Below are 57671 nucleotides of genomic sequence, written 5' to 3' on the forward strand. Positions count from 1 at the left end.
AAACGAAGAGAGTACAGCATGTAGGCATGATTGCTTTAACAATTAAAGAAGAGTGGCGGGGGCAAAGAATTGGCGGTCTTTTTTTTGAAGTCATGCTAGAGTGGGCAGAGGCACATCCTGTAATTGAAAAGCTTTCGGGTGAAGCATTTGCCCATAATGAAAGATCCCTTCGTTTACTCAAGAGCTTTGGGTTTGTAGAAGAAGGAAGGAAGATCGCAGAAGTCAAATATCCTGATGGTACATATGTAGACACGATTTTTATCGCGAAATCGGTAAAAGGCAATGAGAAAGCGTTGTGCTGTGAATCCAGTGTTGCATCATCGAAAAATCCTGTTACAATGATGCATGATAGTTTTTGATACAGGATGTGAAGTGTTTACATGGATTTTTTACATCAGAAAGTGTTGCCGGCAGTTCGGCAGATGAAGGATTTCGAGGCACTGCTTAAAAGTCGTTTTGAATATTTAGTATTGTTGGATAGCCATGTGGGGCAATTAAAGCATATCGTTCAGATGTCGAAAAAGCATCATAAAAAAATGCTTGTACATGTTGATCTTATCCATGGCTTACGAAATGATGAATATGCAACTGAATTTTTATGTCAGGAAATTCGACCAGCCGGTGTGATTTCCACGCGCAAGAGTGCCGTATTAACCGCCAAGAAAAATAAAGTCCTAGCAATCCAACGATTATTTTTGCTGGACACTACAGCGCTTGAAACAAGCTACCGTCTTTTGGAACAGACACAGCCTGATTATATCGAGGTATTACCTGGCATTATGCCGCATATTATTGCCGAGGTATATGAGCGTGTGAAAATTCCTGTGCTTGCGGGTGGGTTAATCAGAACTGTGGAGGATGCTGAGTGTGCCTTTAGTGGTGGGGCTGTTGCGGTAACAACATCGCGAAAAGAGATTTGGCACCATTATGAGAATAAATAAAACTTTTACGATTCCCTGACAATTCATTGTTGACAGAATTATCTTTTGTTTGCTTAAATGGGTTATAAAGTTAATCAGGTGACGGAGAATCGGAGACCCACAGAGGCTTCCCTATCGTATAATAGGGATTGTTTCCTGTGGGTTTTTTTGTTGTCTGTCAAGCATAAAGGGGGATACAGAGAATGTCGCCATTTGTAGGTGAATTAGTTGGGACTATGCTTTTAATTATTTTGGGGGGCGGTGTTGTAGGAGGGGTTGTCCTTAATAAATCAAAAGCTCAGCATTCAGGATGGATTGTCATCACGATTGGCTGGGGGTTGGCAGTTACGATGGGAGCGTATGCTGTTGGGGGAATAAGTGGTGCCCATCTGAATCCTGCCCTTACGATTGCGTTGGCCACCATTGACAGATTTGCATGGGCGGACGTACCGTTGTATATCGTGGCACAAATGATCGGAGCCTTCTTAGGAGCCGTGATTGTTTGGCTACACTATCTGCCTCACTGGAAGCAAACGGAGGACAAGGGTGCGAAACTGGCTGTTTTTGCAACTGATCCAGCCATTCCAAATACGCTAGGGAACCTTTTAAGTGAAATCATAGGTACTTTTATTTTAGTTTTTGGTATTCTTGCGATTGGAGCGAATAAATTTGTTGATGGATTAAATCCGTTTGTCGTAGGACTTTTAATCATTAGCATCGGGGTATCCCTTGGTGGCACGACAGGGTATGCCATTAACCCGGCAAGAGATTTAGGACCACGTTTGGCCCACTTTCTGTTACCGATTGCTGGGAAAGGAACATCCAACTGGAGTTATGCTTGGATTCCGGTTGTCGGACCCATTATAGGAGGAGTATTGGCAGCGCTGTTCTATAAAATCGTATTTCTTGCTTAGACTAGATTAGACTAGAGAAAAAATACTTCAATAACAGGGAAAAGGGATGAGTTTCATATGGAGAAAAAATATATTTTGTCATTAGATCAAGGCACATCTAGCTCACGTGCCATTCTGTTTAATAAGCAAGGACAGATTGTTGCCATGGCACAGCGAGAATTTCCGCAGCATTTTCCACAGCCAGGGTGGGTAGAGCATAATGGCTTTGAAATATGGGGTTCTATTTTAGCTGTCATTGCAGAGGTTCTATCCACCTCTAATATTAGCCCGAAGGAAGTAGCGGCTATTGGAATCACGAATCAACGTGAAACTACGATTGTTTGGGATAAGCATACAGGCAAGCCAGTATATAATGCGATTGTTTGGCAATCCCGTCAAACATCCGAGATATGCGAAGAGTTAAAGGCCCAGGGCTATTCAGATTTAGTACGGGATAAAACAGGCTTAGTGATCGATGCTTACTTCTCAGGGACGAAATTAAAATGGATTTTAGATCATGTAGAAGGAGCCCGTGAGAAGGCAGAGAAGGGTGACTTGCTGTTTGGAACCATTGATACATGGCTGATTTGGCGCCTATCGGGTGGGGATAGTCATGTGACTGATTATTCGAACGCTTCCCGAACACTGCTATATAATATCTATGAGCAACAATGGGATGATGAGTTATTAGCCATGCTCGATATTCCTAAGTGCATGCTACCTGAGGTTCGACCATCATCAGAAGTGTATGCGCTTACAGCGTCGTATCATTTCTTTGGCGAACAGGTACCTATTGCTGGTGCGGCGGGAGATCAGCAGGCAGCTTTATTTGGGCAGGCATGCTACGAGATGGGGATGGCAAAAAACACCTATGGAACAGGCTGCTTCATGCTTATGAACACAGGAGACAAGGCAGTTAAATCGGAAAGTGGACTACTAACGACCCTCGCATGGGGCATCGATGGTAAAGTCGAGTATGCGCTAGAGGGCAGTATTTTTGTTGCTGGCTCGGCTATCCAATGGCTGCGTGATGGGCTTCGGATGTTAAAGTCAGCGGCTGAAAGTGAGCAATATGCACAACGAGTAGAATCGACAGAAGGGGTATATATGGTTCCAGCCTTTGTTGGATTAGGTACACCCTATTGGAAGAGTGACGTGCGAGGAGCTGTATTTGGGTTGACGCGCGGGACTGAAAAGGAGCATTTTATCCGGGCCATTCTTGAATCGCTTGCTTATCAAACAAAAGATGTCCTTTCTGCCATGGAGGCGGATTCAGGGATTATTTTAAAAGCCTTGCGTGTAGACGGTGGGGCCGTGAGAAATAATTTCTTGATGCAATTCCAAAGCGATATCCTTGGCGTTCCAGTAGAGCGACCTACTAATAGCGAAACGACAGCATTAGGAGCGGCTTATCTAGCTGGTCTAGCTGTTGGATTCTGGGAAAGTCGTGAGGAGATTGCCTCTGTTTGGCAGATTGATCAGCGCTTTGAGGTACGGATGGGGGAAGAGGAGAGAAGGAAATTATATCGTGGATGGAAAAAAGCAGTAGAAGCAACAATGGGCTTCCAAGTACCGTCTATCGGTTGAAGCAGGTAGCAATCTACGCTATACTTTTATTAACAAATGGAACAAGTTAATATCGGTCGGAGAATTGGAGTAGACCACAGCAGGTCCTTTTAAATAAGAAGGATCTTGTTGTGGTCTTTTTTTATTCACCTGACGAAAAAATACGTTCGTTATTATGCACAGGAGAGTGAATGAGATGACAAAGCCATTTTCAAGCTTATCTAAGAGACAAATATTGCGTGATATACAGGCACAGGAATATGATCTGCTGGTGATCGGGGGCGGAATCACGGGAGCTGGAATAGCACTGGATGCACAAGTACGTGGGATCAATACTGTTTTGATTGAAATGCAGGATTTTGCTGCTGGGACCTCTAGCCGTTCGACAAAGCTCGTTCATGGAGGCTTGCGTTATTTAAAACAACTAGAATTGAAGCTGGTTGCCGAGGTAGGACGAGAACGAGCAATCGTGTATGAAAATGCGCCCCATGTCACTACGCCAGAATGGATGCTGCTTCCCATGATAGAAGGGGGAACATATGGTAAATTTGCTACATCAATCGGTTTACGAGTTTATGACGCATTAGCAGGGGTCAAAAAAAGTGAGCGCCGTATCATGCTCAACAAGGAGCAGACGCTGGCCAAAGAGCCGCTACTAGCCAAGGAAAAGCTAAAAGGTGGAGGTTATTACGTAGAATACCGGACAGATGATGCTCGCCTTACGATGGAAGTAATGAAGGAAGCGGTGCGACGGGGAGCAACAGCTATCAATTATATGAAAGCAGAGGACTTGTTGTATGAGAATGGCAGGGTATATGGAGTGATGGCCATTGATCAGTTCAGTGGTGAGAAAATTACGATTCGTGCTAAGAAAATCATTAATGCGGCGGGTCCATGGGTAGATACCATTCGAGAAATTGACGGCTCGAAAAAAGGGAAGAGACTGCATATCACAAAGGGTGTTCATCTTGTCATAGACAAAAAAAGATTTCCATTAAACCAAGCGATTTATTTTGACACACCCGATGGCCGCATGGTGTTTGCCATTCCCCGAGATAATAAGACCTACGTAGGAACAACCGATACGAACTATCAGGGAGACATTGCTAATCCCAAAATGACTGTAGAGGATCGTGACTACATTCTTCGTGCGGCTAATTTTATGTTCCCATCGCTTAAACTAACAGGAGCAGATGTAGAATCCAGTTGGGCAGGCTTACGTCCATTGATACACGAGGATGGCAAATCCCCGTCTGAGCTTTCGCGTAAGGACGAGATTTTTCTGTCTGAATCAGGTCTATTAACAATTGCAGGCGGGAAGCTGACAGGGTATCGCAAAATGGCTGAGAGAATTGTTGATCTACTAGTGGAGCAATTCAAAACAGACGGGCAAGGCAATTATCCATGTTGTACAACTGATAAAATTCGTTTATCTGGCGGCGACGTAGGCGGAGCTGACAAGTTTGAGTTATTCAAGACGGAAAAGATAAAAGAAGGTGTCTCAATCGGTCTATCTGAGTGGGAAGCAGAGCAGTTAGTTGCTCGCTATGGGTCAAATGTATCTCAGATTTTCTCACGAATAAGCGAATGTGAGGCAGAAAGAGCGGAAGCGGGATTGCCTGCACAGGTTTTTGGCCCTCTTATGTATGCGATAGAAGAAGAGATGGCAATGACTCCAGAGGACTTCTTTGTTCGTCGTACAGGAGAACTTTATTTTCATATACAAGGGGTTAGAGATTGGAAGGAGCCAGTTATTGCTTATATGGCTAAAAAGCTAGGGTGGAGCACAGAGGAAACAGCTACTCACAAAAAACGTTTAGAGCAAGTAATCCATGATGCCGTTATTCCACTCAGTGAATGACAGCAGGGCTTCGTTCCGAGTAGAAAGAGCTTGGGTAGCAAGCGATTCGTTCTTTTGTCATCTCTGTGTAACATAAGATTGGTAGAGTAATAGAGAAAGGGGTGGGAATATGCTTGGAGAAATCCTTTCGCTAACCATCGTCAAATATAGCATCTCTATTTTACTTATACTAATCATCTTAGGCGTAGCTGGTTTGATATACGCTGCATACGTGGAGCCCAAGTCCGTGGTGATAACTCGTCATCAGTTAGAAATTTCAAGATTGCTTGATAAGAAGCAGGGGCTTACAATCGTCCAATTTAGCGATACACACGTAGGTCCCCACTTTTCACTAGCACAATTAAAAGAGGTTGTTACCCTCATTAATGAACAGAAGCCTGATCTGATTGTGTTCACAGGTGATCTTTTGGATCGGGTCAGGAGCTTTAAAGAAAGCAAGGACGAATTGATAGTCATTCTAGCAGAATTGAATGCTCCCCTTGGTAAATTCGCAGTGTATGGAAACCATGATCATGGCGGTGGTGGGAGTAAATATTACCGACAAGTGATGGAGCAAGCTAACTTTGATTTACTTGTCAATGATGTGAAAACGATTGCGTTGGCAAATAAAAAAGCGATTACCATCGCTGGCTTAGATGACTTTTTACTTGGCAAACCAAAGATAGAGGAGACATTAGGACGGCTTGATCAAACAGAGCGGCTTACTTATCAGAAAGAACAGACTTTATCCACTCAATTGTCCAGCTCTACTGCACCTCTTGCAGAGAGTTTCGTCATATGTCTCGTTCATGAGCCTGATGTTGCTGATCGGATCGTTAGCTATCCGGTTGATCTGCAATTATCAGGGCATAGCCATGGCGGACAAGTGCAGATTCCTCTGCTGGGGCCTGTGATCACTCCTTCTTTAGCTCGAAAATATAAAGAGGGTCTATACCAGCTTCGCCAAGGGAATCACACGATGCAATTGTACGTGAATCGAGGCATTGGGACGACAAGATTACCAATTCGTATGGGAAGTAGACCAGAGATTGCTATTTTCAACTTGGAAATATAGCACAGATTTTTATTGGGCGCCGGGAAGGCCCCTTGTTGCTATTGATGGCATGTAACAAAAACCCTTGTCCATCGGGCTTATGCGCGTACAAGGGTTTTCATTTTTCATCCTATTATAAAAAAGAGAGCCGTGTTAGAATCAGGAATAGATATTTTCTTACTGATTCCTGAGGAGCTGTTACAATGAAGACAATACAGGTTTATCACTATGATGCCTTTAGCACGCAACCTGATAAAGGAAATCCAGCAGGTGTAGTCTTTACAGGTAATGAACTGACGGAAAAAGAAATGCAAGAGGTAGCACAAAAGGTAGGGTTTAATGAAACGGCTTTTGTACTTGCTTCAGACGTAGCTGACCTTAGAATTCGTTATTTTACACCAGGACATGAAAATAATCTCTGTGGTCACGCAACCATTGCTACGATTTATGCGCTAAAGTCTACAGGACAATTAGGGGATAAAAATCATCTAACCATTGAAACAAAAGCAGGAATATTACCAATAAAAATGGAGATGGGCACAGATGATGAACGGTATATTACGATGAAGCAGGCAGCTCCGCAGTTTGAGGATTTTACAGGGTCTCAGGAGGAGCTAGCAGACTCAATCGGTCTTACAATCGACGATATCGAATCTGATTTACCGATCAAATACGGAAGTACAGGTATTTGGACCCTGCTAGTACCTATAAAAAAGCTGAGTGCCTTTACAAAAATGAAGCCTGCTAATGCACGCTTTCCAGGTGTGTTACAGGAAATGCCAAAAGCATCTGTTCATCCATTTTGTCTGGAAACGTATGATTCTCAAGCACACATGCATGGACGCCATTTCTCCTCGCCGTTTTCAGGTACAAGGGAGGACCCTGTGACAGGCACGGCTTCAGGCGTGATGGGAGCCTATTATGCTCAATATATAAGCGATGATTTTGATATAAAACTACGTCTCATGATCGAACAAGGTCAGGAAATCCAAAAGGACGGTAGGGTAGAGGTAACCATTCGTAAACATCATGAAACGTATGATGTTGAGATTACGGGTACGGCCGTTTATGTGAAAGCATTCGAAATCTCTATCTAAGACAGAGCAGTCGGGGAAGGATTAATTCTCTCCCCCGACTGCTTTTTTGTGTGTATGTACGAATGCTAAGACAGCGTGAATACATACAAAGTAATCATCTGTATGGAAGTAAGCAGATGGGAACGAATCTATTATGTACTTTTTTTGACATTACGTAAGGCGGTTGAAAAACGAGAGATAGCTTCATGAATCTGGTCATCCATCACGCGACCAAAAGTAAAGCGAACATAGCCCTTTTGTGTACCGAATACACTTCCTGGAACATACACAATCCCTTGTCTGATAGCTTCCTTGACTAATTGCTGCTCGTTAACATTCTCCTTTATTCTGCACCAAATGTGAATCCCGCCCTCAGGTGCCAGAAACTCTACCTGATCCTCAAGCTGATCATATAAGGAAAACGTCATTTTATCCTTATTAATCGCGAGTGAGTTTTGAAGCTTGTGTAAATGGGCGGGGAAATCCTCAGACGATAAAAACTTGGTTGCAAGCCATTCCGGTATAATACTATGTCCAAAATCGATTTGCTGTTTGGCGTCTGCTAAACGTTCAATAACCGTTTGCGGGCCAAATATCCAGCCAATGCGCAGACCAGATGCAACAATTTTGCTTAGAGAACTGACATAGAGAACCGTACCATTTTCATCAAGCGATTTTAGTGTTGTAGCTTGTGTGTTATCAAAGGCTGTTAGACTGTATGGATCATCCTCAATGATCGGTATGCCTAAGTCAGAGGAGATTTCTAGAACCCGCTTTCGACGCTCTACGCTTAAATATGACCCATTCGGATTTTGAAAATTGGGGTTAAGAAAGACCATCTTTATACGATGCTGTTTATGTAACTCTACAATATCATCTGGATTAATCCCGCTATCATCAACAGGCAGTAGGAAGGTTCTTAGTCCTGCTGATCTAAATAACGGCAAAGAATAACAATAGGAGGGGTCTTCAATTGCAACTGCATCGCCTGGTTGCAATAAGCACTGAACAATCAGGTATAGAGCTTGCTGGGCCCCGGAAGTAATTAATATAGATGATGGTGTTGCAGAGATATTCCGCGATTCCTTTAAGTGTAAAGCGATGGTTTCACGTAGCTTCAGGTTACCCTGTGGATGGTCGTAACCTACGTGATAAGTGAAAGTTTCATTGGACATGATGCTTTGAAAATAGGAGGAAGCAGATAAATCAGGTGATAGCTCCCCGCTTGCCAGATCGATCAAATCAAGACCAAAAGTCTCTTTTCGTATCGAACGCATCATTGCTGTGTTTGGAAGAAATGACCCTGTTTCAATCAGTTTCTCCCAGTTTGGAATGCGCTTGCGAGATGCTCCCCAGATATCCCGGCTTACAATCGTCCCTTTTCCCCGTAAGCTTTCCACAATACCGGAGGCACGCAATTCTTCATAAGCAGCTACAATGGTCGAACGATTTACATCTAATTCCTTGGAAAGTAAACGTTCGGAAGGAAGGATTGTACCTGAAGGATATTCTCCATTCGTAATACGTTGTTCAAGATATTGTGAAATTTGCTTATATATAGGGATTCGACTTTTACGATTGGGTTGCCATTCCATACAAGATTTCACTTCCTTTCAAGTCATTTAGGCGTGTGGATGGTCATAATAGGCTGGGACTGGACGGTTCCTTTCAGATCATACGTTTTTATAATGAAAAAATAGCTCTTTATGTTACTAAAACATATTATACCTATTCTTACAATTATCAGGCATGCTGAGAGGAGAGAAGATTATGAAATATCGCAAGTTTCCGGGTACAGATTCTCTAGTATCTGAGATTGGCTTTGGGGTATGGACGGTAGCAACCAAATGGTGGGGTGTAACCGATCGAGGTGTGGGAGAGAGACTTCTCCAGTCTGCCTACCACGATTATGGAATCACCTTTTTTGATACGGCGGATGTCTATGGCGATGGCTATGGTGAGGAAATCATTGCAAAGACATTAGGGAATGTGCGTGATAGGATATTTATAGCTACGAAATTTGGATATGATATCTACCAAAACAGGGGGGAGAGAAAAGGGCACGCAGAGCTTCCCCAAAACTGGTCTACAAAGCATATTATGCTAGCCTGTGAACAGAGCTTGAAACGGCTTCATACAGATTATATTGATTATTACCAACTTCACAATCCTCGGATGGAGGCCATCCAAAACGATGAGATCATAGAAGCTCTGGAACAATTAAAAGCTCAAGGGAAAATTCGTCATTATGGAGCGGCGATGGGACCCGATCTAGGCTGGAAAAATGAATCCTTGGAGGCATGGAAAAGAGGGTATGAAGCGGTGCAGGTCATCAACAATATAGTCGAGCAGGAGCCGGCTAGGGATCTATTACAGGTAGCAGCAGAAGAGGCACGAGCATTAATCATACGCATCCCGCATGCCTCCGGACTGTTGGATGGTACGTATGAACCTAATCAGCATTTCAGTAAATCAGACCACAGAGCCCATCGTCCTGTGGAGTGGATGAGAGCGGGCAATGAGGTAGTGAATGAAGTAAAGGCTAAAGGGATATTTGATTCTGAAAAGCGTACATTGGGACAGTTGGCGATCCAGTTTTCGCTCTATCACTCCTCTGTTCTCTCTGTAATACCGAATATGACGAGTGAGGAGCAACTAAGAGAGTTTGCGCTAGCTTCAAAGACTACTCCTCTTTCCAAGGAAGAATACGAGCAATTGGAGCTACTCTGGGTAAACGGATATGGCGAGCGTTTACGTCAACCTCTATCCGATTCTAGTAGTAAACCGGCTCCTAAACGGTAGGATACTTCATTTTTTGAACGTCTGCTTCTTCTGGCACCCGTTGTGGCGCTACATGGCGGTGGTCAGACTATCGTTATCAAAAGGATCATATAGCTTTAAAAAACAAGTCTCAAAGATTGACGAGAGCTCTCCTCTGTCTATCTTTGAGGCTTCTTTGTCTTGTTATTGTGTTGTGAAGTAAGCGTTAGTAACGTTAAAGGTTAATTTTGTGACTATTTCTTGTCGGTATTGTTGCAAAGTATTGAACATGGATGAGGGAAATGATTTCAGATTGGATGGCGACTTTTTAGGGTTCGTTCATTAGGATAGGAATGTGGATTGGTGGTTATCAATTTTAAAAATCAACAGGAAAGGGGTATTCGATAAAAAAATGAAATGGGCTCTTTATACTTTCATTTTCGCTGCGTTTTCATTACTTACGGGCTGTGGTGACAGACTACTGGTTTTAGACCCAAAAGGACCTCAAGCTCAAACTCAAGCCGACGTAATTATGATCTCCATTTGGACGATGTCGTTTATTGTTGTTGTAGTTATTGCTCTTTTCGTATTTATGGTCACAAAATATCGGGCCTCTAAACAAAAAGAAGAATATGAGCCTCCCTATATAGAAGGAAATCTGGTTGTAGAAATGGTTTGCGTGGGGATTCCAGTACTCATCGTCATTATTCTTTCTGTGATCTCTGTGAAAAGCAATTATATTGTGGAGTCAAGACCACAGGGATATGAGGATAAAAAACCGTTAGTTATTTATGCTTCAAGCTCCAATTGGAAGTGGCATTTTAGTTATCCACAAGAAAATATCGAAACGGTCAATTACCTGCGTATCCCCATAAACCGACCTATTGAATTTAAGCTTTATTCTTATGGACCGATTACTAGTTTTTGGGTTCCGCAATTAGGAGGACAAAAATATGCCATGGCAGACATGGTTACAACCTTACATCTAGCCGCAGATGTACCAGGCGATTATATGGGACGAAATGCAAATTTTAGTGGAAAAGGCTTTGCTGAAAATATATTCAATGTTGAGGCAATAACGGAAGCGAAATATGCGAAATGGGTGGAAGAGGTGAAAAAAACGGCTGAACCTCTTACGGAACAAAAATTCAATACATTGCTAGAGCCGGGGCATGTTGGACAATCCACCTATACAAGAACACATTTAGAGTTTAGAGCAGCTCCAGAAGGTGCAAATGGCGGGCATCACCACCATCATGGTACAGCTCGGGACGAGTAGTTTCCTACGTTTTCCCCATAAGACAATTATTTTAAAAAGGAGCCACAATAGTATGGACTACTTTACGAAATTCGCCGTTCCTCATCCCAGCCCTGCGATTTATGCATCGATGGTTGCCATTATTCTGACTATGCTTGGGATCATCGGAGCACTGACCTATTATAAAAAATGGGGCTATCTCTGGCGGGAGTGGTTAACGACGGTGGACCATAAACGGATCGGGATTATGTATCTCATCTCAGCTCTGTTGATGCTATTTAGAGGTGGCGCTGATGCGATCATGATGCGCGCTCAGACAGCCGTACCAGAGAATACCTTGCTCGATGCTCAGCACTATAATGAAATATTTACAACACATGGGACTGTGATGCTCATCTTTATGGCAATGCCATTCATTTATGCATTAATGAACTTTGTCGTCCCTTTGCAAATCGGGGCTCGTGATGTAGCGTTCCCAAGGTTGAATGCACTAAGCTTTTGGTTGTTTTTTATGGGTGCGATGCTATTTAACATTTCGTTTGTCATTGGAGGTTCCCCGGATGCAGGCTGGTCTGCTTATTTCCCGCTGGCAGGCAATGAATTTAGTCCATCGGTCGGTACCAACTATTATGCGCTAGCTCTCCAAATCTCTGGACTTGGTACCTTGATATCCGGTATTAACTTTATCGCTACGATTCTTAAAATGAGAGCACCTGGTATAACACTGATGAAAATGCCTATGTTTACATGGTCTGCTCTCGTCACGAACGTAATCGTAGTTTTTGCATTTCCTGTATTAACAGTGGCATTGATCATGATGACGATGGATCGGCTATTCGGAACACACTTCTTCGCATCGACGAATGGCGGTATGGATATGCTTTGGGCGAATTTATTTTGGGTGTGGGGACATCCTGAAGTTTATATCTTAGTGCTTCCTGCTTTCGGTGTATATAGTGAGATTATTTCAACCTTTGCACGCCGCAATCTGTATGGTTATAAATCAATGGTTGCTTCTATGGTGATCATTTCTCTGCTCTCCTTTTTAGTTTGGACACACCATTTCTTCACAATGGGACAGGGAGCGTTAACAAACAGTATCTTCTCCATTACAACAATGGCCATAGCTGTTCCTACGGGGATTAAAATATTTAACTGGCTGTTCACTCTTTGGAGGGGCAAAATTGTTTTCACTGTTCCGATGCTTTATTCTTTAGGCTTTATTCCGATTTTCTTAATTGGCGGGGTAACTGGGGTTATGCTTGGAATGTCAGCAGCTGACTACCAATATCATAATACGATGTTTTTAGTAGCTCACTTCCATTATGTCATCATACCTGGTGTTGTATTTGCCATGATTGCTGGCCTTACTTACTGGTGGCCAAAAATGTTTGGTTTTATGCTGAATGAAAGAATTGGCAAGTGGGCGTACTGGGTTATTGCCATTAGCTTTAACGTAGCATTTTTCCCGATGTTTCTCTCTGGTTTAGACGGACAGGCTCGACGTATGTACACCTATTCTGAATCAACAGGCTTTGGGCCCTTGAACTTTATTTCGTTCATTGGAGCACTTGTTGCTAGTGGGCTTTGTGCTACTTGTTTATAACATGTACTGGAGTATTCGCTTTGCTCCAAGAAATATAGAGGCCGACCCATGGGATGCACGTTCTCTTGAATGGGCAACTCATAATCCCGTACCAGCGTATAACTTTGCTATTACACCGCAAGCTCAGTCAATAGAAGCATTCTGGGATGCTAAGAAAAAAGGCCATCCCCTGTTTCAGGGTACCTATAAAAAGATTCATATGCCAAATAACAGCGGTGCCCCGTTTCTTTTGAGCTGTATCTTTTTTGTATGGGGCTTTGCCTTTGTATTTTCTATGTGGAATGTTGTAATCCTTGCAACCATTGGAATTTTTATTTGCCTGACTCACCGATCATTTGAGCAGGACGACGGTTATTACATCTCGGTTGAAGAAATAGAAGAGACCGAAAATAGATTGCGAGGTGCAATGAAATGAAAATAGATCACTTGCTACCGCTTGAGTACAGTACAGAACAAAACTCCTTAAACATTCTAGGATTTTGGATTTTCCTGGGGGCTGAGATTGTACTGTTTGGAACGCTGTTTGCTTCTTATTTCACCCTGGTCGATCGTACTGGAAACGGACCTACTGGAGCCGAAATTTTCGAAATTACTCCTGTGCTGGTTGAAACGATTCTGCTTTTAACAAGTAGCTTTATCATTGGCCTTGGCATTCATGCCATGCGTATCGGCAACAAAAAAGCAATGCTTACATTCTTTGCGATCACATTGCTGCTTGGGCTTGGATTTTTAGGTGTCGAAATCTATGAGTTTCTTCATTACGACCACATTGGTGCGGGCTTGCAAACTAGCGCATTTACAGCGATTCTGTTAACAACATTGGGAACCCATGGAGCCCACGTTTCCTTTGGATTAATTTGGGGCTTCTATATCATCATGCAGGTTAGGAAGCGAGGATTGACTCCTCAAACAGCGAATAAATCATTCATTTTCTCACTGTACTGGCATTTCTTAGACGTTGTGTGGATCTTTATTTTTAGCTTCGTCTATCTGAAAGGAATGATGGTAACATGAGAGAATTATTCCCTCGCAAACAGGTAATCGGCTTTGGTTTCTCGCTGATTCTTACTGCATTGGCCCTGACCGTTTATTTCTTTACTATGTCATTTGCGGTTGGAATGACGATTCTGCTTGTAACGGCGTTCATTCAAGCTGCCGTTCAGCTCGTTGTCTTTATGCACACAGGTGAGACAGGAGACAAAATATCCATCTATACCAATCTCTATTATGCATTATTTATAGCGCTTGTTACAGTCTTTGGAACTCTGCTATGCATGATCTGGGGGTACCAGTGATCTGTTCGTAATCAAAACATAAAAAAAGGAGCCTAATCTTGCTGGATCGGGCTCCTTTTTTCTCCTTGAACACGAGGTTGGTTGATCTATATTGCCTTACTGCTTTTCCTTCAATCGATAGGTCTCGAAAAACTCTTGTTTAGCGATGCGATATACTTCTGAATAGTCCAATGGCGATACGAGATAGTCGCCTTCCTTAACGATCATTTTCTCTTCCCAAGCCGCAAGAAAATAAAATTCCTTGGTCGGGATGTTGGCTTCCTTTAGCAGGTCCGAGGTTACTTCAATCGCTTTAATTTCTCCGATTGCTTGATACTCTTTAAAACCATCTTTTGCTTCTCCGATTTGTTTATATCTTTTCGCGAACTTGTCCGGTTTTAAGATGTACATCTCTTTGGCTTCAGTTTGATTTTTCACAATCATATCCTTAGCCGCGGCGGTATTTTCTGTTTCGACACCATCTTTTGTGATGGTTGCAATTTTTTCGCCTCCTACTGCTTCTTTGGCAAAAACGCGAGTAAATTTTTCATAGGTAGGGGCTTTTTCTAGTTTAGGCTGTAAAAGAGAAATCATGTCCTGTTGCGAAATAGGGTCATTTTCGGTAGAACGGAGGGGGTCACAAGCAGTTAACAGAAGCATAAGGGCAAATAAGGCAACTACCATTTTTTTCATAGATGTACCTCCTAGGGTTATGATTTGTCATTTCAAGACTATCGTACCTATAAGGAATAAACAATAAGTATCGCGTACTATATTGCTACTTCTTTCCTTGCGATGCGTTCATACAGAAAGTACAATAGGTAATGACTGATAATTCTGATAAAATATAGTAGATTTTTTAGAAAAAGGAGGAGAGCCGATGCTACATCAGGCATGCACCAAATTAGAAGAACTGTATTCAGAAATGGTTGACTTACGCCGGGATTTTCATATGTATCCGGAGCTGTCTTTTCAAGAGGTGGAGACACCGAGAAAAATTGCAGCTTATTTGAGAAAGCTTGGTATTGAAGTACAAGAAGGGGTTGGCGGCCGAGGAATTGTTGCGAAGATTTATGGGAAAAAACAGAAGAACCCAGAAGAGCAAGGGAAAACGGTGGCGTTTCGAGCCGATTTTGATGGGCTCCCGATTCAGGATGAGAAGCAGGTGGAATATAAATCAAGGGTCCCTGGAGTCATGCATGCATGTGGTCATGATATCCATACAGCGGCTTTGTTGGGAACAGCTACGATCATAAAAGAGTATGAGCAAGAATTTAGTGGAACAGTGGTTCTGATCTTTCAGCATGCTGAGGAATTAGTCCCAGGTGGAGCGATCTCGATGATAGAGGATGGCTGCCTGAATGGAGTGGATGTTATTTATGGGGCCCATGTATTCTCAGGGCTACCACTGGGAGTGATTGGCGTACAGGAAGGATATATGCTGGCCGCGGGCGATGAATTTCAAATTGAAATTCGGGGCAAAGGAGGACACGGTGCAAGCCCTCATGAGTCTATTGACCCCATAGTGATTGGTAGCCAGCTTATTTTGAATTTGCAGCAAGTGGTAAGCAGACGTGTAGATCCTCTGCAACCGGCCGTATTAACGATAGGCTCCTTTCAAAGCGGCGCTACTTACAATGTAATTCCAGACACTGCACAGATTCTGGGAACAGTGCGAACATTTAGTGAGGAAACCCGTACTGGTATCGAACAAGCTATGCAGAAGATCGTCCAGCATACGGTTGAGGGCGCTGGCGCCACCGCGCAATTTACGTACCGCAGAGGCTATCCGTCTGTCTGGAATGATCCTGTAGAGACCAAGAGAGTGGAGGCGATCGCGAAGCAGCTAGTCGGGAATGAGCGAGTGATCCGTGTTCCACCACAGATGGGTGGGGAGGACTTCGCTTATTATTTACAAAAAACGTCAGGTAATTTTATTGGTGTAGGAGGCGGGAATAGTGAAATAAATGCTACATATCCGCACCATCATCCGATGTTTGATGTGGATGAACGCTCGATGCTACAGATCGGCAAGCTATTTTTAGCCTTACTTGCTGAGCATTTCGTTCTTTCTGATGAAGCCTAAGGAATAGTCACAACAACCTGAACAGCACGAAGGGACCAGAGAAAAAGTGTAGGAGGAGTCTCTGATGGCATGGGTAACGGTAGTGTTTCTATTTGTTTTATACATGATTAACTATCTGGATAAATCGATTGCTGGATATTCCGCTACCCAAATTATTCAGGAGATGACGCTTAGCCCAACAGAATGGGGAATGGTAGGTAGCAGTTTTTTCTGGTTTTTTGCTATTGCTGGTGTCATTGGGGCGGGGATATCTGACAGGATAGGCACGAAAAAAATGCTGATGATCCTAGCGATTTGCTGGACGGTTGTACAGGCTGGCTCACTTGTCATTACAAGCTTACCTATCTTAATAATGGCGAGAGTTTTGCTAGGAATCGGAGAAGGACCTACATGGCCAGTTATTGTTAGTCATCTTAGCAAGTGGTTTCCAGCCGAGCGGCGAGGTTTTATTTTTGCCTTGTTAACGCTGGGGGCGTCCATTGGTTCTAGTTTGTTTACTCCTGCTTTGGTATCGTCTATAGAACACTGGGGATGGAGATGGGCTTGGGCTGCACTGGGAGCTGTAAGCTTCGTCTGGATCATTTTCTGGCTGGTAGGTGGAAAGGAGCATCCAGATCAGATAGATGTGTCTAAAAATCCGGTATCCTCAAAGAACCATTCTGTACAAATTCCAACAATCCAGTCTGTCAGGAAAGCCCCCTCATTGCATTGGTCTGATGTTCGTCACACCCTATTATCAAAAGATTTCTTATTTTCCTTCCTACTTTACTTTGCACAGATGTGGGGTGTGACCTTTGTCTTGGTTTGGTTACCAACGTATCTAGTGAATGTAATGAAGCTGACCTCTACTCAGATGAGCACATCTATTGCCGTGATCGGCTTACTCTCTGGACTAATCACGCTACTGGCTTGTATGCTGGCAGACCGTTTGTTTCAAAGAACGAAGCTAATACGCCGTTCTTATGTGACAGTCGGAGGTATTTCTGTTCTGACAGGAGGTATTCTATTTAGCTTGGTTCCGTTGTTTCAATCTCCGACCATTTTGATTGCCCTTTTTTGTCTTGGAATAGGATTAACGACAACAGCAGGCAGTCTAGCTTCTGTGATTGGAAGTACGCTGTTACCTGAGCGTACAGGTTTAATCATGGGAGTCATGTCTGGACTAGTCACGTTGGCAGGAATGATTTCTCCGCTTGTGACAGGAGCCATCGTTGAAGCTGCTGGAGCTAATCTAACGAATGGATTTCATCAGGTCCTACTTCTGAATGCTTTTATTTATGCTACTAGTGGTTGTCTGTTCCTTTTATTTGTAAAACGTAAGGAGCAGGTCAAATTATCTCATAGCGCTAATGGGGAGGGAAAGTATTCGTGAATTCTATCATGACCTTCGTAGCTACAGGGGATTATCTTCAAACAAGACGGGTGCCGAGTTATCAGGAGCATAGCTTTCAGGAGATTGAAAAGCTGATTGGTCAGGCAGATGTGCGCCTGACTAACTTAGAGATGCACGTTTCTTACAATGAGGGCACCCCTAATGCGATTTCTGGCGGTACTCATGTGCAAACAACTCCTGATCGATTAAAGGACCTAGTCGCATACGGCTTTAATTTAGTGGGAACGGCCAATAACCACTCCATGGATTTTAGTCACGATGGCCTGCTACTAACCAACAAATATTTGCGAGAGGCAGAAATATTGCACGCAGGAATGGGGGCAAATCTGTTTGAAGCAGGTCGACCTGCTTATTTGGATACCCCTGCTGGTCGAGCTGCGCTCATCTCAGTGACCTCCTCCTTTCATCAAACCCATCTTGCTTCCGAACAGCGTCGTGACGGGAAAGGTCGTCCTGGTGTAAATGGACTTAGGCATGTGAAAAAACATTTAGTTTCGCAGGCTGATTTTGAGGTGCTGAAACGAATCGCTAGTCAGACTGAGGTAAATGCTTTATACGAAATGCTAGTAGAAGAGGCATTTCTGTCCCCCTTGCCAAAGGGAGTTTTACCATTTGGCTATGATATGTATGGATATCCGGCTATTTTTTATGCAGGAGAAAAAGAGAAATTGCTCACAATGCCGCATGAGCAGGATATGAAACGCCTGGAGGCTAGCATTGATGATGCCTCACGTCAATCGGATTATGTTATCGTAAGCTTTCACGCTCATGAAATGAAAGGGACAAATAAACAGCTTCCGGCTGATTTTGTAGAGATCGCTTGTCGCAGGTTCATTGATGCAGGGGCCCACGCGGTAGTCGGGCATGGTCCCCATACACTGCGAGGTATCGAGATTTACCAAAATCGACCGATTTTTTATAGCTTAAGCAATTTTATTTTTCAGGATGAAACGCTGGAGGTTTTACCACAGGAATTTTATGATGCTAACTCACTCCCGCATGATATGACCATTATGCAGGCCATGGATTCGAAAACCGACCAAGGGACAAAAGGCTTGCTGACGATTCCTGAGGTTATGGAGTCGGTCATCGCCTCATGGAGCATGGAGAATGGACAAATAAAAGAAATCATCTTGCACCCCATTGAACTCGGATGTGGTAAAAAACGCCATCAGAATGGGTTTCCCAAGCTAAGCAGGAATGAAGCTATTGTAAAACGAGTAGCAGAACTATCAAAGCCATATGGAACAGAGATTCAGGTTTCGGATGGGATTGGAGTTGTACATATCACACCAAAAAAATTGGAATAAAAGTGTAAAGTTTTACAGAAGGATTCAAAAACATGTATTTTATATTTATAATGAAAATGGAGAGGATCATAACTCCTATGCTATGATAATTTTATCTAAAACACCGAATAAGGAGAACGATTATGGAAAAAACACTAATTTTTGGACATAAAAACCCAGACACAGATACGATTTGTTCAGCTTTGATTTATGCAGATTTAAAAACAAAAGTAGGAGCAAACGTGGAGCCTGTTCGTTTAGGAAACATGAACGGAGAAACAGAATTTGTGCTCAAATACTTTAATGTGGAGGCTCCTCGCTTAGTAGAAACAGTAGCGACAGAAGCTCAAGATGTAATCCTAGTAGACCACAATGAGCGTCAACAAAGTGCCAACGACATCGATCAGGTTCGCGTGGTTGAGGTTATTGATCATCACCGTATCGCTAACTTTGAGACAAACCACCCATTGTATTTCCGTGCTGAGCCGGTTGGATGCACGACTACTATTTTAAATAAAATGTATAAAGAAAACGGTGTAGAGGTAACGAAAACGATTGCTGGTCTTATGCTTTCCGCAATCATTTCTGACACTCTATTGCTTAAATCCCCAACTTGCACAGAACAAGATGTGAAAGCTGCTCATGAACTAGCTGAGATTGCTGGCGTTGATTTGCAAAGCTTTGGCTTGGAAATGTTAAAAGCAGGTGCAGACCTTAGCGATAAAACCATTAGCGAATTAATTTCTCTCGATTCAAAAGAGTTTGCTATGGGTAATTCCAAAGTGGAAATCGCTCAGGTAAACGCAGTTGATGTAAACGATGTGTTAGCTAATCAGGCTGAAATTGAAGCGCATCTAACTGCTATCATTGAGAAAAAAGGGTTAGATATGTTCCTATTTGTTGTAACGGATATCCTAAATAATGATTCCGTTGGTCTTGCGGTAGGTCGAGCAGCAAAAGCTGTCGAGCAGGCATTCAATGCGACATTGGAAGATAACAAAGTGCTTCTAAAAGGTGTTGTGTCCCGTAAGAAGCAAATTGTACCAGTATTAACAGAAGCATTCAGCAAGATGTAATTCCAAAAAACTCATTTCATCAATAAAATCAAGGCTTCCTTCGCGGTGTGATCAGCTGATCTCACAGAAAGGAAGTCTTCTTTCATTTGTCGAAAAATATAAAATTTTACATTTTTTGAGATTTTAGTAGCGAATTCTCTGAAATAAATGTAAAATATAGTAAAATATTGATATTTCGTTAAAAAGGAGTGTTTACATGGTCGGGAGTAATCATGTGATGGTGCGATCGATACGGTCGGAAATTGAATATCGCATCAAATCATATAACTACACGCTTAGTAAACTCAGTGAATTGACTAATATCAATGCCGGGCACTTGAGTGGGTTCTTGAAAGGAAACCCTATTCGGGCATTAACTATTGATCAATTAAATGCGATTGGACGAGCTTTTGGAGAACCTACCGGATGGCTGTACGATTTATATGTAGAGGAATGCTTTCAAAGAGGGAAGGTCTCAAAGCGACGAGTAAGACCCTATCTGGTGCAATGTGCAGAGCTAGGGAGACATGACTGTATACAGATGGTAATCCCGCAATTGTTGGAGGACCCTAAAAACATCGAGGTTCTCTTTGCTGTAGCAGAACAGCTTTTCTATAAGGGAAAACAGAAGGAATCCGCTTATTTTTACCAGTTGGTGGTTGATAACGAAAAAAATAGCCATTCAGAAAGGGCAGTTATCAGTCAATATCGTTTATTTCGAGCCTTACTTGGAAACAATGCCGAGGAGAATGGGAAAGCTGTTATTCGTTTCGAACCGTTTCGAAGGCGGCTCTCGGAAGGTCACCAATTAGATGCGTTATTGCATCTAGCCAATGTGAGCTTTACTTTGCATAAATGGAAAGAAGTAGAGAAATATGCAGATGAACTAAGAGAATTAGCTACCTTAGTATACGAAAATGAACGAAATAAGCAGAAAAATAATAGAAAAGGTGAGCCTCTTAAAACAGAGCGACATTTGGTTGTTTATTATGGACAAGCCTATTTATTAAAGTCAGAAGCTTTAGAAAAGCAAGGCTTATACAAAAAAGCAAATGAGTACGCTGCTGGTTATGCTGATTTAGGCTGGTTTGATAATCTTGATGAAGTGGGTCAAAAGGAGGTACAGAAGTTCCGCTTATGGGCCCGCGCAAACAGATATACCTTTGACCTGCTCATGGGACAATTAGATATTCTTCCAGATTATATTGCTTTTCTGGAGGTAAACCCAACGGAGCTTCTTGCCGGTCTAGTGACCATTGTTGAATCTGCAAATAAATATCATTTTACAATAGATAGCATCATAGAGAAATTTTCAATAGAGATAAGCTGCTTCGATGGATACAAAGACACGATTAATGTCGAACGTCATCTGCGGTTCAGGTATCAGTTAGCGATTTACCAGTTCAAAAATGAACGTTTCCATAGTGGAATAGTCGAAACTCTACGATGTCTCACTTTATCTACAGCTACGAACGATCACAAGAATTTTATACGCTGCGTAACACTTTTTGAAGCACATAGATACCACGCAACAGAGCAACAGGAACAAGAGTACAAAAAAATTATGGAGGAGGTAAGGAATGATGAAAGTCTTTTTGCTTTCGCTGGTAATGATCTTTGGGTTGTGTAGTCAGGTGACAGTAGCAGAAGCAATGGCAAAAGATAGAGTGATTCAATACGATCATGGGATTGGTGGATAAAAAATATCCATTGACCTATTTCTACAAAGCACACCTTCTATCAGGAAGGGTGCTTTTTTTTTTTTTTGTATGTAACCAAAGAAGAGTTCTAGGAATATATCGGTAAAAAATTTTTTATGTTAAAAAATGGGTAAAATAGGTTATTTTTACAGTATTTTTCAAAATGGGTTTTTTGGAATAATAGGTTATAGTGTAAATAAGACATTTGATCTAAAAAGGAGGAGGTTGATATTAAAGACATCAAAAAGGTAGAGGACGTTCTACTCTACCATAGGAAAAGAACGGTTAGAACGAATGTGAAATTCTCTGCCCCTATCAAATCTAGTAATCCCTTATCAGGGAAACGTATTCACAGCTATCAGACTGAGGATGAGCTCCACACGGATACGGAGAATCTCAGGAAAAAATTAGTCGAGCTTGTTTGCAAAGAAGGTACTTTCTCAAGCCTCGCAGTGTTAGAGATGAGCCAACAGCTAGATGAGTATATTGTCCATATGCAAAAAAGGATAAAATCCTATAAACACTAATGTTGCCTGTTCAAATGTCTACGGTTCCTATAGCACGTATTTAGCTTGCTATTGCTTTGTCTAGTTTGTAGGAATGCACGCAATCTTGTGCGGCTTCGGTCAACGGGAAGAAGCTGTGGATGCCGTACTCAAGCGGTAAAAATGAAGCCCAGTACGAGGCAGCAACCAGCAAGCAAATCAAGAGGAATGCCAATCTTTTGTGCAGAAGATATCTAGAAGGCACTCCTGCGTTGGCAAAAAACTGCAAGTCTACCATAGGAGGCGAGACAATCTATCTTAATTTCGGAACCATCACTGCAAATCGAAACCAAACCATATGGGCGCCTTTCTCACGCTCCAAACAGTTACTTGTCAAACAAAATCCGCAATGATCCATGCCAATCCTAGCCGGCGCCCACCCTTTTACGTTGGTAAGCGTTATGCTTACGACTACACAGCCCCCAACCGTTTTTCTAGCTCCTGTTAGTTTAGCCAATGAAATACCAGTTACGAAATAGTAACCGTGGCCGCATACTCGTATCGTTTTTTCCGAATCCTAGCTTTAGCAACACACGGAGGTAGATGATAAGCCAGAAGTAACAGCTTATCAGTACGATAAAAATTTACATCCCTATTATATATCAGAAAATTCTGGAACAAAAGACGGATAACACATCCTCATGGGCATTTTGTATGACCCGTAGTAACGACTGGTGAAGCAAAAGGCCCGTATCTAGTCTACGAGCCTATTCGTCATGATTTTTCTGTTTTTGTTCTGCTAGATATGCTAGAAAACGGACATGCTCTAGTGCTTTTTGTTTATCCTCTTCCGAAAGCTTATCCAATTCAGATAGAAATAGTGCTTCAAATGCAGAATAAGGGCTGGCCGTTTCTTTGACTAGACCGGGGCGTCTGTTGTCAAAAAGAATGCAATCCGCAGATACCTCCAGCGCTTCTGCTAGACGGGAAATATCATCATGATTGGGATTTGTATAGGATCTTTCCCAGTTAGAAATCACTTGTGATGAAACATTTACACGTGCAGCCAACTCCTGCTGCGTCCACTTCTTCTGTTTTCGTAGAGCTTTGATTCGTAGTCCGATCGTTGGCATTCTTGTCACCTCTTTACCCAAATAATAGCAAGAACTAACGCATTTAGGTAGTTTACTAACGATAATTGAGAGGGTGACAAAAAATAACAATTAAAGAAACGAGTTACGTTATTTGAATAGATACAAGCTTTTAGATGCAATCTAGTTGTTTTTTGGAGCGTGTCAAAAGGTCAAAGCATGATTATTCGTGAACGTGATAAGCATGGAATATTATTATAAAGCAAAAAGAAACAAACAGTGTTGATTTTTTATCAACAGGTATGTAACAAAATGGCACTTTTTATCAACATTCCTAATACAATACAAAAAACAATGTTTAGGAGTGGAATTAACAATGAATTGGCTTCTCATACTAGGATTTGCTGTTTCATCGAGTCTCGATAATCTTGGTGTCGGAATATCGTATGGAATACGCAATATTCGCATCGGCTTTCTTTCCAACTGTGTAATTGCTTGTATATGCTTTCTTTTGAGTGAAATTGGGATTTATTTCGGTCAGCTCCTGTCAGCTATATTACCTGGAATACTTCCCGTTCTAATAGGGGCTCTGTTATTATTCGTCATTGGCGTACGGATTATCTTATTGGCATTTCCCGGTAAAAAACTGGCTTTGGCAGTATCAAGCGAAGGTAGAGCGAACACCAAAAGCATCAAGGGCATCCTGGAAAATCCTGAAGAGGTGGACTTAGACAAATCAGGAGAAATTGGTGTGGGGGAAGCGTTTATTTTGGGAATAGCCCTTGCTGCAAATGCTGTTACCAATGGGTTAAGTGCAGGGCTAATGGGCTTATCTCCGCATGCGATTTCCATAACTGCGGCGATAGGTAGCTTCATCACGGTCTGGGCAGGAGTTGCCTTAGGAAAAAAAGTAGCATCAGTTCGGATTGCTTCTTTTACCTTAGGTCAATTCGGCACCATCATAAGTGGAGTGATGCTTTTGGTGATCGCGGCTAACACTTTGTTGTAGCTTTTACCCAACATGTTTGACAAGAAAAGCAACTGCTTACGGCACAGCAGTTGCTTTTTGCTATGGATAGTCGATGCAGTTTCGTATGTTGAAAAAACAGGAATGAACAAGAGAGGGAGCATCATATACACCTACTTTCTTTTGGAAAGTAAATATTTCTAGCCTATAGGTACGAAAGGATATTAATGTGATAAGATGCAGTAAATCAATCGAATCATGTTACAGGAGGAGATGCGAGAGTATGGTAGAGCCTATTGTACTAACGAAGGGAACGCCAGGAGAAATCTGTCCCATTGCCAAAACACTCGACATAATTGGTACGAAATGGACTTTTTTAATCATTCGAGATCTGCTTATTCAGGGAACGATGAGATTTAGCGATCTTATCAAATCAACGGATGGCATTAGTCCCAAAACATTATCGCTTCGTCTCAAGGAACTGGAGATACAAGGGATAGTGGTCAGAAAGGTGTACCCAGAAGTTCCTCCGCGTGTGGAATATACGCTAACGGATAAAGGAAAACAATTAGAAGGCATTTTCATTGAGCTGAAGCGATTTGGATTAACTCTGTAAAATCCGATACATTTTATTAAGAAAAAGGACCTTTGGGGTTCTTTTTTGTTATCTAAAGACTTTGCATAAAAAAAATAGTACGCTTCTATACCTTGCTACATCAAAAACTTACCAAAATGTAACTTTGTGAATGAAATATCACTTCTTCAAATCAGAAATGTTTGGAACTACAATGATCTCGGACACAAAATGTTTTGAAAAGGAGGAGTGACAGCATGTTGAAAGGTAAAAAAGTTGTGGTTATTGGCGGAAGCTCTGGAATAGGATTAGAAACGGCTAAGCTAGCGCAAGCAGAAGGAGCTGATGTTGTCATTGCCAGCCGTTCTGAGGAGAAGCTGCAGAAGGCTAAAACAAAGCTGGGCGGTAAGGGAACAACCTATACGCTGGATATTACCCAAGAGAAGCAGGTTCAATCCTTTTTCCAGCAGATAGGTACGCTTGACCATTTAGTCATTACCGCTGCTGAAACCTCTGGAGGTTCATTTCTTGAAATGGACGTAGATCAAGCACGGCAGTTGTTTGATCATAAATTTTGGGGGCAATACTACGCCGCTAAATATGGAACACCTCACATAGCCACAAATGGTTCTATCACCTTATTTTCCGGAGTGGTTGCCTATAAATCTATGGTTGGATCGGCTACCCTTGGAGCTGTTAACGCAGCGGTTTCCAATCTAGGGCAAACGTTAGCCTTAGAATTATCACCTGTACGCGTGAATATCGTCTCCCCAGGTATCATTGATACGCCATCACGCAGTAAAATGTCTCAAGAAGCACGAAATAGCTTGTATGAAGCTGTGGCAAGCAAGCTCCCAGTCAAACGGATCGGCCAACCAGTAGATGTAGCACAGGGAGTGATGTATTTGCTCCACAATGATTTTGTTACGGGGACAACTTTGCATATTGAAGGCGGACATATTCTTCTATAACCGAAAAACCCCTTCTCGTAGAGGCATAAAGCATGCTTATCTATGAGAAGGGGGACTGTCTTATAACCAGCTTTCGCTTTCGTCCCAGGCGTGGGCTTACATGCTTGATCTGGCACGAGCTGTAAAGTGAGCTAGCTGTGGAAGGGCAATGCCGATAAAAATAAAGCCCACGCCTATCCATTGCGATGCAGAGACCGCTTCTTTTAAAATCAGCACAGATAAAATAACGGTAACGGGTAATTCGGCTGTCGCTAAAATCGTAGCTAGTCCCGAGCCGATTTTTGGAATCCCGATGGAAAAAGCAATTGAAGGAATCACAATACTAAAGGTTCCTAAGGCTAATGCATATTTCCATAGACCTTTTTCCAGCGCTCCGTCGTAGAGAAAGGTTGGCGGGAAAACGATGAGTATAAGCACTAATGCGCCAGCTATCAGGAATACACTTCGAGGAAAAGGCGGAACCTCCACGGCTACTTTTCCGCTTACAAACAGATAACAAGCAAAAGAGACGGCAGACAATAATCCAAGGAGGATACCGCTTATTTCCAGACTTTGAATGGATTGCTCCAGTAAGCCGCCGGAAAGAGCAGTACCGGCTAGCAAGAATAGCACAGAAATAATTTTTTCTTTTGACGGTAAGGTCCTAGTAGAGATGGCTTCAATAATGATGCCGATCCAGACAAATTGAAAAAGCAAAACAATGCCGATAGAAGCGGGGATGGTTTGCAATGCAGCATAATAACAAATGCCGGTGAAGCTGGCTGATGTACCCGCAAAAAATAACGTAATCGCTTTTTTGAGTGGAACGCTCTGGCGAAAAAATAATAAGGTTAGGACAAGCAATAAGAGCCAGCCGGTTACATATTGGCTGCCAATTACCTCGCCTAGTGTAAAGCCCATCTGGTAGGCAAACTTTACAAATATGGCTAATACCCCAATGCTACAAGCTCCTGCTAACACTAAAAAGGAATAACGAAACAAATCGAGCCTCCGTGTAAATGAATAATTTTAGGATGTAAGCTGAAAAAGCCTTCCACGCCAAAGACTAGCTAAGTGGTGCTGTGCTCGTACTCGTCAGCCTTCTTATGTTGCTGCGCTTACTTTTAGCTGTTGCAGACGTGCAATTACCTCCTGTAGCACCTCGATGTCCTTAACTAGTGCAATACGCACATATCCTGCACCGCCAGCACCAAATCCACTGCCGGGTGAAAGGAGAATGCCTGCTTGGTCTAAGAGATAGCTTACGAAATTCCGATCGCCCATTTCTTCATACTCGCGAGGAATCTTTGTCCAAAGAAAGAAGGATGCAGGTGACTTTTTAACCTCCCAGCCTAACTTTTGCAGCTCTGGGACAAAATAATCCATGCGCTCCTGATAGCGTTTCGTCTGCTCAGATGCGTAGTATTCCATCTGCTCCAGCGCATCTATGGCCACACATTGGAAGGGCAGGAACATTCCAAAATCAACATTGAATTTCATAGTTCGCAGCCCCTGCAATACGCGTTTATTTCCTACAGCAAAGCCAATACGCCATCCTGCTACATTGCAAGATTTACTTAAGCTATATAGCTCAACAGCGACATCCCTGCCTCCCGGTAAAGAAAGAATACTAGGAACCTCAACACCATCATAAGAGATTTCAGCATAGGCTAAATCATGGATGATCACAAAATTAAATTCCTTTGCCAGAGCAATGGCTTCTGCCAAAAACTCTTTTGATAACACAGTTGCTGTTGGATTCCCAGGTGAGCAAAGGACCATCACCTTGGCTTTTTGCAAATCTTCCTGAGAGATCTGTGATAAATCTGGTATAAAGGTTTCTTTTTCACATGGAAAATAAATAGGAACTCCGCCTACTAAATGTAAACAATTCGTATAAACGCTGTAAGAAGGGGAGGGGACGAGGACGCTGTCTCCTTCATCTAATAGAGCAGACAGTAGATAATAAATTCCTTCTTTTGTCCCCAATACATCTAAAACCTCTGTTTCATCACATAAGCTGACTTTGAATCGGCGTGCGTAATAAGCGGCAGCCGCCTTTTTTAGCTTTTTCCCGACGTCTGGAGTAAAATCACCATAGCCATGATAACTGGGATTTGAGATATATTCCTTCAGCTTTTCCATCAATTCTGGATTCGGGGAACCATCTGGATTTCCGATGGCTAAGTTAATAACAGGGCGTGTTTGCCTTTGTAATTGCTCCTCAATAAAGCTAAATGCATCCTCTGGCAGGGTTTGGATGTAGGTTCTCGCCATGTAAAAGCTCCTTTCCCGATCATTTTTTTAACTTTCCTGATAAAAGAATTAACGGATTGGTTTTTCTAGGAGACGATTTTCCACTACAATTTCTCCTGAAATCACTTTCATTTCAAATTCATAGATGCAGGCGGCTAATTTACTGACAATCTCTGAGATATGATCCTCTGAAAATAATGACATTGGATAAAGTAAAAATGCAGTCTTCATGCTATCGTCTGGATTCACTTTAAATTCTGGTACAATACTAATTAATGGAACCTCATGCCCTTTATTGGTTTCATTCCAACAGTATTGAATGAATGTTTTCGCAATTTGGCTTGTATCGAAGTGGGAGGAATGTAAGCGAATCCGATTAAAGGCAATCTGAAACACAAGCTCCCATCCTAAAGAGGCATCATTAATGACAGATATACCGCTTACTTTTTCAAGCGCATCCTTAAATTTCATATGTAACGTATGTAGCTGGACTAAATATTCCTGAAATCCCACTCTTCCTAACCGGTTCATTGCCACCCAAGCGGCGGCGATCCCATTAGCAGGACGAGAATTTTCGATGGTATAGCGATAGGCGCGGAAGTTACCGAATTCATAGTCGGATTCTCCATAGGTATAGGAACCTTCATTTAAATGGTTAAAGCATTCATCCGTTTTGGAAACAAAAAAACTTGTTGAATAGGGGCACAAACCATTTTTGTGCATATCGACACCAAACGAATCAAATCGAGAAACACCTTTTACCTTTTCTACTACGCGCTTAATTTTGCGGCGAATTTCAGCATTTTCGATTTTTTGTTCCCATTCGTTATCCCTTACTCCCATAAAAGTAAACCACAGCCAGCCAATAACGCTATCTAAATGAAAATAGGGAAAATAGGTTTGCTTCGTTTCTGCAAATACCTGCTCAACACACTGATATACCTCATTCGTATCATCACAAGCGAAGTTAATCGTGGTTCCCCCGCAACATACAACGGCGGCAATTCGCTTTCCTTTAGCGAGCTGCTCGTGCAGAACCTGTTTTAGCTTCGTTACATCCATGCGCCAATCCTCTGTAGTACCAATACGGATGCATTGATCCGCTCCTAAACCAAGTATGGAACAAACATGCTCAACACAATAATGTGCGCCTTCATTTGTTAAGACCACGAGATCATTGGGAATCCCTTCACGTCTTGATTCAGGAGCAATTTTGGAAATGGCTGATTTAATCGCGTAGAAAAGTGTTAATTTCCCACCATTGCAAGAAATCCCATGTGCTTGCTCCCAGCCTACTAAACGGCCAATGGCTCTTGCTATGCGTTGTTCAAATAATATTGTTTTGCCACCAAAGGCATCCATTAAACTATTGGAATTATATAATTGCGTCATTGTTGTCGCCGCTACAGTATCTAACAAGGGTGAGGGCACCATATTAAAGAGCGAATAGGGGGAGTGCGGACGAATACTGCCTTCAAACATTTCAGAAAGGCTATTAAAGACCTCTTCTGTATGTTTTCCCGTTTCCGGCATATAGCTTTTTTCTAGATCTTCCTTATAATGAAAGGTTTGGGCAGAAAATTTCGGATTTAGATGATTCATAGCCTGAAGCTGTTTTTGAAGGAGGGCTGTCTTATTGAAAAATGTCTCTACATTATATTCGTATGGAAGTAAAAATTCTGTTTCTGGCTTTATGTTTTTGATCATTTCGAAACCTCCAGTAAGAACTGCTAACTATCTTGTGATTTATACATCAACCATTTAGATTTTGACTCAAGGGAGATCGTAAGCGATTTTTTTGTCTATATGAAGGCTGTTATCTTATGTGGTATCCCTCCTATGCTCAGATGAAAGAACGAAATCTTGCATTGTGCTATGCATATAATTTCAATAAATAGCAAATGATCATACTTTTTGAAATTATATTGCTTATAATATAACCTGAAATAGGCTAATTTGTCGATATTTGTATTTAGTCATAATGAAATGAATTTATTTTTGTTAAACTTTTCTGAATTTTTATTTGTGTTTGTTTATCAGGAGTATCAAGCAGGTCTTATGGAATAGCAACGATAAAAAGAGGAGGAATAAGCCTAGGGCATCCTTTGAAAATAAAAAAGCCCGCACATAACATGCGAGCTATTTGTCGTGATCCTGTTGTTGATTTGCCAGATAGCGCAGGTAACGGATGTGTTCCAGCACCTTTTTTCTATCTTCTTCTGACAGTTGTTCTAATTCGGATAAATATAAGGCTTCAAAATCGGAATAGGGACTAGAAGCTTCCTTAACAAGCTTCGTATGCTTGTTGCCAAATAGCATGTAGTCAGCAGAAACGTCTAAGGATTTCGCGAGTCGATAAATATCATCATGATTGGGATTCGTGTAAGCTCTCTCCCAGTTAGAAATGACTTGTGCTGAGACGTTTACACGAGCAGCCAATTCCTGCTGCGTCCATTTTTTCTTTTTCCGCAGCTCTTTGATTCGTTGACCGATCAATGGCATTCTCGTCACCTCTTTAAAAAAATAATATCAGCAACTAACGAATGAAGATAGTTTATTAACGGAATTCTAGACGATTCTGGACAAGAAGAGGTCGAAAAATTCAATCTGTGGGCTAACGCAAACATGTATACATTAGACATGCTCATGGGAAATACAAGTGTTCTCGCTGACTACATTGCCTTCCTTGAGGATCACCCTACGGAAATATTATCCGGCGTAGTAACAATTATGAAATCAGCCAACCAGCATGGTTTTTTAATAGATCATCTATTAGAGAAATTTTCGGCAGAAATACGTACCTTTGAACATTCCCATGATTCCATTTGTGTAGATCGACATCTCCGGTTTCGATATGATCTGGCTATTTACCATTTTCAAAATGAACGGTTTGAAAGTGGAATAATAGATACTCTCCGCTGTCTGGATTTGTCCATCGTGATGAATAATCAGAAGAAGTTCATCCAATGTGTAACACTTTTTGAAGCATATAGATATCACGCCACAGAACTACAAAAAAGAGAGTATAAAAAATTGTTGGAGGAGGTGAGAAAGGATGAGGGGATTTTTGCTATCGCTAGTAATGGCTTTTGGAATGTTTAGTCAAGTAGCAGATGTAGAAGTAGCTAAAGCAGAGTATTCTGTAGTTCCCTATGAACATGGCGTAGGTGGTTAATTCTTGTTTTTCATTTGGAAAGCACTCCTTTTATCAGGAGTGCTTTTCTTTGGCTTATCAATAGATTTTTCGCTATCCTTTTACGACACCAAGAGCGAAGCCGTCATAACCTTTGCTCCCCACGGTTTGGATAGCCGTTGCTTCAATGCGGGGCTCAGCAGCTAGCAGATCAAAGAATTGCCGAATGCCCTGAATACGATCATCACCATTCTCGGGATCGATCACTTCTCCATTACGTACCACATTATCTCCCAGAATAATTGCCCCTGGATTGCAAAGCTGTAAAGCCCATTGTAAATAATGAGGGTTGTTTTGTTTATCGGCATCTATAAAAATCATATCGAAGCCCGTCAACCCTTTTTCTTGAAGGGTCGGGAGTGTGTCTAGTGCAGGGCCTACAAGAATGGTTACTTTTTCAGCGAGCCCCGCTTTTTTTATATTCTCTTTTGCGACCTGAGCGAATGCTTGCTCATATTCTAAGGAAATAAGCTGACCATCTTCTGGCAAGGCACGAGCAAGCCAGATACTGCTGTAACCACCAAGTGTCCCTATTTCTAAAATTTTCTTTGCCCCTCTTATTTTGGCGAGCAGGTATAAGAACTTTCCTTGGTTTGGTGCGACATCAATGGCAGGCATGCCAGCTTTAGCATTTGCTTGGAGAACCCCTTCTAGAATTGGATCAGACGGAAGTAGCATACTGTTAAAATACTGATCAACCTCAGCCCATTTGGTAGGTGCTTGCATGTCAATCATCCTCCTTTAATCTGATAACAGCAATTTCTTTATCTTGGAACTGCTTCTAGTGTAATACAGGATGAAAAATAAAACGCATAAAAAGAGATTTTTTTTTGAATGGTTCGTCGAATATAAATGAATAAGCAAAAGATCAGGATTGTCCAGAACATCTTTGAAGATTGGAGGTACGGAATGCAGGACGACAAAAAAGGCGCTCCTTCCAAGCGCCTTTTCCTCTTCCTATTGACCAATAATCATTCGCTCTTTTGGATAATGATAACGAACAGACGGGGCATCCTTTTTTAAGAATAGTAATAGGTTGATAATCCCAATCCGTCCAATCACCATCATGATGATGAGAATGAGCTTACCAGGTGTGCTTAGTTCCGAAGTAATCCCCATCGACAAGCCAGTTGTACCAAAGGCCGAACAGACTTCAAATAAAATGGCCTGCATCGACAGGTCCTCGAACCACACCATGAAAATAACTGCCGTGAACACCATGATGATTGCGACAAAGAACACCATAAACGATTTGATGACATCTTCTTGGACTAACTCACGACCAAATACTTTTACATCCTTTTGTCCACGCATATAAGTATATATGGTCGCAATTAGAACGAAAAACGTAGTTGTCCGAATCCCGCCCCCCACACTGCTTGGAGAAGCCCCGATAAACATCATGCCGGATAGCATGACAAGGGTAGGGGTGGACAGTAAGCCGATATCCATCGTGGCTAAACCGCCGCTTCGTGTAGAAACAGATTGGAACAGGGAGTAAAAAAGTGCCTCATGCCAGGTTTTATCCTGTAAAAAGGCATTCTTTTCAAAAAAGTAAAAGAGCAGTGTCCCAACCACGATTAGTGTGAAGAAAGTCAAGGTTGTTACCTTTGTGAATAAGGAAAACGTAAAGCGATATTGACCTTGTCGATGAGTTGCGTAGCTGACCAGTTCTATCAGCACAGGAAACCCGATCGCTCCACAGATGATGAGGATCATATTGATGCTTTGGACAAAATAATCCCCCGAGAAGCTGAGCAGGGAATTACCAAAGATATCGAATCCAGCATTGGTAAATGCACTAATGGAGACAAAGTAGCCATAATAGTAGGCGGTATACCAATCAGTCTGATAGCCAGTCCAAAAGAAATAACTGCCTAGCAATAGCGTACCGATTAGCTCAATTAAGATGGTGAGCAATAAAATACTTCGCGTTAATTTGACCAATCCCGATAGAGTGGGACGATTGTGGTCCGTAGCAATCCATTTTCTTTGTTCTAAGCCGATTCGTTGTCCAAGCATCATCCACAAAAAGGTACCTAAGGTCATAATACCGATTCCACCTATTTGAAAGAACAAGGTGAGTAAAATAATTCCGCTCTGATTAAACACTTCACTAATTTGGATGACGGTTAGACCCGTTACGCTAATCGCACTGGCTGCCGTAAATAAAGAATCTACAAAAGATATAGATACGCCAGGCTGGTGAAAGATGGGTAACCAGAGAAGTAATGCAGCGAGGATAACACTGCTAAGATAAAACATGACAATAATTTGTACGGAGCTTAAGCGCCGTTTTTTATAAGAGAGCAGCAACTCGCTTACCTCCTGAGTAAGTAATACAGGTAATTCTACCGAAAAACATTGTAACAAGCAAAACGAGTTTTTAACAGGTGCAAAAAAAAGAAGCCCTCTTTTTAACAGACAAAAAGGGCTTCTTTTGATGAACAAATCTCTATAATTATTGTGGATTCGTGGTCCAAATTCCAGAAGTTTTAATGAAGACACGCTCAGGCAAGCGCAGGGTGGCTAAGGCTAGCTCTGCTACATCCTCTGGCTGCATCATGTTGTCTTCTGCACCGATTTTTAGACCGGCATTAACAGCTAGCTCGGTGTTGACAGTACTTGGAGTCAGGGCTGTGACGCGAATGTTGTGTTTGCGCACCTCTTGCAATAGGGATTCTGTAAAGCCCATTACGGCGAATTTGGAAGCGCAGTACGCAGAGCCTGTCGCAAAACCGCGTTCTCCAGCAGTAGAAGCTACGTTTATGATATTTCCGCTGTTTTGGGCGATCATATCAGGCAATGCTGCATATGTCATGTAGTAGGTTCCAAACAAATTCACAGCAACGATGCGTTCCCACTCTGCTGGGTCCATGTCTGTAACTGTACCGAAAGTAGCAGTACCAGCATTATTGATCAGGATATCTATAGAGCCAAGCTCTGCTTTCATTTTGGCATACGCGGCTTCCACATCACTGCGTTTTGAAATATCAGCAGTTGCAATACGAACTGTAACACCATAGGTTTTGGCAAGCTCAGTAGCTAACTCCTGTAGATCAGATTCTGTGCGGGCGACCAAACCTAGATGGGTTCCTTCCTTTGCCAAAGCGACGGCAATCGCACGTCCAATTCCTTTTCCTGCTCCGGTAATTAACGCTTTTTTTCCTTTAAAATCCATGTCGGCAATCCTCCCATTTTTAACTTAGTATAAATGATGATACGAAAATTCCTTTTGTTATGTCAATTTTGTAAGTGCAACTAGTTGTTATAGCTGGATAAAAAGCATGATACACTATAATCCATAAGCCCATTATACACGATTTCACATGAAGTCTTGAAGATGAATCGGGCTAAACAAGGATAGATACTGTACGAGGGAATGGTGAAAAGGTATGGACAAACAGGTTGTTGTGATTACAGGGGCAGGAAGCGGGTTAGGTGCTTCTTTAGCGAAACGTTACTCGGAGCAAGGCTTTCATGTTTGCTTGCTTGGACGAACCAAGGCAAAGCTTGAACGGATAGCTGAGCAATTGACTGGCAGCTATTCCATCCACGAAGGCGATGTTGCGAATAAACAAGCCATCATGGAAATCATGGACGCCATTCTCAATACGTATAATAGAATTGATGTATTGGTCAACAATGCGGGGACAGGAAGCTTTGATTTGGCTGAAAACCTCACCGAGGAAGCTGTTCACCACATGATTGATATTAATCTAAAAGGAACGATTTTTAGTACTCAAGCAGTAGTTAAGCAAATGAAAGAGCAGAATTACGGAACGATCATTAATATCGTATCTACGGCCGGTAAAGTAGGAAAAGCAAATGAGTCCGTATACTGTGCCAGCAAATTTGGTGTGAGAGGCTTTACAGAGAGCTTAGCCATTGAGCTAAAAGAGACGCCTATACAAGTAGTCGGAATCTACATGGGAGGCATGAAAACGGAATTCTGGGATGGTATTTTCACGGAAGAACGCATGAAGCACCTGATGGAACCAGATGATGTTGCTGATGTTATTATGGCAAATGTAAAGCCAAGACAACGCCTAGTGGTATCTGAAGTGGTCATTCAAAACCAAAAATAAAATGAATCATCTGATTGTAGTGGCGGACAAGCCTATTGTGTAAATATCCTTGCTGTTCTCTTTGTCTACAGGAAGAGAGCATTGGCTAATTGAGACACCTTTCATCTCTAATGAGAGAAAGCGTGTCTATTTTTATTCTCTTTTACGACGAAAATGGCCCAAATCATTACTAGCAATGACAGACCAGTGCGTCCATTGCGCTAACCTTGATTTTACAGCGATTTTACGTGCACGAACGCATGGGCCAATACCGATGACTTTTGGATGCTTTGCTTCATTCATAACACAAACGCATGAATATCATGCAAATACGTAAATTGAAGTCATGACAAACATGAAGTATGATACACAAAAGACAAAAGAAAACAAAACGGAGACGTAACTGATGGAATGGCAACAAATTTTATATTTTCGCAAGGTAGCACAGACGCAGCACATTACACGATCGGCAGAGCTGTTAAATGTGTCCCAACCCGCCTTAAGTAGAGCAATTGCTCGTTTGGAGGAAGAGTTAAATACGCCTTTGTTTGAGCGAAAAGGGCGAAATATCGTGCTAAATCAATACGGGGAGCTATTCTTAAAGCGAGTGGAGCGAGCCATTCAGGAGATAGAAGAAGGGAAGCAGGAAATTCAAGACCTGATTAACCCTGATCACGGCAAAATACAGATCGCTTTTTTACATTCCTTAGGGATTAAAGTAGTCCCCGAATTTATTCGTTCATTTCGTCTGCAATATCCACAGGTCAGCTTTCATTTACATCAAGCATCCATGGATCAGATTGTAGAACAACTCAAAACGGGTTTGATTGATATCGCCCTGTTTTCCATGTTAGAGCCAATAGATGAGGTGCATTGGGAGCCTTTAATTACAGAGGAGCTGTTTCTCATTGTTTCCAAGACGCATCCTTTGGCAAATCGGACACAGATCGAGCTAAAGGAGATTGCCAATGAACCTTTTATTTCCTTCAAGCAGGGGTATGGTCTGCGAACCTTGACCGATACGCTTTGTAAGCAAGCTGGCTTTACTCCCGCTATCACCTTTGAAGGAGAGGAGATTGCTACAATAGCTGGTCTGGTGGCCGTTAAATTGGGAGTAAGTCTTGTTCCAGATGTAAACGTGCTGGATAAATCGAAGGTATCGCTCTTACGGGTGCTAGATCCAGGCTGTGAACGAACCATTGGACTCGCATGGAAAGAAAAGCGTTATTTGTCTCCTGTTGCAAGAAGGTTCATCTCATTTGTAAAGGAACACTATATCTAATCTGTTTAAGACATCAACGGAACCCATAGCTACGTTTTCTAACTGAATAATAAAGAGAGAGGATTTACATCATGAGTTATATCAAGCAAGGGTCAAGCGCATTTCGCAGAACCAACATAGCGTTGTTTGCAGGAGGGTTAAATACATTTGCTATTCTGTACTGCACACAGCCTTTGTTACCTGAATTCACGAAGGAATTTCAGGTTTCTCCAACGCTGGCCAGTCTTTCCTTATCTGTAACCACGATGGCTTTAGCCATAAGTTTGTTATTTCTCGGTTCATTGTCAGAGGCGTGGGGACGCAAACCGATTATGATAGTTTCCTTGATTGGAGCTTCGTTGTTGGCAGTGTGTACGGCGTTTAGCTATCAATTTCAAATATTACTTGGCATTCGTATACTGGTCGGGATGGTTCTCGCTGGGTTACCGGCTATTGCCATGGCTTATCTGGGTGAAGAAATTGACAAAAATAGCTTAGGCGTAGCAATGGGGCTATATATAAGCGGAAATTCGATTGGTGGAATGGGCGGACGCATCATCACAGGCACGCTAACCGATTTGTTTAACTGGCATGTGGCTCTGATTGGAATTGGTGTGTTGAGCCTCTTGTGCACGATTTTGTTCTGGATTATGCTTCCACCCTCCAGACATTTTTCACCGCGCAAACTAGAGGTAAAGACATTAGCAAAATCACTCTGGAGCCATTGTACGGACCAGCGCTTGCTTTATTTATATGGACTTGGCTTTCTACTAATGGGCAGCTTTGTGACGTTATATAATTACATCGGCTATCAGTTGGTTGAGCCGCCATATTCCCTTTCGCAAACAATCGTTGGCTGGATTTTTATTGTGTATTTAGTCGGTACGTTTAGCTCTACTTGGATGGGCAAGATGGCAGACAGACTTGGGCGCGCTAAAATGCTGTGGATGTCTTTAGTTATTATGTTTGGGGGCATTGGACTTACATTGGAGCCCCATTTATTTAGTAAAATTGCGGGAATTGCAATCTTTACATTTGGCTTTTTTGGCGGGCATTCGATCGCCAGCAGCTGGGTAGGTAGATTAGCTACTCATGATAAAGCACAGGCTTCCTCCTTGTACCTATTCTTCTATTATGCTGGATCGAGTTTAGGTGGGACGTTTGGTGGTTTGTTCTGGTCGTTATTTGGATGGGCCGGAGTTGTTGGAATGATTGGGGGATTTATCGTGATTGCCTTCGTATTGCTTATGAAGCTCTCTCATGTAGAGCAGTCTCCAGCAGCATTACGTATTCAGTAATTCTTCATTTTGCAAAATAAAAAGCGTTTCATTAGATAAAAAAGGAAAAGGATAGGAGCCAATGTGCATCCTGTCCTTTTCACATTTCTAACAAATATGGTCTGTCATCTATCTCTAGATAGAATTTACTTTACCAATTTATGCCGTAGGGCTAGTACTACAGCTTGCGTACGGTCATCGACATTTAATTTTTGTAAAATACGATGGACATGTGACTTTACAGTGCCTTCAGAGATAAAGAGATTTTGGGCAATTTGATCATTGCGGTAGCCGAATGCTAATTGTTGCAAGACATCCTGCTCTCGTTCTGTCAGTTCATCTAGGAGTACGAGATGATTCTCTTGCGAATAAGCTTCCTGTGGTTTGTCAGCATGAGGAGTGGCGGTCGTTTCCGATTTTTGTTTCTTTAATACCTCAGCTAATGCCTTAGCAGCCGTTGCTGTGTGAAAAGAAGCTTCCCCATTGTAAGCACGGCGAATTAAGTCTAGCATCTCCTTGGAATCAGCATCCTTTAGCATATAACCAACCGCACCTGCTAGAATGCCATCCACAACGTAATCATGGTTATCGAATGTCGTTAATATGAGAACCTTCACTTTCGGTACATGTTTTACAATTTCGCGTGTCGCTTCAATACCTGTACACTTGGGCATTTGTACGTCCATGAGAATGACATCAGGCATCAGCTCGCAAGCTAGATTGATGATCTCTTCTCCATCCGCCGCTTCTCCAATTACCTCCATATCCTCTTGAACATTAATGACATACCCAAGACCCTGTCTGATCATCTTTTGATCGTCTGCCAGCATGACTCGAATCTTTTGATGTTTATGATCTACCATAGCAGCTATGTGTTCCCTTCTAAAGATGAATGATGGTAAGGAATTGTTGCAGTAATTTCAAAGCCAAATGGTTCCCTCATCTGATATTTCAGCGTTCCGTTTACTTTCGTGATACGTTCTCTCATGCCAGATAAACCAAAACCAGGTTCAACCCCTTCCTGAGAACGATTTTGGCCGTTGTCGTGAATGGCTAAAACGATGGAATCAGCTATCTTACTAATTTCAACCCACATGGCGGTGGCATTGGAATGACGCAATGTATTCGTAATCGCTTCTTGTAGAATTCGATAAAAAACAATCGTTACCTCGTTTGTTAAATCGATCTCTTCCTCATTCGTGACAAACGTACAGGACAGGTCCGTATTTTTCTCTGTTTGCGACAAAAGAGCTTGTAATGGCGCTAAGCCAAACGTCCGCTTGTCGACTGCAAGGGTATGAACGGAGCCGCGGATATCCTCCAAGCTTTGCTTCGCTACATCCAGCATATTGTTGACCGCCGTCTGTGCATCATTTGGTCCAGACTTCAGCATATAGGTAAGCGCATGTAGCTGCACGATGAGAGAGGTAAGACTGTGACCTAACGAGTCATGAATATCACGTGCGATTCGATTTCGTTCCTCCAACACGGCTACTTGCAATGTATTTACAGTCATTTCCTGCAATTCATTATGTGCATCCTGTAGTTTTGTATGTGCGATTTGCAATTCTTTTAAATGCTGCTGATTTAATTGATACGCTTCATGGTGGGAACGATACCCGCGTGCACCCAGATAACACCCAATAAAGGAAAGTAAAAAAGGAGCAACATGCGTGGTGTAGCTATGAGTGATCCAGATGAGTAATACACAGGTAACCACTCCAAAAAAGGTGGCTAACGGTAACGAATATTTTTTATCGATGCGCAGGCCGATGATAATCCCAAGCAGGATAATCATGCCAAACCCCTCAGGACCCAGATAAATGCCTTTAAATAGGGTAACGCCCCCGACTAATAAAAGAATGACAGTCATTTTTATGGAGGGCAGTTGAATAGAGGAGGTCCAAAATAAGATCAAATACCCACAGAACAGTAATACGGAAAACACAAATTGTATAGGTGATTCATGATTATAGGAGTTTGGTAGCCATGTCAAAAGAGATAAGGCTAAGAACCAGACCAATAAGAGTCGTTTGCGGAGGGCCTTAGTTATGTTATCAATCAAAGAATAGCCCACCCTTCTTCAAATTTTTCGATCGTTTGTTCATATTCTATTGTAGCACGGGGTGTCATCTATCTCTAGATAGACGAGCCAGTGCTACGGTTTTCCATCCCTCGGTAGATTTGCCTATTTCAACTTGCCGCTACAATGAAACCTGTGACATTTCGTATCGCGAACAATTGATTAACGGCAGGAGGTGGCTTGGATGGAAGAGTTGATTACCATGGCGAAGCTTCTCAAAGAAGCGAGTGCCCTTTTTACATGGATCACACGTGAAGAACTCGAAAGCAAAGATATCACCTGGCAGCAAGTGCTGATTCTGGAGCAAATTGTGCACGACCCGAAAACCATTGGGGAAATCAGCAAGGCTGTTAGTCTTTCGTACAGTACGGTATCTGGATTAATTGATCGCCTAGAACGAGATAACATCGTCATAAGGCTCAAGGATAAAAAGGATAAACGATTGGTTTGGGTTGCGATGTCCCCACGATTCGATCATGCGAATGAATTCGCGGGACGCCAAGCGGAAATGGAGACGTTTGAGCAACAGACGACTCAGATGATTTCATCCCTCCATGTCTTGCAAGAAATGTATACAACCAAAAAAAGAATAACGAGTTAAGACATTGGTGAGGTGAAAAAGAGTGAATATATCTGAAGTGTCGGTCAAACGACCTGTTCTCATTATCATGTTGACCCTGGCAGTCATGATTTTTGGAATCGTTTCTCTGCCGAAATTGGCTATTGATTTGTATCCAGAGCTGAATTTTCCAGTTGCCGTTGTCGTGACATCTGTGGATGGCGCGGCACCGAGCGAGGTAGAGAAGCTGGTAACGAAACCGATAGAAAGTGCAGTAGGAACTGTTGCTAATTTAAAGGAAGTATCATCTATTTCGATTCAAGGAGCATCACAGGTTATTCTCAGCTTTAATTGGGGGACCGATTTAGATCAAGCTACATTGGAATTGCGGGAGAAGGTTGATCGAGTGCGACAACTGCTCCCATCCTCAGCGAAATCTCCACAGGTTCTGCGGATTGATCCGAATAGCACGCCGATTATGACATTTGCCCTAACAGGCGAGGATGATGTTAATCAATTGAAGAAGATAGCAGAGGACTCCATTCAAAACCGCTTAGAAAGAATTGATGGTGTAGCTGGAGTAAATCTGGTCGGTGGTCAGGATCGCGTGGTGGATGTGGTGCTCGACCCTGCTAAAATTTCGTCGTATGGATTAACCATCGACCAAATTCAGCAGGCGATTGCCAGCAACAACCTGTCCGGTTCAGGTGGTGCCGTACGTGAAGGAGATGGCAAATATAACATTCGAGTTCAGGGTGAGTACGATAGTGTAGCGAAAATCGGACTAACACCTATTCGCATGGGAAATGGCTCCCTTCGCCTGCAAGATATTGCTACCATCAACGATACTACGGCGAAAATCAATCAGTTCAGTTACGTTAATGGGAAACCAAGCTTAGGCATTACCATTACAAAGGCATCTGGTGGAAATACCATTCAGGTAGCGGATGCTGTAAGTCAGGAATTGAAAGAGATTAAGAAGACCTTACCTTCCCAGTTACAACTAACAACTACGCTGGATTCGTCCACGTTTATTAAAGATTCAATCTACACCACAGCAGAGCATGCCTTGTTCGGTGGATTGTTTGGGATTATTATTTTGTTCTTCTTCTTAGGTAGCTTCCAATCAATGATTGTTGCGATCATCGTGCTACCCATCTCGATCATCTCCACCTTCTTGCTGATGTATGCGACCGGTCAAACGATCAATCTGATTTCCCTATCAGGGCTGACGCTCGGACTGGGTTCACTGGTTGACTTCGCGGTCGTAATGCTGGAGAACATTTTCCGACAAAGGGAAAAAGGGAAAGGCATGGTAGAAGCTGCGTTAGATGGTTCCAAGGAAGTGGGTACTGCAGTAATGGCTTCTGCTTTGGCGCAGATATGTGTATTCCTGCCAATTGCACTAGTTGATGGTATTGCAGCAGAAATTTTTAGACCCCTAGCTCTAACCGTTGTGTATTCTCACATTGCCGCTTTAGTCTTTTCCATTATCCTAGTACCAATGTTAAGCTCACGGATACTCAAAAAAGTACCAGAGCATAACAATCGGGAAGGATATCGTGGAATGAACCCGGTAATCTGGTTCAATATTGGATTTCACAAGGTAGAAAAAGGCTATAAAAGGCTGTTAGATTTTTCGCTGAATCATCGGAAAACAGTAGCGATTGTTACGGTTGCCATGATGATCGGTTCTATAGCGCTGACTCCGTTGGTTGGGGCAGAATTTATGCCATCGATGGATCAGGGACAAGTTACAATTGATATTAAGATGCCTAACGGTAGTGTTTTGGAAGAAACAAAGAAGGTAGCCCAACAAGTGGAAAAGATAGCGGCGCAAGTACCGGAGCTGGATATTCTGAGCACCTCGATTGGTAGCGGTGGTTCAGCGGCCGTGGCTACTTCTACCTCTAACAAAGCAACCGTTGATTTAAAACTGGTCGACGTAAAGGATCGTAAACGCTCCACTCCGGATATAATGGCAGATTTGCGTAAGCAGGTAGCATCGATTGCGGGTGCTGAAATTAAGGTGAAAGAACAGTCTGCTGGTATGTCCACAGGCTCGCCTTTACAGATTACCTTACGCGGTGATGATATCGAGGTTCTAAAAGATGTGAGCGGGATTATTAAGCAAGAGGTAATCAGTGTCCCGGGAACCAGTAATGTGGTGACCACCTTAGATGATACGCAGCATGAATTTGAAGTGAAAATCGATGCAGAGAAAGCAAGTATGTATGGGCTAAGCTCTGGACAGATTTTAACGGCTGTGGGTACAGCATTTAACGGACAGACGGTGACAAAGTATCGCACGGGTGATGATGAAATCAATGTGCAATTAAAATGGCCCGAGCAGTATCAGGAAGATACGAATTACTTGAATAGCTTGCGCATAACTGCACCAGGTGGCGCACAGGTAGCGTTGTCTTCTGTTGCAGAGGTGACAAAAGTAGAGGCACCGCTAACGATTAATCGCTCGAATCAGACTCGTGAAGTAAAAATCACAGGTGATTTAGCAGGACGTGATCTGAACTCAGTCACTACGGATGTACAAACGAAGCTAGACAAGCTCTCCCTGCCAGATGGCTATAAAATTGAGTACGGCGGAGAGAGTAAAGATATGATGGAGTCCTTTAGTAGTCTTGGATTGGCTGTTATTTTGTCAGTCGTCCTACTTTATATGGTAATGGCGGCCCAATTTGAATCCTTATATACGCCGTTTATTATCATGTTTTCTATCCCGCCTACCTTTGCAGGGGTTATGCTTGGCCTGTTGTTTACCAATACCTCGATCAGTGTGTCCGTGTTCATTGGATATATTCTACTGATTGGTTTGGTCGTTAATAACGCCATCGTATTAATAGATTATGCAAATCAATTGCGAGACAAAGGTATGAGTGTCAGGGATGCGATTTTGGAAGCAGGGCCTGTACGCTTGCGTCCCATTCTCATGACGACATTGACTACCATTCTAGCAATTGGTCCATTAGCTTTTGCCACAGGCTCTGGTAGTGAATCTCAAGCTCCGATGGCGATCACAGTTATTTTCGGATTAAGCTTTGCTACGCTCATTACCCTAGTGTTGGTTCCAGTCGTGTATACTTGGTTCGATGATTGGTCTTCTAAACGTAAACACAAGAAAGAACAAAAGCGACTAAAGAAACAACAAGCAGCTATTGCGGTAGCGAAGTCGTAAAGGCGAAGAGATAGAGGAGGGGGAAATGAAATTGAAAGCAAAAACAACGATGAATAAAAAAATGATTCTAGTAGCAGCATCCGCCCTGTTCTTGGTAGCGGGGTGTTCGAATCAAGCGGCAGAGAATACCCCGACAGAACAGACAGAGAGCGTAACACCGGTTCAGATTGAAATGTCTAAGCTAGGGACAGTTTCCTCTAGTGCAGGCTTTACGGCTAAATTAGCGCCTAGTCAGGATGTGCAGTTAAGTCCAAAATTGTCTGGGAAAATCACCTCCTTACCTGTTCGTTTAGGACAATATGTAAAACAAGGAGAAACTTTGTTTAGTGTAGATGAACAAGATGTGATCAATTCGATCAAACAGGCAGAAGCGGCTTATCAGGTAGCTAAGGCGAATTTAAATCAAGCAGGCAATAGCTCCAGTCAAGGTCTTGAACAAGCGAAGAATAGCTTGAGCCAAGCCCAAACAGCCCTACAGGATGCAGAACGAAATCAACAGCGGATGCAAACGCTATTTAATCAAGGCGCAATTGCTCTGCAACAATATGAACAAGCAAATACACAGCTTGCCAATGCAAGAACAGCGGTTGCCAATGCGCAGGAAGGCCTGAAAGCTGCCACTCAAATGTCAGCAGTAGGTGTATCGGAGGCTTCTGTTAAGCAAGCGGCTGTGAGCTTGGAAAATGCTCGGACACAACTGGGGAATGCAGTAGTAAAAGCTCCTTTCAGCGGGTACATTTCAGGAGTGAATGGAGCGGTTGGACAGGTGGCTTCTCCACAAAGCCCTATTGTCACATTAGTTAATACCAATCCACTTGTTGTGAAGGCTAATTTGTCTGAACAGGATATTTCACAGGTGAAGGTTGGCGATGAGGTAAAAGTGAATATCACGGCATTAGGAAAAGAAATGACAGCTAAAGTAACGGCTGTCAGCCCGGTGATGGATCAACAGCTCAAAGCCTATCCCATCGAAATATCAATCCCTAATCCAAACAACGAGCTGAAAGCCGATATGGTTGTGAACATGAATCTAGTAGGGCAACAAGGAAAAGGACAGGAAAAGGTAGTTGTTCCTCGCAAGGCCGTGTTCGATCGCGATGGGAAGCAGTATGTTTACATCGTAGAAGGCGAGATCGCAAAGCAAGTCGCGGTAACCACAGGAGAAGGCTCTAGCGAATCCATCGAAATTCTGACAGGAATTAAGGCAGATCAACAGGTCGTCGTAAAAGGACAGACACTGTTGAAGGATGGAAGTAAGGTAACGATCCAAAAGTAAGAATAACCGAACAGATCTAGACAAAATCATCTCTCGAAAAAAGCTGTCACATTCTATTGTGACAGCTTTTTTCATGGAAATAGAGGGATGTAATATAGTTATCATTTAAGCTACTAGCTCCTGTTGAAGAAGGAGATGAAGGGAGAGAAGCTATCATTATGGAAGGCTCAAAGAGAGCTACAGTCATTATTGATAAGAAAACAAAGCAACTTGTCTCTGCTGATGTGAAATTACAAGTAAGTGAAATCGATCAGACAAATCTCAACAAAGCCATACAAGACTTAAGGAAATTGACCCGAAACGAGACTATACATTTGAAAAGGTGGTACGGGCCCTGTATCCTCGTTCAATAGATACGATTACGGCGTCATTTTATCCCCGAGAAGCTACTGTACATTTTAAAATGCTAAACTAGGCGTAGCCCAACTGGAGTATGACATAAAGCAGGTTGATCCGAAAATAACCCAGAAAGCGGCACAAGAGATCAAAGCTTTCACAGGCAAGACATTAAAGACGACAAAAGCGACACCGGTTACATCAGAAGAGGAAAATGTATAGGTTATCGAGGACATTGATGGACCTCGGAGGTATACTCTCCGCTAGTGTTTTTTGAACATTTAAAACCATCCCTCTATTTGGTATAATCCCTACGTAAGATTGTTTCATCATAAAGTTTTATATAAACAAACATTTATGGGATATATTAAAAAGGAGGTTGTTTTCGGTGGAATTTAGCATTATCTCGTCATTATATCAATTATTTTTTTTGTTTCTAATCGTATTCGTAATTGTGTGGATATATAGGTTTTTCTCTCGTAAATTTAACAAAAAACACGACGAAACAATAAAAATGTTGCAAAAGGTAGTAGATTTGCTTGAGGAGCAAAACAAAAAAAAGAAGGAGTAGTTATTTACAATAATTTTGGATGGATATTTGTGAAGGATGGAGTAAAGGTTGATATATCATTTAATCAAGAAAGTTGTCTCCTTTACATTTAGGAAACGACTTTTTCTTTTACAAAAACAACTTTCAAGACACATAAATGAATACAAAGGTTAGTTGTTGACGCATTGTTGAGCAAATCCGTCAACAACTAGAGGTAAAAATTCAAAAGGAATCATAAATAATCACACGATAACAGATAGTATTAAATCAACAACGATTCCCAATCAGAGAGCTTTTGGTGCAATTATTAGTGATGTGAATGCATCATTCTCTTATGGTGATGCATCATCATTCTATGGTGATGCGCTCTCATGCGATGGAAATGCTCTCTGTGAGCAAACTCGTGACGCCTGGCCGGGTGATGCCGATGCATCATACTTAAAGAGCGAAAGTGATCGGCATGCCTTAAATGATGGTGCATTCTCCTCCGATGGTGTTCAATTGGGTCCATAAACCCATCTCCTTTCTAACCATGATAGTTATGATATGGGGGCAGCTGTAGAATTGATTATCCTGAACACAAAAATGGGTTAATGTCCGAAACGTACTTGCGAAAGCATTTGGGGTGGCGTGAACAAAAACATGAAGTCTACTCTGCTTTAGACAGGATAAGAGAAATAACAGACGCAGAAATTGAAATGAATAGGAAGGTGGGCATGAGTAGAAAGAGAATTTGTTTTATGATAGTTACGATATTTACTCTTCTTCTTTCGGGATGTATGGAACAAACCGTAAATCAAAAATCTCAAATAATGACAAGCCAAAATGAAAAAAAGTATAACCCTGGGGACTATTTATCAATTACTTATACCGAATATGTGAATGGTAAAGATACAACTAATGGAATGGTAATGCGGGTTATGAGCTATGATTTACAGTCTAAGCGCATGACAAAGTTGGCGGATATTCGCTACACTTCACAATATCCATTATCTGTTGTCTAGCTGATGGATAATAAGATTTACTACTCAGCAGATGTACAAGACAAAGGAGATCAATTGTTCTCCTATGATCTACAGTCAAAAAAGACGCAACAGCTATCAAATGAATTATTTGCTATTAACTACATTGTACCTACGACAAAAACAGGACCTATTATTCTATCCGCTGTGAAGAAAGGCGAGCGTGTCCTAAAAACTGTCTTGTATGATAAACAGAACCATAAGCTAGAGTTCATGGATGATAAAGATCTCGATAGCAACACGTGGGCAGTTTCCTACAATACAGAAGCAAATAAAACCTATCTTGCCCGTTTTTCAGAGAATGAAAGAGAGAAGCAGAGAAACATCTCTAATAAGCAACAAAAAGCCATGGTTCCCCCCGACTATACGGTTGTTGAACTAAATAACGAGACGAAACAAGAACGCCCGATCATTTCGCTGAAAAAGGAGCAAATCATTTCCTTATCAAGTACCGGGAATCAGCTATTTCTTATTACCTCTCCAAGTATCAATCGCCCACCTATCGAATATAGTCTGGTGGAAAGTAAGACTGGTGAAAGAAGGAAGTTAGATCTCCCCATTTCGTCTAGAAGTGATGTCTATCTTTCCCATGACGCTAAGGGTATTTATTATCTGGGCAGTACTTCAAAACATGTTAACAAGGGGCGCGGGATTTATTATTACGATTTTGCTACGAAAAAAATAGAACCTGTCTTTTTACAGGAGAATGGGTTTATTAATAATTTTATGCTAGTGTCTCGTGAATGATAAAGCGTAAGGCCGTCAGATTCTTCTGACGGTTTTTTATTAGGCATTTTTGCTTACAAAGATTTGGCATATTAATCTGTTCTGTACATATATGTACCAAAAAAGAAACGGTAAGGATGTGCTCAAACTCTCCAAAACATTTCAATAAGAAATCATTTTCAGTGAAATGCTGATACAATAAGGGGAAACTAGAAGGGGGAAGGTTATGGCAACATGGGATTTATCGAAAACAAAGCATCATATCCTGCTATGTAACGGTGGTAGCTGCATGCGAAAAGGTGGCGAAGAAGTCACTGTGGCGATTCGTCAGGAAATAGCCCGGCAGCGAGCAGATGAACAGATTCATACAACCCGGACCAGATGTAATGGACGCTGTGAGGATGCCTGTGTCTTGATTGTCTATCCAGATGGAGTTTGGTATCAAAATGTTCAGCCTGAGGATGCGAAAGAGATTGTCGAACATCTTGTCCAAGGACAGCATTATCAGGCTAAAATTAGCCATAGATACTCAGGTGACGGATTTGTTAGAAATGAAACCGTAGCGCTTGGGGTAAAGAAATAAAAGAACAGCTACTCTCAGCAAAAAAGAAATGGCTAGAGAGCATGTTGATAGTACGTCATACTCGTGATTTAAGTCAGAACCTTAGTTTCATTCCAACACAGATAATGAAAGAACAGACTCCCAGATCGAAGGAGTCTGTTCTTTTATTTGATTCATGATTACTGTTACTAGGTAAAGCTACTGAAATAAGAGTCTAAGTCTAATTGCTCTTGGCAAAGCGATATTTTTATAGTCCCAATCTTTTATCTTAGCGTGGTTCGGAGGCAAAAATTTCACTTGAATCCTTGACTGTGATGTTATGATGTTGGGTGCCTAGCCCGTTCAATGTTTCGTTGTGGTGGTCAATAATAGAGATGGCGTTCAAGGTCGGGGTATTGGCTGTCGAATGGCAATCGCCAACCAAGGTTACCTCATAGCCGTGTGAGACCGCGCTTCGGCAAGCTGTATCAATACAAAACTGAGTTTGAAAGCCAACAATAATGAGATGCTCGATACCTCGATTTAAAAGCTCCTGATGCAGAGCTGTTTCATAGAATGCGTCGCATGCTGTCTTTTTAATCACTATCTCACCCTCAAGAGGTGCAACGTTAGGATGAATCTCAGTCATATGCGCTCCTTCTTCAAAAGGAGAGCCGGCTGGACCAATATGCTGAATAAACAGAACAGGGACGTTGAGCTGACGAGCTTTTGCTTGTAATGAACTAATTTTGTCAACGATTTCTTCCCCATGATAAGAATGATAGGTAATGATGCTCTGGGTGTCTACAATAACCAGTGCTGTTTTATCAATCATATAGGTGATCATCCTTCCTTATTTTGGCTTATATAAAGTATACAACAATTAAAAGTAGCGAAATACATTTATTGCGACAAAAAAAGGAAAACAGAGAGAGCGTGACGGAAAAGGATGCTTTTACGTCAAACGATGAGAAGAGTGTAAAGGAAAAGTAGCTGGAAGCTTTCCTTTTACAAGAATAAAGGATGGGAAAAGCTTATGACTACAATCATGATTATTGAAGATGACCCGAAAATTGCAGAATTGCTGCGAGAACATATAGAGAGATATAAATACCGAGGGGTTGTCATCCGAAATTTTGATCTCATTATGGAGAGCTTTTTAGAATGGAAGCCAGATTTGGTCTTGCTAGACATTAATTTGCCCAGCTTTGATGGCTACTACTGGTGTCGTCAGCTTCGAACGATCTCCACGTGCCCCATCGTGTTTATATCAGCTCGTAGTACAGAGATGGATCAGGTAATGGCACTTGAGTATGGTGCAGATGATTTTATTACGAAACCCTTTCATTATGAGCTAGTAATAGCCAAAATTCGTAGTCAGCTACGCAGAGCCTATGGAGATTATGCCCCCAAGATGGACGAGCGCATGGTCGAGCAAAAAGGCTTATGCCTTTATCCAGAGAGATTAGAAGTGAAATTGCAAGAAGAGAGCAGCTTACTGACTAAAAAGGAAGCGATCTTACTGGAGGCCTTGCTCACTTCTTATCCGCGCGTGTCGAGTCGGGCTAAGCTCTTAGACAAACTGTGGGATGATCAGGCATTTGTAGATGATAATACATTGAGTGTGAATATCACTCGCTTGCGAAAGAAGCTTGCTGAGTTAGGAATAGAAGATGCAATTGAGACGGTCAGGGGAGCCGGCTATCGATTACAGATCACGTGGAATCATACAGGAGGTACAAGCTGAATGGACAGAGAGTACAACACGAGTACCTTTGAAGGGAAATCGAAGGTACGATCAGCTAGAAATAAGTCTTTTAAAATGGATTCATCCGGCAACAAGCAGCATGTATGGCTCTTTTTGCGTGAGCATGTCCCACTAATCTTATATTCCTACATCTTAATGCTGTTTCTCTTGCTTGTTTTTTGGTTCGATGGCTATGATCATGTGCTGACAGCCTTGTATGCTATTTTTTTAGGGACTTTTCTTTTACTGATATATCTTACGTACCGATATGTGAGCCATCGTGCTTTTTATTTGCGCCTATCCCAGCCGCTTGAGGCTATGCATGAGTTCATGTCAGAATTCAACCACTCGCCGCTTCCAGAAGCTTTAGCAACCTTATTGGAGGCGCAATATAAAAGATATCAGGAGCAGATAAAGAGCTGGGAACGTCAGCATCAAGATCATATTGCCTTTATGAATCAGTGGGTACATCAGATGAAAACACCGTTATCCGTCATCGAATTAATTACCCAGAAGGAAGATGACGAGCGATTTGAAAGCATTGCGGAGGAGACAGATAAGCTGCGCAAGGGCTTAGAAATGGCGTTATATATATCAAGGCTGGAGACATTTGAACAGGATTTTAGCGTGGATCAGGTCCGTTTATTACCGATTGTAAATAAGGTTGTTCATGACAATAAGAGGTTTTTTATCCGAAATTACGTTTATCCTGAGGTAAAAATGGAGTCGACATTAACAGTAGAAACGGATGCGAAATGGCTGGTCTTTATGCTGGATCAGTTGTTATCGAATGCCATTAAATATTCCGCCGGCACACATGAAAAAGTGACGATTGCAGCTTTTAGGCAGGGTGAGTCTGTTGTTTTAGAAATACAGGATAGAGGAGTAGGCATACCGACAGCCGATCTTCCCCGTGTGTTTCGTGCCTTTTTTACCGGAGAAAATGGAAGGGAGTTCAAGGAATCCACGGGAATGGGTCTGTATTTGGTCAAGGAAGTGGCAGAAAAGCTGAATCATTCGGTCGAAATTCAGTCTGAGGAGGGTAAAGGAACGATCGTACAGATTATTTTTCCATATGCTTCTCGTCGCTTCTAGCATGGGGATGGACTACATGAAATCTTACAAATTTGTAAGCAAAATGAAAGAGTGTTTTATATGAACATTCTCCCCAGTTGATTACACTAAGATAACAGAAATGAAAGGAAAGGGGAGTATGCATAATGGATATCGTAAAAGCTCGTGCACTTAGCAAAATCTATCAGGGAAAAATTTCTTATGAAGCGCTGTCCAATATTGATTTGACAATTAAAGAGGGGGAGTTTGTCGGGATCATGGGTCCGTCGGGAAGTGGTAAAACTACCCTGCTGAACATGATTTCTACCATTGATTCGCCTACATCAGGAGAAGTGCTGATTAACAATCAAAACCCGCACCTCCTTTCACCGGATCAATTGGCGCTATTTCGAAGACAAGAACTGGGATTTGTGTTTCAATCATTTAACCTTTTACACACGCTGACAGTTAAAGAAAATATTCTATTGCCGTTAACTCTTGATGGCACTAGCTTAGAGATCATGAATGAAAAAGTAGCCGCTATTGCTGACAGATTAGGCATTACTCCTATTTTACATAAGCGTACGTATGAGATCTCAGGAGGACAAGCCCAGCGAACAGCGATTGCAAGGGCAATGATTCATAAACCGAAATTACTGCTTGCCGATGAACCAACAGGTAATTTGGACTCGAAGGCAGCCCGAGATGTCATGCAATTGTTATCATCCTACAACACGGTAGATCAGACTACCATGATGTTAGTTACGCATGATGCTTTCGCAGCTAGCTATTGCAATCGAGTTGTATTCATTAAAGATGGAAAGCTCTTTAATGAAGTGTACTGTGGAGATAATCGTCAAGCATTCTATCAGAAAATCATGAATGTATTGTCTTTATTAGGGGGAGAAGCACATGACTTTTCAACAATACGCTCGTAATAATGTAATGCGCAACAAACGAGCCTATGCTGCCCATTTTTTAAGCTGTGCCTTCTCTGTGATGATGTTTTTCACCTATGCCCTGATCGCCTTTCATCCTCAATTACAAGGAGATTTGACAGGCTGGAGCTTAACAATGAATTCGCTTGGAAAAATGGCGATGAAATTGCCTCCCTATTTTATCTTCATCTTTTCTTTTTTCTTTGTGCTGTATTCTGTTAGTGCTTTTTTGCAAACTCGGAAAAAAGAATTTGGTATTTTGCTTATCCATGGGATGACAAACAAGCAGCTAAACAAGCTTGTTTTTATGGAGAATATGATTATTGGTGTTCTTTCAATGGTGTCAGGAATATTGGTTGGTCTGGTATTCGCTAAGCTTGTACTGCTGGTTAGTGCAGATATGCTAGCTATTGCAAAAGGGCTACCCTTTTATTTACCTTATAAAGCCATTGGAATTACCTTGCTGGCCTTTTTCGTCTTGTTTTTAGCGATTTCTTTCTTTACTTCCAAAACTATGAGAGTAAACAAGCTGGTTGAATTATTGCAAGCGGGTGAGAAACCGAAGCCGGAGCCTAAGGCTTCTATTGGGTTATCCATCCTTGCTGTGATTTTGATTGGAGTAGGCTATTTTTGTGTTTTCTGTTTTGCGACGGGCATCTATTTGTTTTCGCTATTATTTAGCGGGGTCGCACTAGTTGTCGTTGGAACCTACTTTTTCTTTACCCAGTGCAGTGTATATATCATTCGTTTTTTACAGAAGAAAGACAGGTTATTTTTTAAAAGAACCAATATCCTCACGATGTCTGAATTGGTTTACCGCATGCGAGATAATGCAAACATGTTTTTTATGGTAGCGGTTGTTTCAGCAGTAGCCTTTGTGGCAATCGGCACCTGCGCCGCTATGGGAAATCAGGGGCTGGCTAAAATAAAAAATCCATATGCATTTACCTATGTTTCCTATGCAAAAAATCCGCAGGAGAAGGAGCATGTTTCGCTAATTGGAAAAGAGCTAACAAATGCGGGCTTCTCTTATCAGCAAGCCTATGCGGAATTATTCTGGACTGACAATAATATGATCATGTCCCTTACTCACTATAACCATTTAGCGCAAGCTCTTGGCTATCCCATAGAGACTTTACATGAAGGAGAATTTCTGTGGATACCAGGGAAATATGCCCATGAGCGAGGAAGCAGTAAGCAGGATAGAGAAAGTCAGCTTCAGATTATACATGGAAATGTAAAGCTGGATTTATCAATGAAAAAAGTGGTTGATCATATGGTTATCCCACAAAGTTTTTCCGATGATTACTATGTGGCAGTAACAGATCAGGCGTACGAAAAAATCCTAGCTAGCCGCTTGACAGCCAATGCAGACTCGACCACAGAGGGGGGGCAAAGAGACGGCGACCAATCTAGTACGTCTGAGCAAGCCCTAGCCCAGAATACGCAAGAATCCTCTGAAGCAGAAACCGAATCTCATCCTATGAGAATCAATGTTTTTACGGTAGATAACTGGGAAAACACGGTAGAAGTAGCAAATCATTTGAGTGATAGGTTGCTAAACTATGAATCATCATATATGTTTTCTGCTTTAAGCTTGGAGTGGAAAGAAGCAAAGCAAGAGAATGGATTATTACTGATATCAAGCGTAATGATTGGTATTGTGTTCTTCACATTTGCTTCTAGCTTTCTTTACTTCCGATTATATACAGATTTGGACAGGGAGCATGCCCAGTATCAGCTCATCGGAAAGCTAGGCTTAACTGGGAAAGAATTAAGAAAAACGGTCACAAGGCAGTTGCTGATTATGTTCTTTTTACCTATCGTAATAGCGATTGTCCACAGCGGGGTTGCATTTACTGCTCTGCAACAATTGCTTCCATATTCTGTTGTAGCAAGCTCTGTGATTGTTCTAGGTTGCTTTGTGGCGGCCCAGTTTCTGTATTTCTGGCTGATTCGTTGGCGGTATCTTAAATTATTGCACAGAGGTATAGTCTAAAACAGGAAATTCCGAGGTCCACATTAGAGCATAGTTTCATACATCAAATAATAGAGGAAATAAAATATAAGGCATAGGGAAGTAGGTTTCCTTATGCCTTTTCCTATATGATAAAAAAACTAGATCGTCAAAATAAGCTTTATGGCCTGCTAGGTTGGTATATCAAATCATTTGGACTTTGCCCGCTTTTCCTTCATTCTTCGAAAAAGCTCCAAGCTTTCCTTTAGGTATTCAGCCTCTTCTGCTGTTAAAGAGTCTCCACCTGTGATAAAGGCAAGTCCGGTAGCATCTTCTGTTTCATCTGAGGAGAAGTGAGGTTCTTCTTTTGTCTGTTTGCTGAGCAAATAGTCGGTAGAGGTTTGATATATTTCAGCTAATTCCTTAAGCGAAGTAGCATCCGGCTCATAGGTATTTGATTCCCATTTTGAGACAGTGGTGTTGTCGACGCCTAGTTTGTCTGCAATCTCTTTTTGGGTCCATTTATATTCTTTGCGTTTTTCCTTTAATCGTTCTCCAAGTGTCATTCTATCACCGCCTTGTCTACCTTATGATCCATACCTAGCTTGTTTACCTCTATTATATCTATTTAGTTGAGGTATTAGCAAGTTTCGGTTGACTTTTGAGGTTTAATCAACTAATATAAAGTTATAAGTTGATCAATGCTCAAGTTTTGCGTATTCAATCAAATTGCTTCAGAAGGTTTCAGAGGAGGAAGATGAGAATGCGGTCTACAGAGATGAAACTAACACTGGACATGAATCAGGTAACAATTCCGGTCGGTAGGGAAGCTAGCATGGTTCTCATCGACCCTGTTCAAGGGAAGATTAAAATAGTGCCTCTGGTTCACCACGGTGAGACTGTAGTCAAATCTAGCCAAGGAAAGATAGCAAAAATAGCATTTCTAGAAAATGAATTATTTTAACAACTACATATTAGCCTGATACCGAGATGCGGGAGGGCGCTGGATATTTCCACGATGAGTGGGAGTTTCTAGCGTCCTTTTTTCATTTGGAAAAATAATCAAACCTGTATCGACAGCAAATCAATGATAAAGGAGGGAGAACATGAGCAAGCCCAATCAAAAACAAAGAAGCCCACATCAAACGAGGAAAGCTTCAGTAAGACAGAAAAAACCTAGAGCAATCTCAGAGTATGAATGGAGACGCTTGATGGGTGATACCACAAGCATTCAATTTCTGAAGGATAGAGCGGCAAGCAGACGGTGAGCTTACACCAATCAGGCAGATAAGGCAATGAGCGTATAGGAGAAAGCGACGATTTTGTACCGGAATGGAAAAATGCACATGTAAAAAAGTACGTAAAATCAAGGGGGAAAAAGGCATGGCAAAAAGTATAAAAAAACTAATTACTTCCTACAAAGCAACCAAAAAACAACTGAAGAACATGTTAGCTGAAATAGAGAATTCCGACCAAGAAGCTAGTGCTGGCGGTGTACATGGTACAGATCAAAAAGCATTGCGCAGTAGTCTGGCCGAAAGCATTCGCGATGTTGAGTATGCGATTAAATGGCTGGAAACAGGCAGACAACCTGATAATCAACGAGGTATTCAGAGACGATCAAAGGAACAACGAGAGATTTTATTAGACCCTTTTAAAATGCAAAGCTATGTGAGTCCGGGAACAGGAGGATGCCGTGTCGGTTTGAGTGATGCAGAACGGCAGCTAATAGATTTTTATCTTCAGTTTGTTACAGAAAAAGAAAGAGAGTGCTATCTGATGGTGCATGGGAGCGGCTTTACTCATGAGAAGGCTGCTGAAATGCTCTTTATATCCCGAGGAAACGTATCCACCTTGCTGTCTCGTGCCCAACAAAAAATTGAGTTTGCCAAGAATGTAACAGCTATCCTTGTGATGGCTGTTTTCTTTTTACTCATCGGATGCGTCAAAACCTATTTTTGCGAACGTTTGTTTGTGTGGGGCAGAAGCCACCTATAAGTGTAAGGACCATTTGGCGAGGCAGTAACGGTTGAGCAAGGAGGTACGCACCAGAATGATCCTGCATCCAAGATTACTAGGAGCTGTCAGAGAACAACTGGCTCATGAAAGAAAGCCATTTATACACAAGCAGCTAGCATCTGTAAAACGATCAGCAGAGCAAAAGGTCAACCAGACTAGGAAGCAGGCAACAACCTATGAGGGAAGATCACCTCCCCTATCCACAAAGCAATGAGCAAAAGCCTTGAAAGGAGGTGCAAATAGAAATGGACAGGGATTTGTCCACGCTAATTGATTTGGTACAGGAGGCATATCCCCAAATACCGATCATTTCCCAATTAGGAGAGTGGATGGAGGGGACGTTTCCATTACCATCCGCTTTTGTCATGACCCAAACGATCAGTGAAAAGGGAAATAGCCTGACCAGCTACAAAGTGATTTGTGAAGCAACTATTATGCTGCACTATCCCTTGGAGCAAGAAAAGCAAGTTCCGCTTTCGACAGGTGTCTTGCGAGATTTGTTACGAAAGCAACGTTATAGTTACCGAGGCAAAAATAAGCTCTTGCTTGATATCGACCCGAATACTTTTTCTGTGAATACCGAAAAAAAGGAACGGGCCGAAATAATATTTCGCTATGAGTACCTCATGCCTGTACGAAGAGAGCAGGTTGAGAAAATTGCTATCTTTGATGTGAAGGAGGATGGACATGGCTAAATCAATAGGCCAAACCAATGAAGGTGCAGTGAAAAAAACACGGCTAAAAAAGAACAACGAGCGAGCAGAGTCACAGCCCCTCAACACTACTGCTCAGGAGAACAAGCGCACTCGTCTGGAATGGATTGAGAGTGCACCTCTGTTACAAGCTGAGCGGTTTGAAGTAGCAGGAGCGTTACATGCATTTACAGATCAGCAGGTAATTAATGAAGAACAAGTACGACAATACGTATCTACATTTCGAGGAGGTAAATAGTATGACAATCCAACGTGAACGACCAGGTGTAAACGTAGAATTAAAGGCGAAAGCACAGGAGCGAGTCCTACCGAAAAGTGGTGTGGTACTAGTACCATATCTAGCTGAATGGGGAGCCCCTGATCAGGTCATTACAATGAAGGGTTATGAAGAGCGTGTAGCAGAAACCTTTGGGCAAATCGATATTTTGGAATTGGCCGCAGAAGGTGGTGCTACGGTAGTTGGCTATCGTATGACGAACGGTAAAAGTGTTGCGGCCAGCTATTCACAAGAAGGTTCGATTGCTATTCAAGCACGTTATCCAGGCTTAGTTGGTAATGAGCTACAAATTTCGATCAAGGATTCCACAGCAGAATTAGGTAAAAAGGAATTACAGGTCAAAGGCCCAGTAAAAACAGAGAAGTTCTCATTTGCAAATATGAACGAGCTAGTAACCAAAGCAGAACAATCCATTTATATCAAGGTGAAAAAGCTGGGTGACAAAGCAGTAGAAGAAACAGCAATGACGGCACTTTCGGGGGGAACAAGCGGCATTGCTACTTTATCGGCTACTGACTTTACTACTCTATTTAACTCCATCTCTGGTGTTGATTTCGACGCGATGTATTTACCGTCGGCTGATGCGGGAATCCAAGCAGCAGCTAAACAATTCATGGTCGATCGCGAGCTTTTTAGCAAAAAACGTAGCACGCTAGTAATCGGAGGTTTGCCAGAAAAAGATAGCAACATGAACGAGCATGTGGATCGTTCTGTCGCCAACAACTCTCGACGTGTCGTTAACTGCGCCATTGCAGGTCAGCATGTAAACGGCAAGACCTATGGAAGCCTG

The 57671-nt window shown here is 42.1% G+C and carries 55 protein-coding genes and 1 pseudogene (2 of these 56 running past the window's edge); 42 read left to right on the top strand and 14 right to left on the bottom strand.

Translation table 11 applies throughout. The features are described from left to right. The 7 genes from O0550_RS09255 to O0550_RS09285 all read left to right on the top strand — a co-directional run. Positions 1-359, top strand: the 3' portion of a protein-coding gene (locus O0550_RS09255) for a GNAT family N-acetyltransferase (RefSeq protein ID WP_258426109.1). The gene continues 274 nt to the left of window position 1, outside the view; only the last 359 of its 633 coding nucleotides appear in the window; its start codon lies beyond the left edge, outside the window; it ends in the stop codon at positions 357-359. Between the two features lie 21 nt (positions 360-380). After that, complete coding sequence (locus O0550_RS09260) at positions 381-941, top strand: glycerol-3-phosphate responsive antiterminator (RefSeq protein ID WP_258426110.1); 561 nt, start codon at positions 381-383, stop codon at positions 939-941. A 182-nt stretch (positions 942-1123) separates the two neighbouring features. Beyond that, positions 1124-1834, top strand: a complete 711-nt coding sequence (locus O0550_RS09265) for an MIP/aquaporin family protein (protein WP_003339841.1) — start codon at positions 1124-1126, stop codon at positions 1832-1834. A 57-nt stretch (positions 1835-1891) separates the two neighbouring features. Beyond that, entirely contained in the window at positions 1892-3400 is a 1509-nt protein-coding gene (gene glpK, locus O0550_RS09270; protein WP_258426111.1) for a glycerol kinase GlpK, read from the top strand. A 175-nt stretch (positions 3401-3575) separates the two neighbouring features. Next, positions 3576-5240 carry a glycerol-3-phosphate dehydrogenase/oxidase gene (locus O0550_RS09275; RefSeq protein ID WP_121472719.1) on the top strand — a complete coding sequence of 555 codons (1665 nt, stop codon included), beginning with the start codon at positions 3576-3578 and terminating at the stop codon, positions 5238-5240. A 109-nt stretch (positions 5241-5349) separates the two neighbouring features. Beyond that, positions 5350-6294 (top strand): metallophosphoesterase, encoded by a 945-nt coding sequence (locus O0550_RS09280; RefSeq protein ID WP_258426112.1) that lies wholly within the window; start codon positions 5350-5352, stop codon positions 6292-6294. Between the two features lie 182 nt (positions 6295-6476). Further along, positions 6477-7370, top strand: a complete 894-nt coding sequence (locus tag O0550_RS09285) for a PhzF family phenazine biosynthesis isomerase (RefSeq protein ID WP_258426113.1) — start codon at positions 6477-6479, stop codon at positions 7368-7370. Between the two features lie 131 nt (positions 7371-7501). Here O0550_RS09285 and pdxR read toward each other — a convergent pair whose 3' ends face one another. Continuing rightward, a complete protein-coding gene (gene pdxR / locus O0550_RS09290; protein WP_096887463.1) occupies positions 7502-8944 on the bottom strand; it encodes a MocR-like pyridoxine biosynthesis transcription factor PdxR in 1443 nt (480 codons plus the stop codon). A 175-nt stretch (positions 8945-9119) separates the two neighbouring features. Between pdxR and O0550_RS09295 the strand changes: the two genes are divergently transcribed. From O0550_RS09295 to qoxD, 5 genes and pseudogenes are all read left to right on the top strand, one after another. Beyond that, positions 9120-10151, top strand: coding sequence for an aldo/keto reductase (locus O0550_RS09295; protein ID WP_258426114.1), 1032 nt, complete (start codon positions 9120-9122; stop codon positions 10149-10151). Positions 10152-10521: 370 nt separating this feature from the next. Continuing rightward, positions 10522-11388 carry a cytochrome aa3 quinol oxidase subunit II gene (gene qoxA / locus O0550_RS09300; RefSeq protein ID WP_258426115.1) on the top strand — a complete coding sequence of 289 codons (867 nt, stop codon included), beginning with the start codon at positions 10522-10524 and terminating at the stop codon, positions 11386-11388. Positions 11389-11440: 52 nt separating this feature from the next. Further along, positions 11441-13388, top strand: a pseudogene (gene qoxB / locus O0550_RS09305) (cytochrome aa3 quinol oxidase subunit I). Continuing rightward, a complete protein-coding gene (gene qoxC, locus O0550_RS09310) occupies positions 13385-13987 on the top strand; it encodes a cytochrome aa3 quinol oxidase subunit III (protein WP_258426116.1) in 603 nt (200 codons plus the stop codon). The pseudogene qoxB and the gene qoxC overlap by 4 nt, the downstream one beginning before the upstream one ends. Further along, positions 13984-14268, top strand: coding sequence for a cytochrome aa3 quinol oxidase subunit IV (qoxD, locus tag O0550_RS09315; RefSeq protein WP_022584048.1), 285 nt, complete (start codon positions 13984-13986; stop codon positions 14266-14268). Before qoxC ends, qoxD begins: the two co-directional genes overlap by 4 nt. 96 nt (positions 14269-14364) lie before the next feature. Here the strand turns inward: qoxD and O0550_RS09320 are convergent, their stop codons facing one another. Beyond that, complete coding sequence (locus tag O0550_RS09320; protein WP_022584049.1) at positions 14365-14940, bottom strand: hypothetical protein; 576 nt, start codon at positions 14938-14940, stop codon at positions 14365-14367. A 187-nt stretch (positions 14941-15127) separates the two neighbouring features. Between O0550_RS09320 and O0550_RS09325 the strand changes: the two genes are divergently transcribed. From O0550_RS09325 to O0550_RS09355, 7 genes are all read left to right on the top strand, one after another. Next, positions 15128-16333 (top strand): M20 metallopeptidase family protein, encoded by a 1206-nt coding sequence (locus O0550_RS09325; RefSeq protein WP_258426117.1) that lies wholly within the window; start codon positions 15128-15130, stop codon positions 16331-16333. 64 nt (positions 16334-16397) lie between these two features. After that, entirely contained in the window at positions 16398-17705 is a 1308-nt protein-coding gene (locus O0550_RS09330; protein ID WP_003339816.1) for an MFS transporter, read from the top strand. Then, positions 17702-19036 carry a CapA family protein gene (locus tag O0550_RS09335; RefSeq protein ID WP_258426118.1) on the top strand — a complete coding sequence of 445 codons (1335 nt, stop codon included), beginning with the start codon at positions 17702-17704 and terminating at the stop codon, positions 19034-19036. Before O0550_RS09330 ends, O0550_RS09335 begins: the two co-directional genes overlap by 4 nt. Positions 19037-19158: 122 nt before the next feature. Beyond that, a complete protein-coding gene (locus O0550_RS09340) occupies positions 19159-20091 on the top strand; it encodes a manganese-dependent inorganic pyrophosphatase (RefSeq protein ID WP_258426119.1) in 933 nt (310 codons plus the stop codon). 196 nt (positions 20092-20287) lie between these two features. Further along, the gene (locus O0550_RS09345) at positions 20288-21700 is read left to right on the top strand and encodes a hypothetical protein (RefSeq protein ID WP_003339810.1); all 1413 of its coding nucleotides are present in this window, start codon (positions 20288-20290) and stop codon (positions 21698-21700) included. Between the two features lie 366 nt (positions 21701-22066). After that, entirely contained in the window at positions 22067-22297 is a 231-nt protein-coding gene (locus tag O0550_RS24515) for an aspartyl-phosphate phosphatase Spo0E family protein (protein WP_258426120.1), read from the top strand. A 119-nt stretch (positions 22298-22416) separates the two neighbouring features. Beyond that, positions 22417-22668 carry a hypothetical protein gene (locus O0550_RS09355; protein ID WP_258426121.1) on the top strand — a complete coding sequence of 84 codons (252 nt, stop codon included), beginning with the start codon at positions 22417-22419 and terminating at the stop codon, positions 22666-22668. A gap of 354 nt (positions 22669-23022) precedes the next feature. Here the strand turns inward: O0550_RS09355 and O0550_RS09360 are convergent, their stop codons facing one another. Beyond that, positions 23023-23388: a helix-turn-helix domain-containing protein gene (locus O0550_RS09360; RefSeq protein ID WP_003338800.1), complete on the bottom strand. Its 366-nt coding sequence runs from the start codon at positions 23386-23388 to the stop codon at positions 23023-23025. A gap of 334 nt (positions 23389-23722) precedes the next feature. Here O0550_RS09360 and ytaF point away from each other — a divergent pair, with 334 nt between their 5' ends. The 3 genes from ytaF (at position 23723) to O0550_RS09375 (ending at position 25858) form a co-directional block, all read left to right on the top strand. Further along, positions 23723-24355 (top strand): sporulation membrane protein YtaF, encoded by a 633-nt coding sequence (ytaF, locus tag O0550_RS09365; RefSeq protein WP_022584055.1) that lies wholly within the window; start codon positions 23723-23725, stop codon positions 24353-24355. Between the two features lie 241 nt (positions 24356-24596). Then, positions 24597-24929 (top strand): winged helix-turn-helix transcriptional regulator, encoded by a 333-nt coding sequence (locus O0550_RS09370; RefSeq protein ID WP_003338802.1) that lies wholly within the window; start codon positions 24597-24599, stop codon positions 24927-24929. A 215-nt stretch (positions 24930-25144) separates the two neighbouring features. Further along, complete coding sequence (locus O0550_RS09375) at positions 25145-25858, top strand: SDR family oxidoreductase (protein WP_258426122.1); 714 nt, start codon at positions 25145-25147, stop codon at positions 25856-25858. A 96-nt stretch (positions 25859-25954) separates the two neighbouring features. On the opposite strand, the gene O0550_RS09380 is transcribed toward O0550_RS09375, so the two are convergent. The 7 genes from O0550_RS09380 to O0550_RS09410 form a co-directional block, all read right to left on the bottom strand. Next, a complete protein-coding gene (locus O0550_RS09380) occupies positions 25955-26839 on the bottom strand; it encodes an EamA family transporter (protein ID WP_258426123.1) in 885 nt (294 codons plus the stop codon). Positions 26840-26941: 102 nt separating this feature from the next. Next, complete coding sequence (locus O0550_RS09385) at positions 26942-28114, bottom strand: pyridoxal phosphate-dependent aminotransferase (RefSeq protein ID WP_258426124.1); 1173 nt, start codon at positions 28112-28114, stop codon at positions 26942-26944. Between the two features lie 48 nt (positions 28115-28162). Further along, positions 28163-29800 carry a pyridoxal phosphate-dependent decarboxylase family protein gene (locus tag O0550_RS09390; RefSeq protein ID WP_258426125.1) on the bottom strand — a complete coding sequence of 546 codons (1638 nt, stop codon included), beginning with the start codon at positions 29798-29800 and terminating at the stop codon, positions 28163-28165. A 432-nt stretch (positions 29801-30232) separates the two neighbouring features. Beyond that, positions 30233-30595: a helix-turn-helix domain-containing protein gene (locus tag O0550_RS09395; protein ID WP_003339794.1), complete on the bottom strand. Its 363-nt coding sequence runs from the start codon at positions 30593-30595 to the stop codon at positions 30233-30235. Positions 30596-31340: 745 nt separating this feature from the next. After that, positions 31341-32012: an O-methyltransferase gene (locus tag O0550_RS09400; RefSeq protein ID WP_258426126.1), complete on the bottom strand. Its 672-nt coding sequence runs from the start codon at positions 32010-32012 to the stop codon at positions 31341-31343. Between the two features lie 231 nt (positions 32013-32243). Further along, positions 32244-33602, bottom strand: a complete 1359-nt coding sequence (locus O0550_RS09405; protein ID WP_003338818.1) for a TrkH family potassium uptake protein — start codon at positions 33600-33602, stop codon at positions 32244-32246. Between the two features lie 145 nt (positions 33603-33747). Next, on the bottom strand, positions 33748-34467 hold the full coding sequence (locus tag O0550_RS09410; RefSeq protein WP_258426127.1) for a 3-ketoacyl-ACP reductase: 720 nt from the start codon (positions 34465-34467) through the stop codon (positions 33748-33750). Positions 34468-34681: 214 nt separating this feature from the next. Between O0550_RS09410 and O0550_RS09415 the strand changes: the two genes are divergently transcribed. The 3 genes from O0550_RS09415 (at position 34682) to O0550_RS09425 (ending at position 37912) form a co-directional block, all read left to right on the top strand. After that, the gene (locus O0550_RS09415; RefSeq protein ID WP_258426128.1) at positions 34682-35374 is read left to right on the top strand and encodes an SDR family oxidoreductase; all 693 of its coding nucleotides are present in this window, start codon (positions 34682-34684) and stop codon (positions 35372-35374) included. 385 nt (positions 35375-35759) lie between these two features. Further along, the gene (locus tag O0550_RS09420; RefSeq protein WP_003339773.1) at positions 35760-36635 is read left to right on the top strand and encodes a LysR family transcriptional regulator; all 876 of its coding nucleotides are present in this window, start codon (positions 35760-35762) and stop codon (positions 36633-36635) included. A 71-nt stretch (positions 36636-36706) separates the two neighbouring features. Beyond that, the gene (locus O0550_RS09425) at positions 36707-37912 is read left to right on the top strand and encodes an MFS transporter (protein ID WP_003338823.1); all 1206 of its coding nucleotides are present in this window, start codon (positions 36707-36709) and stop codon (positions 37910-37912) included. Positions 37913-38037: 125 nt separating this feature from the next. Here O0550_RS09425 and O0550_RS09430 read toward each other — a convergent pair whose 3' ends face one another. Together O0550_RS09430 and O0550_RS09435 are read right to left on the bottom strand one after the other, a co-directional pair. Continuing rightward, positions 38038-38754, bottom strand: a complete 717-nt coding sequence (locus tag O0550_RS09430) for a response regulator transcription factor (protein ID WP_258426129.1) — start codon at positions 38752-38754, stop codon at positions 38038-38040. Between the two features lie 5 nt (positions 38755-38759). Further along, positions 38760-39956 (bottom strand): sensor histidine kinase, encoded by a 1197-nt coding sequence (locus O0550_RS09435; protein WP_050816475.1) that lies wholly within the window; start codon positions 39954-39956, stop codon positions 38760-38762. Positions 39957-40158: 202 nt separating this feature from the next. Between O0550_RS09435 and O0550_RS09440 the strand changes: the two genes are divergently transcribed. The 6 genes from O0550_RS09440 to O0550_RS09465 all read left to right on the top strand — a co-directional run bounded on the left by O0550_RS09440 (position 40159) and on the right by O0550_RS09465 (position 48219). Beyond that, positions 40159-40575 (top strand): MarR family transcriptional regulator, encoded by a 417-nt coding sequence (locus tag O0550_RS09440; RefSeq protein WP_003339765.1) that lies wholly within the window; start codon positions 40159-40161, stop codon positions 40573-40575. A 22-nt stretch (positions 40576-40597) separates the two neighbouring features. Then, the gene (locus O0550_RS09445) at positions 40598-43726 is read left to right on the top strand and encodes an efflux RND transporter permease subunit (protein ID WP_258426130.1); all 3129 of its coding nucleotides are present in this window, start codon (positions 40598-40600) and stop codon (positions 43724-43726) included. 25 nt (positions 43727-43751) lie between these two features. Further along, positions 43752-45002 carry an efflux RND transporter periplasmic adaptor subunit gene (locus O0550_RS09450; protein WP_003339761.1) on the top strand — a complete coding sequence of 417 codons (1251 nt, stop codon included), beginning with the start codon at positions 43752-43754 and terminating at the stop codon, positions 45000-45002. A 1602-nt stretch (positions 45003-46604) separates the two neighbouring features. Then, positions 46605-46892 (top strand): hypothetical protein, encoded by a 288-nt coding sequence (locus O0550_RS09455; protein WP_258426131.1) that lies wholly within the window; start codon positions 46605-46607, stop codon positions 46890-46892. 3 nt (positions 46893-46895) lie between these two features. After that, entirely contained in the window at positions 46896-47657 is a 762-nt protein-coding gene (locus O0550_RS09460; RefSeq protein WP_258426132.1) for a hypothetical protein, read from the top strand. Between the two features lie 205 nt (positions 47658-47862). Beyond that, positions 47863-48219 (top strand): (2Fe-2S) ferredoxin domain-containing protein, encoded by a 357-nt coding sequence (locus O0550_RS09465; protein ID WP_003338834.1) that lies wholly within the window; start codon positions 47863-47865, stop codon positions 48217-48219. A gap of 247 nt (positions 48220-48466) precedes the next feature. Here O0550_RS09465 and O0550_RS09470 read toward each other — a convergent pair whose 3' ends face one another. Beyond that, positions 48467-49012 (bottom strand): cysteine hydrolase family protein, encoded by a 546-nt coding sequence (locus O0550_RS09470; protein WP_003339754.1) that lies wholly within the window; start codon positions 49010-49012, stop codon positions 48467-48469. A 201-nt stretch (positions 49013-49213) separates the two neighbouring features. Here O0550_RS09470 and O0550_RS09475 point away from each other — a divergent pair, with 201 nt between their 5' ends. The 4 genes from O0550_RS09475 to O0550_RS09490 all read left to right on the top strand — a co-directional run bounded on the left by O0550_RS09475 (position 49214) and on the right by O0550_RS09490 (position 53914). After that, positions 49214-49924, top strand: coding sequence for a response regulator transcription factor (locus tag O0550_RS09475; RefSeq protein WP_003339750.1), 711 nt, complete (start codon positions 49214-49216; stop codon positions 49922-49924). Positions 49925-50080: 156 nt separating this feature from the next. Next, positions 50081-51019: a sensor histidine kinase gene (locus O0550_RS09480; RefSeq protein ID WP_258426175.1), complete on the top strand. Its 939-nt coding sequence runs from the start codon at positions 50081-50083 to the stop codon at positions 51017-51019. 125 nt (positions 51020-51144) lie between these two features. Further along, on the top strand, positions 51145-51915 hold the full coding sequence (locus O0550_RS09485) for an ABC transporter ATP-binding protein (protein ID WP_003336513.1): 771 nt from the start codon (positions 51145-51147) through the stop codon (positions 51913-51915). After that, complete coding sequence (locus tag O0550_RS09490; RefSeq protein ID WP_258426134.1) at positions 51890-53914, top strand: ABC transporter permease; 2025 nt, start codon at positions 51890-51892, stop codon at positions 53912-53914. Before O0550_RS09485 ends, O0550_RS09490 begins: the two co-directional genes overlap by 26 nt. A gap of 167 nt (positions 53915-54081) precedes the next feature. On the opposite strand, the gene O0550_RS09495 is transcribed toward O0550_RS09490, so the two are convergent. After that, positions 54082-54438: a helix-turn-helix domain-containing protein gene (locus O0550_RS09495; RefSeq protein WP_121472692.1), complete on the bottom strand. Its 357-nt coding sequence runs from the start codon at positions 54436-54438 to the stop codon at positions 54082-54084. Positions 54439-54635: 197 nt separating this feature from the next. Between O0550_RS09495 and O0550_RS09500 the strand changes: the two genes are divergently transcribed. From O0550_RS09500 to O0550_RS09530, 7 genes are all read left to right on the top strand, one after another. Beyond that, positions 54636-54836 (top strand): XtrA/YqaO family protein, encoded by a 201-nt coding sequence (locus tag O0550_RS09500; protein WP_003339742.1) that lies wholly within the window; start codon positions 54636-54638, stop codon positions 54834-54836. A gap of 142 nt (positions 54837-54978) precedes the next feature. Continuing rightward, entirely contained in the window at positions 54979-55140 is a 162-nt protein-coding gene (locus tag O0550_RS09505; RefSeq protein WP_003336517.1) for a hypothetical protein, read from the top strand. Between the two features lie 115 nt (positions 55141-55255). Beyond that, positions 55256-55870, top strand: a complete 615-nt coding sequence (locus tag O0550_RS09510) for a sigma factor-like helix-turn-helix DNA-binding protein (protein WP_258426135.1) — start codon at positions 55256-55258, stop codon at positions 55868-55870. 55 nt (positions 55871-55925) lie between these two features. Next, complete coding sequence (locus O0550_RS09515) at positions 55926-56105, top strand: hypothetical protein (RefSeq protein ID WP_258426136.1); 180 nt, start codon at positions 55926-55928, stop codon at positions 56103-56105. A 31-nt stretch (positions 56106-56136) separates the two neighbouring features. Then, complete coding sequence (locus tag O0550_RS09520; protein WP_096887433.1) at positions 56137-56586, top strand: hypothetical protein; 450 nt, start codon at positions 56137-56139, stop codon at positions 56584-56586. Continuing rightward, the gene (locus O0550_RS09525) at positions 56579-56842 is read left to right on the top strand and encodes a hypothetical protein (protein WP_096887432.1); all 264 of its coding nucleotides are present in this window, start codon (positions 56579-56581) and stop codon (positions 56840-56842) included. Before O0550_RS09520 ends, O0550_RS09525 begins: the two co-directional genes overlap by 8 nt. A gap of 1 nt (position 56843) precedes the next feature. Beyond that, on the top strand, positions 56844-57671 hold the 5' portion of the coding sequence (locus tag O0550_RS09530) for a phage tail sheath subtilisin-like domain-containing protein (RefSeq protein ID WP_258426137.1). 510 nt of this gene lie beyond the right edge of the window; 828 of the gene's 1338 nt are visible here — the first part of the coding sequence; it begins with the start codon at positions 56844-56846; its stop codon lies off the right edge, out of view.

Source organism: Brevibacillus halotolerans (assembly GCF_026891775.1).
Lineage (GTDB): Bacteria > Bacillota > Bacilli > Brevibacillales > Brevibacillaceae > Brevibacillus_B > Brevibacillus_B halotolerans.

Excerpts from the sequence above, each read along its gene's own strand:
- O0550_RS09490 (WP_258426134.1), top strand. The coding sequence starts at position 51,890 with ATGACTTTTCAACAATACGCTCGTAATAATGTAATGCGCAACAAACGA.
- O0550_RS09415 (WP_258426128.1), top strand. The coding sequence starts at position 34,682 with ATGGACAAACAGGTTGTTGTGATTACAGGGGCAGGAAGCGGGTTAGGT.
- O0550_RS09505 (WP_003336517.1), top strand. The coding sequence starts at position 54,979 with ATGAGCAAGCCCAATCAAAAACAAAGAAGCCCACATCAAACGAGGAAA.
- O0550_RS09275 (WP_121472719.1), top strand. The coding sequence starts at position 3,576 with ATGACAAAGCCATTTTCAAGCTTATCTAAGAGACAAATATTGCGTGAT.
- O0550_RS09430 (WP_258426129.1), bottom strand. The coding sequence starts at position 38,754 with ATGGTAGATCATAAACATCAAAAGATTCGAGTCATGCTGGCAGACGAT.
- qoxD (WP_022584048.1), top strand. The coding sequence starts at position 13,984 with ATGAGAGAATTATTCCCTCGCAAACAGGTAATCGGCTTTGGTTTCTCG.
- O0550_RS09440 (WP_003339765.1), top strand. The coding sequence starts at position 40,159 with ATGGAAGAGTTGATTACCATGGCGAAGCTTCTCAAAGAAGCGAGTGCC.
- O0550_RS09265 (WP_003339841.1), top strand. The coding sequence starts at position 1,124 with ATGTCGCCATTTGTAGGTGAATTAGTTGGGACTATGCTTTTAATTATT.
- O0550_RS09500 (WP_003339742.1), top strand. The coding sequence starts at position 54,636 with ATGCGGTCTACAGAGATGAAACTAACACTGGACATGAATCAGGTAACA.
- O0550_RS09340 (WP_258426119.1), top strand. The coding sequence starts at position 19,159 with ATGGAAAAAACACTAATTTTTGGACATAAAAACCCAGACACAGATACG.
- O0550_RS09485 (WP_003336513.1), top strand. The coding sequence starts at position 51,145 with ATGGATATCGTAAAAGCTCGTGCACTTAGCAAAATCTATCAGGGAAAA.
- O0550_RS09410 (WP_258426127.1), bottom strand. The coding sequence starts at position 34,467 with ATGGATTTTAAAGGAAAAAAAGCGTTAATTACCGGAGCAGGAAAAGGA.
- O0550_RS09285 (WP_258426113.1), top strand. The coding sequence starts at position 6,477 with ATGAAGACAATACAGGTTTATCACTATGATGCCTTTAGCACGCAACCT.
- qoxA (WP_258426115.1), top strand. The coding sequence starts at position 10,522 with ATGAAATGGGCTCTTTATACTTTCATTTTCGCTGCGTTTTCATTACTT.
- O0550_RS09325 (WP_258426117.1), top strand. The coding sequence starts at position 15,128 with ATGCTACATCAGGCATGCACCAAATTAGAAGAACTGTATTCAGAAATG.
- O0550_RS09385 (WP_258426124.1), bottom strand. The coding sequence starts at position 28,114 with ATGGCGAGAACCTACATCCAAACCCTGCCAGAGGATGCATTTAGCTTT.
- O0550_RS09495 (WP_121472692.1), bottom strand. The coding sequence starts at position 54,438 with ATGACACTTGGAGAACGATTAAAGGAAAAACGCAAAGAATATAAATGG.
- O0550_RS09260 (WP_258426110.1), top strand. The coding sequence starts at position 381 with ATGGATTTTTTACATCAGAAAGTGTTGCCGGCAGTTCGGCAGATGAAG.
- O0550_RS09370 (WP_003338802.1), top strand. The coding sequence starts at position 24,597 with ATGGTAGAGCCTATTGTACTAACGAAGGGAACGCCAGGAGAAATCTGT.
- O0550_RS09425 (WP_003338823.1), top strand. The coding sequence starts at position 36,707 with ATGAGTTATATCAAGCAAGGGTCAAGCGCATTTCGCAGAACCAACATA.
- O0550_RS09330 (WP_003339816.1), top strand. The coding sequence starts at position 16,398 with ATGGCATGGGTAACGGTAGTGTTTCTATTTGTTTTATACATGATTAAC.
- qoxC (WP_258426116.1), top strand. The coding sequence starts at position 13,385 with ATGAAAATAGATCACTTGCTACCGCTTGAGTACAGTACAGAACAAAAC.
- O0550_RS09355 (WP_258426121.1), top strand. The coding sequence starts at position 22,417 with ATGCCGTACTCAAGCGGTAAAAATGAAGCCCAGTACGAGGCAGCAACC.
- O0550_RS09345 (WP_003339810.1), top strand. The coding sequence starts at position 20,288 with ATGGTCGGGAGTAATCATGTGATGGTGCGATCGATACGGTCGGAAATT.
- O0550_RS09510 (WP_258426135.1), top strand. The coding sequence starts at position 55,256 with ATGGCAAAAAGTATAAAAAAACTAATTACTTCCTACAAAGCAACCAAA.
- O0550_RS09390 (WP_258426125.1), bottom strand. The coding sequence starts at position 29,800 with ATGATCAAAAACATAAAGCCAGAAACAGAATTTTTACTTCCATACGAA.
- O0550_RS09465 (WP_003338834.1), top strand. The coding sequence starts at position 47,863 with ATGGCAACATGGGATTTATCGAAAACAAAGCATCATATCCTGCTATGT.
- glpK (WP_258426111.1), top strand. The coding sequence starts at position 1,892 with ATGGAGAAAAAATATATTTTGTCATTAGATCAAGGCACATCTAGCTCA.
- O0550_RS09480 (WP_258426175.1), top strand. The coding sequence starts at position 50,081 with ATGCTGTTTCTCTTGCTTGTTTTTTGGTTCGATGGCTATGATCATGTG.
- O0550_RS09375 (WP_258426122.1), top strand. The coding sequence starts at position 25,145 with ATGTTGAAAGGTAAAAAAGTTGTGGTTATTGGCGGAAGCTCTGGAATA.
- O0550_RS09395 (WP_003339794.1), bottom strand. The coding sequence starts at position 30,595 with ATGCCATTGATCGGTCAACGAATCAAAGAGCTGCGGAAAAAGAAAAAA.
- O0550_RS09475 (WP_003339750.1), top strand. The coding sequence starts at position 49,214 with ATGACTACAATCATGATTATTGAAGATGACCCGAAAATTGCAGAATTG.
- O0550_RS09400 (WP_258426126.1), bottom strand. The coding sequence starts at position 32,012 with ATGCAAGCACCTACCAAATGGGCTGAGGTTGATCAGTATTTTAACAGT.
- O0550_RS09320 (WP_022584049.1), bottom strand. The coding sequence starts at position 14,940 with ATGAAAAAAATGGTAGTTGCCTTATTTGCCCTTATGCTTCTGTTAACT.
- pdxR (WP_096887463.1), bottom strand. The coding sequence starts at position 8,944 with ATGGAATGGCAACCCAATCGTAAAAGTCGAATCCCTATATATAAGCAA.
- O0550_RS09420 (WP_003339773.1), top strand. The coding sequence starts at position 35,760 with ATGGAATGGCAACAAATTTTATATTTTCGCAAGGTAGCACAGACGCAG.
- O0550_RS09520 (WP_096887433.1), top strand. The coding sequence starts at position 56,137 with ATGGACAGGGATTTGTCCACGCTAATTGATTTGGTACAGGAGGCATAT.
- O0550_RS09525 (WP_096887432.1), top strand. The coding sequence starts at position 56,579 with ATGGCTAAATCAATAGGCCAAACCAATGAAGGTGCAGTGAAAAAAACA.
- O0550_RS09470 (WP_003339754.1), bottom strand. The coding sequence starts at position 49,012 with ATGATTGATAAAACAGCACTGGTTATTGTAGACACCCAGAGCATCATT.
- O0550_RS09460 (WP_258426132.1), top strand. The coding sequence starts at position 46,896 with ATGGATAATAAGATTTACTACTCAGCAGATGTACAAGACAAAGGAGAT.
- O0550_RS09360 (WP_003338800.1), bottom strand. The coding sequence starts at position 23,388 with ATGCCAACGATCGGACTACGAATCAAAGCTCTACGAAAACAGAAGAAG.
- O0550_RS09295 (WP_258426114.1), top strand. The coding sequence starts at position 9,120 with ATGAAATATCGCAAGTTTCCGGGTACAGATTCTCTAGTATCTGAGATT.
- O0550_RS09450 (WP_003339761.1), top strand. The coding sequence starts at position 43,752 with ATGAAATTGAAAGCAAAAACAACGATGAATAAAAAAATGATTCTAGTA.
- O0550_RS09455 (WP_258426131.1), top strand. The coding sequence starts at position 46,605 with ATGAGTAGAAAGAGAATTTGTTTTATGATAGTTACGATATTTACTCTT.
- O0550_RS09515 (WP_258426136.1), top strand. The coding sequence starts at position 55,926 with ATGATCCTGCATCCAAGATTACTAGGAGCTGTCAGAGAACAACTGGCT.
- O0550_RS09280 (WP_258426112.1), top strand. The coding sequence starts at position 5,350 with ATGCTTGGAGAAATCCTTTCGCTAACCATCGTCAAATATAGCATCTCT.
- ytaF (WP_022584055.1), top strand. The coding sequence starts at position 23,723 with ATGAATTGGCTTCTCATACTAGGATTTGCTGTTTCATCGAGTCTCGAT.